Origin of the sequence: Pseudomonas sp. (genome assembly GCF_051660785.1) — a bacterium.
Lineage (GTDB): Bacteria > Pseudomonadota > Gammaproteobacteria > Pseudomonadales > Pseudomonadaceae > Aquipseudomonas.
Window position 1 is genome coordinate 55,855 of the sequence record NZ_JBOFQE010000059.1, and the last position, 57,190, is coordinate 113,044.

A 57,190-nucleotide genomic window follows, 5' to 3' on the forward strand; every position below is an offset into this window, starting at 1 on the left:
ACCCGTGGCCTGCTCGAATATGACCACACCAATTTCGATTACCAGCAACCCGATAGCCCGCGCAGCAGTAAATCCAATGCCGTGCTGGCCGGTGCCGTCTGGGACATCACGGCAAAGACCACCGGCAAAGTCCGCGTCGGTTATGAGAAAAAAGACTTCGACAACAGCGAATCCAAGGACCTCGACAACCCCACCTGGCAAGTGGACCTGCAATGGAAGCCGCGAACCTATTCAACGTTCACCTTTGTGGCTCGCCAGGCCCTTGCCGAAGGTGACGATGGCGCTGATGCCGTCAAGTCCACCTTCACCCAGGTCGGATGGCGCCATGGCTGGACCGAACGAATTACCACAGTGGCACAAGCCGGGTTCGGTCGTTATGTCTACGAAGGCCAAAGCCGCACGGATGACCTCCAGGATTACAACCTCGCCGTGGTGTACGCGATGCGCCGGTGGCTGGATATCGAACTGGGCTATCGATTCCGCGATAACGACTCGGACGCAGACAACGAAAGCTTCACTCGCAACGTGGTTCAGATCAGCTTTAACGTAAGCCTTTAAGAGGGTTTCGATATGAACTCGCACACCCTTGGGTTGCTGCTTGCACTGGTGGTGCTTCCCGACACTTATGCAGCAGACCCCGCCACCCAATACAAACTGGAAGCCGGCGATGTCTTGCGCATCATCGTGTTTGGCGAGCCGGAGTTGAGCCTGAAAAAGATCCGCCTTAGCGATGCCGGCACCTTTTCCTACCCCTTTCTGGGTGAGATTTCCGCGAAGGGACTGACCCCCGGCCAAGTCGAAAAACTCATCGTCGCCGGACTTAAACAAGGGTATCTGAACGACCCGAAAGTCAGCTTGAGCCAGATCGAATACCGTCCCTTCTACATCAATGGCGAAGTGAAAAAACCCGGCAACTATCCCTTCATACCCGGGCTGACACTGGAGAAAGCCATCGCCCTGGGCGGCGGCTTGACCGAGCGGGCCTCGATCAAACGCGTGACCATCGTGCGCGGTGATGGCAGCGCCACACTCACCGATGAAGTCACACGAAACACCACGATTGCCCCCGGCGACACCATTTCCATTGCACAAGGGTTTTTCTGATCATGGACAACAGCCCTAGCCCCTACGTCGAACGTCCTCTTCAAGCGCATCTGCAGCAGCAGTACAGCGAAGACCAGGACACCATTGACCTGCTCAAAATCTGGAGGGTGATCTGGCGTGCCAAATGGAGCATCGGATGGTTTGTGCTGTTTTGCTGTGCGCTGGCGATCATCGCGGTCAGCGCCATTACCCCGCAGTACATCGGCAGCACCACCCTGCTGTTCAATGATAAAACGCCGCCGCTGATGTCCTTCCAGCAAGTCAAGGATTCAGGCAGCAACGCCACCGAATACTTGCAGACACAACAGGCGCTCTTGCAATCGCGGGACCTTGCCGAACGCGCAGTGAAGAAACTCGGCCTGACGACCAACCCGGTCACCGACCCGCGCCAGCAACCGAAACCGTGGTTCACGCCGCGCAAATGGCTGGCGGACCTTGACCTTGACCTTGACCAATACCTGCCAGGGCTGGGCACGTTGATACCGGTGAAAGGCGCGCTCAAAGAGGAAGACGTCTTCAACCAGGTCACGCAGAACCTCATGCTGCACACCAGCGTCAAGTTCGTCGGCAAAAGCCAGCTGCTGGAAATCGAGGTCGAATTGCCGGACCCCGTCCTCGCGGCGGCAGCGGCCAACGCGCTCGCCCAAGGCTTTACCGATAGCCAGCTCGACACCAGCGAGAAGTCCTCGCTGACCACCACGGCATGGATGAACACACGGTTGGTCAAGCTGCGCGACAACCTGCGTGCCGCCGAGAAAAAACTTCAGGGCTACCGGGAAGAGCAAGGCCTGGTCGACGTCGGAGGTGTTGCCACGATCAGTGCCAACGAACTGGAAATGACCGGCAATCGCATGGTCGACGCCCGGCGTAATCGCGCTGAAGCCGAGAGCGAATACCGCCAGGCCAAGGCCCTGAGTAACGGTGACCTGAGCCGGCTCTCCAGTGTGCCGGCGGTCTTGAGTAACCCGCTGGTCCAGCAATTCCAGGCGGATCGGGCCAAGGCACAAGCCAAGGTCGATGAGCTGTCGGCACGTTATGGCCCGAAACACCCGAGCCTGATTTCCGCACAGTCCGAATTGCGCGCCGCCACCACCAGCCTGCAGTTGCAGGTACAGCAGGTGGTCGCCGGGATTGAACGGCAATTCCAGCTTGCCTCGGCCAGTGAAGCCTCGCTACGTCAATCCTTCAACAGCAACAAGGCGCAGATCCAGGATATTGCCCGCAAGGAATTCCAGTTGCGCGAGTTCCAGCGTGAAGTCGACAGCACTCGCGCACTGTACGAAACCTTCGTCACCCGCTTGAAGGAAACTGCGGCGACCGCCGACATGGACTCCACAAAAGTGCGCATCGTCGACCCGGCCATTGTTCCTGCGGAAGCGAGCAAACCCCGCAAGACATTGATTGTCGGGATCGTCGGGTTAGTGGCGGCGCTGGTCGGCATCGCGCTGGCGTTGCTCCTGGACAAACTGAGCAACACCTTCAAGACCGACGAGTCGATCGAAAGCACGCTCAACATTCCGCTGCTCAGCGTCATACCGTTGGTGACGAAGAAAACCCGTCGGCAACTGGCGCGGTTGTTCGAGGACAATGAAAACCCGCGCTTCTGCGAGACCATTCGCAACCTGCGCACCTGGCTGATGCTGCAAGGCAGTGATATGCCGTCGCAGGTGGTGCTGGTCACTTCGACCGTTGCCGGTGAGGGTAAAAGCACGATTGCCAACAACCTGGCCAGCTCACTCACCCCGCTGGAGCGTGTGCTGCTGATCGACGCCGACATGCGTCAGCCGACCCTCTCGCTGAATTTCGATTTCCCACCCGATAGCCCGGGGCTGGTCAACGTGATTGCGGGCACTGCGCGGCTCGAAGACTGCATCGTTTCGGTGGGCAACCTGGACATGTTGCCGGCCGGGAGTATCGCACCCGAGCCGCTGGATCTGTTCACCGCGCCGCGCCTGCCTTCCCCGGCGGACAAACTCAGTTCGGCACGTCAGCCACCCCCACAGGACCTGCTCAGTTCGCCGCGAATGGCACGCATGCTGGAGGCACTCAAGTCGCGCTACCGCCACATCATCATTGACTCCCCACCTTCGGAGATGATCAGCGACGCGCTGTTGCTGGCCAGGCATTCCGATGCCGTGATCTACGTCGTCAAGGCCGACAGCACGCCGATCAATCAGGTGCAGAAAGGCATTGCCATGTTGCAGCAAAGCCACGTCCCTGTATTTGGCGCAGTGCTCAACCAGGTCGATCTGCGCAAGGCGCGCAAGTACGGCTACAACCATTCCCGAACGTTCTACAAATACGATTTCGCGCCCAGGTAAACCCGGCGCGACTCGGGTCGCTGCACCTCTTTCTGCCCTCACACCACCTGCTTCACCTCCGCCGAGCTACACAAAGGCCTGCGGGAGCCACGCCGTGTCTACCGATCAGTGCCGATGGATCACTCCTGTTTCGAGGTCAAGCCCATGACTCCGCTATACACCACGCAAATGACACACCGCCGAGGCCTGACGTTCTGGGGGCAGTGGTTGTGCGCCATGACGCTGGCTGTCTCGCTGCTGACGCTGCTGGTGTACTGGCGCGTCGGCGACCTGACCAGCGAATACCGAATCCTGATCATCCTGACGGTGCTCGGTTCGGTGCCGATCTACAGCATGATGCAGGTCTATCACAAACGTCATGGCCTGCTGGTCGGGCTCGGCCGATTGCTGGCCGGCTGGTTGATCCTGCTGGCGGTTCTGGCGGCCATTGCATTCATCACCCAGACCAGCGCGATTTACTCGCGCCAGGTCATCATCCTCTGGACGGTGCTGGGTTTCTTCATCCAGGCCGCCAGTTTTCTGCCCCTGCACTACTTCGCCCGACTGCACTCACGAATGATCTGCAACGAACGTCGTTCGGTGATCATCGGCACGTGCCCGACCGCTCATGAGCTCGCGAAAAAACTGTCCAGGCCGAACCGCGCGCTGGTACTGGGTTTCATCGCCGCCGCCGACGACAGCGGCCCGGCACCGAGCATTCTGCCGCTGCTGGGTCATGTCGACGCGATCCGCGAGATCATCACCCGCCTGGACGTGCGCCGGGTCTACATCGTCCTGACCATGACGCATGCCGCGACCATCGAAGCGCTCTACATCGATCTGCTGGACATGAACGTCGACGTGGTATGGATCCCGGACTTCGGCAGCATGGTGCTGCTCAACCATTCGATTTCCGAAATAGAACGCATGCCGGCCATTTACCTCAACGAGAGCCTGATCAGCTCGCATCCCGCCAGTCTGTTTTGCAAGGACCTGTTCGAACGCAGCCTGGCCGCCGTCGCCCTTATTGTCCTCAGCCCTCTGCTGTTGACCGTGGCGGTCGCCGTCAAGCTGACCTCCGCCGGCCCAGTGCTGTTCAAGCAAAATCGCCACGGCTGCAACGGTGAAGTGATCAAGGTCTGGAAGTTTCGTTCGATGCGCCTCCACGATGATCGCGAGGTGCGCCAGGCCACCCGTGACGATGATCGCGTCACGCCGCTCGGACGTTTTCTGCGCCGCAGTTCCATCGACGAATTGCCGCAGCTGTTCAACGTTTTATTCGGCCAGATGGCCCTGGTCGGCCCCCGCCCTCATGCCGTCACCCACAACATTTACTACACCGGCAAGGTTCGCGCCTACATGGCCCGGCATCGCCTCAAACCCGGGATTACCGGCTTGGCCCAGATCACCGGGCATCGGGGCGAAACCGAAACGGTGGAAAAAATGCAGCTGCGCGTTGCCCAGGACCTCAACTACATCAACCAGTGGTCGCTGTGGCTGGACATCAAGATCCTCATCAAGACGCCCTTCACGTTGTTCTCCAAAAACACCTACTGACGCCCTGCCCCATCGTTGATCTCTGTCACGACGGACCGAGGTTTGATCATGAATGTGAGCGTATTCGGAATTGGTTATGTCGGCCTTGTCCAAGGCGCCGCGCTGGCAGACGTCGGCCATAACGTCGTCTGCGTGGATGTCGACGCCGCCAAGGTGCAAGCGCTCAAGGATGGCACGCTGCCCCTCTATGAGCCGGGCCTCAAAAGCCTGGTCCGCGACAATTATCAAAGTGGACGACTGCAGTTCGGCACTGACCTTGCCAGCGCTGTCCACCATGGCGACGTGCTGCTGATCGCGGTCGGCACGCCGCCTGACGAAGACGGTTCGGCAGACCTCACGCATGTGCTGAGTGTTGCGCAAACCATCGCGCTGAACATGGATCGCCATCAGATCATCGTCGATAAATCCACGGTCCCGGTGGGCACCGGCGACCGCGTTCGCGCCCATATCGAGCAGGTGCTGGCCGAGAACGGACGCAGCGACCTGACCTTCGATGTGGTGTCCAACCCCGAGTTTCTCAAGGAAGGGTGCGCGGTGGAGGACTGCATGCGCCCTGACCGGATCATCATCGGCACCGACAGCCAGCGCGCCGAAGCGGTCATGCGCGAACTGTACGAGCCGTTCAATCGCAACCGCGAAAAAATCATCGTCATGGACATCCGCAGCGCCGAGCTCACCAAATACGCCGCCAACTGCATGCTGGCGACCAAGATCAGCTTCATGAACGAAATGGCCTGCCTCGCCGAAAAGCTCGGCGCCGATATCGAGAAGGTGCGTCACGGCATCGGCTCCGATCCACGCATCGGTTATCAATTCATCTATCCGGGCCTGGGCTACGGCGGCTCGTGTTTCCCCAAGGACATCAAGGCGCTGATCCAGGTCGCCGCCAGCGTCGACTTCGACGCCCGGGTGCTCAAGGCCGTGGAGTCGCGCAACCACGAACAGAAAGCCAGCCTGTACGCGAGGATCTTCAATCACTTCGACGGCGTCCTTCGCGGCAAGACCTTTGCCCTGTGGGGGTTGAGCTTCAAGCCCAACACCGACGACATGCGCGAAGCGCCCAGCCGGGTATTGATGGAAGCGTTGTGGCACGCCGGCGCCAGCGTCCAGGCGTTCGATCCCAAGGCCATGGAGGAGGCCCAGCGCATTTATGGCCCGCGCGATGACCTGACACTGGCGGGCACCAAGGAAGCGGCACTGAAAAATGCCGACGCACTGATCATCGTCACCGAGTGGCAATCGTTCCGGGCCCCGGATTTCGACCTGCTCAGCCGGCAGCTCAAGCAGCCGCTGATTTTTGACGGGCGCAACCTGTTCGACCCGCAGCGCATGAGCCAACGCGGCTTTACCTACGTCTCCGTGGGCCGGCAGACCCACCCGGTCCTCTGAAAGGAGTCGCGTCATGATCAGGCTGCAAATACTCAGGCATTACTCACCGAAATTGCTGGAAGCCAACCAGGCCTATTCCTTTATCAACTTCGCGTCCATCAGCAGCTTTTTCGAGCAGACCCCAGGCACCGTCACCTATTTTTGCGACGGCATGCTGATGTCGGCCTTCATGTCCCGCGTGACCGGTCGCACGATCGGCCGGGTCAGCTTCGACTTCACGTCGATTGCCGACGCCGTCCTCGGCAGCGCCGAGCAACAGGGCAAACGCGTGTATTTCGTCGGCGCCCGGCAGGCGGAACTGGAGCTGTTCATCAGCAAGATCAAGGCCCTCTATCCGCAGCTGACCATCGCCGGTTATCACAATGGCTACTTCGATGCGGCCCAGGCCGAGCGCATTCAAGCCGACATCTGCCACAGCGAAGCGAACATCCTGATCGTCGGCCTGGGCGCCGGGCGGCAGGAGCAGTTCGAGCACGATGCGTTTCGCGCCGGCTTTCGTGGCGTCGCCTTCACCTGTGGCGGGTTCATTCGCCAGGAAGCCATGGCCACGCGCAGTTATTACCCCGCAGTGATCAATCACCTGCATATGCGCGCGTTTTATCGGATGTATCGCGAGCCCCATACGATCAAACGCTACCTCATCGACTACCCGAGCAACTTTTTGCACCTGTTGACGCTGATCGTTCAGCGCAAAGTCGCCATCAGCGTTGGGGAATGACCATGCATATCCTGTTTATTCTCAAGGATTTCAAGGCGGGCGGCGGCATCGAGCGCGTCCAGCAAAGGTTGTCCGAACAGTTCCTCAAGGACGGCCAGCGTGTGAGTTTTTTCGTCATGAACGGTGACAAGCCGGACACTGAGGGTGTGCAACATCTGGACGGCGTTCACGGCAACGGCATCGTCGGCCTGCTCAAGTCCATCGTGCAATTGCGCCGGCACATTCGCCGTGAGGGCGTCACCCACCTCATTGCCGCCAAGGAACAAGCGAACCTCTGCACCTGGTTCGCCACGTTGGGTCGTTCTTGCAAAGTCATTTACAGCCGCCACGCGGCACTCGATTGCACTGAACAGAAGACTGGCCCCTCGAGCCTGCGCCTGCTCTATGCGTTGTACCTCTGCGGCAGCGGCAAAGTGGTAACGGTCTCCACTACGTTGCGCCAGTCCCTCGTCGATTTGCTGCCCTGGGGTCGGCAGCGAATCCGCTATTGCCCCAACGCCGTCGTTACTGAACAACTGCTGCAAGCCTCACAGGCGCCTTTGTTCGACGGATTACCCCGCGACTACTGGTTGAGCCTGGGCCGGCTGGTGGAGCCTAAAGGTTTTCATCTGTTGCTCGATGCCTACGCCTTGGCATCGCGCAGCAAAGCGCTGCCGGATCTGGTGATTGCCGGCGACGGCCCGTTGCTCGATGCATTGACCACTCAGGCACGCCAACTGGGCATCGCGCAGCGGGTGCATTTCACCGGTTTCCTGAGCAACCCCTATCCACTGCTCAGGCACGCACGCTTGTTCATCCTGAGTTCCGTGCAGGAAGGCATGCCGACCGTACTGATCGAAGCGCTGGCGCTAGGCACGCCCGTCCTGGCGTGCGACTGCGAGACCGGGCCCAGGGAACTGCTGGACAACGGCCGGCTGGGCCAACTGGTGCACGTCAACGACGTACCGGCGCTGGCCAGGGGAATGCTGCAAAGCCTGACTTCACCGGGTGGCGTCGCGCCAAACGCAAAAATGCTCAGCGACGCCATCCATCCGTACACCAGCCAGTACGCCGCGCAGGCGTACTACCAGGTATGGAACCAATGAAAAAGTTGCTGATTATCCTGCACGACCTCAGCGCGGGCGGGGCTGAAAAAATGATGATGCGCCTCGCCGGGGCACTGGCAGACGCGGGCAATGACGTGACCTTGCTGATGCTCACCGGTGGTGGCCTTCATGCGGCGCACCTCGACCCACGCGTAAGGAAAGTTGAATTGCGCAGCCCTCGCACCGCCCGTGCAGTGCCGGCACTTGCGCGATTTCTGCGGGCCAATCGCTTCGACGCGCAACTGGCGGCCCTCACCCACGTCAACGTGGTGGCCATCGTCGCCGCGTTGCTCTCAGGAACGCTGGCACGGTTGCACGTCAGTGAGCGCAATGCGTTTTCCCATGACAAACACGTCAATCCCGACTTCATGGTGCGGCTGGCGTACTGGGTGGCGCCGCTGCTGTATCGGCTCATTCCCAACCCGGTGATCTGCGTCTCGCGAGGCGTCGCCCAGGATCTGATTGACACCACCGTTGCGCGCCGCCAGGACGTTACCATCGCCGACAATCCTGTCCTCGACGACGACTTCCGCGACAAGCCGCCGGGACTACCGAGCCACCGCTGGCTCCTGGACCATTCCAGCCCGGTGATTGTCGCGGTGGGTCGGCTGGCTCCGCAAAAAGGTTTCGACACCCTGATCAGTGCCTTCGCGACGCTGGCGGATTCCAGCGCCCGCCTGATCATTTTTGGCGAGGGCGCGCTCAGAGCGCAGTTGCTGGAACAGGCACGTTCGCTGGGCGTGGCTGACCGGTTCGACCTGCCGGGCTACACCAACGACCCCAGAGCAGAGGTGGCCGCAGCCAGTTGCTATGTGCTGTCGTCACGTTTCGAGGGCAGTCCCAATGTTCTGGTCGAAGCCTTGTCCACCGGCACGCCGGTGGTGTCGACCCGCTGCCCCCATGGCCCGCAAGACATCCTCATCGGCGGCCTGGTCGCGCCGTTGGTGGCTGTCGACGACCCGATCGCTTTGGCGCAGGCCATTACCCAGCAGCTCTCGACACCGCGAGAGTTGCAGCGCCAGTCCCGCATCGATGCCGCAGCGCGGTTCATGAATGCCAGCGCGGTAGAAACCTACCTCGCCGCGTTACTCCGGAGGTCATCGCCATGAGCTCACTGGAGGTCAGATATTCCACGTTGCGCGACGCCTTCACCTTGTTCGGCGTGCTGTTCTACATCCAGGTGATTACGTTTGTCATCGGGCTGGGCGGTGCATCAAGTTTCGGCGACATCGACAAAGACCTCGAAGGCAACGTCGTCAACCAGGTGTGCGGCCTGATCACCCTGCTGGTGCCGTTGTTCTTCTTCATCCGCAACAAGGTGTTCCTGAGCAAAAGCTTTTACCGCAACAACGTTTTCCTGTTGGTGTTCCTGCTCTGCGTGGTCGCCTCCATCGGCTGGTCCCACGACCCGCTCCTGAGTTTCAAGCGGATTATCGCGATGCTCAGCGTGGTGTTTTTCGCCGGTTTCATCGCCTACAACTACAGCCTCGAAAAGATCACCTTCATGCTTGGCTGTGCCATCGGCGTGGCGGCGTTGATTGGTTTGATACTGGCCGTGGTCATGCCCAGCGCCGCGTTCGTTTCCGGTGGCATTCGCGAAGGCGCGTTCAAGGGAATTTTTTCCGAGAAGAATGCGGGTGCACGCATCAACGCAATCGCCATCCTGCTGTTGCTGCCGATGATTCGCCAACGCAACCGCTGGGCACTCTTCTGCTCGTTTTTCTCGCTGGTCGCCATTCTGCTCGCCCAGTCGGCCACCGGGGTGGCGCTGATCATTTCCGGCACGGTCAGCTACGGCTACTTCCTCACGCTGATCCGTTTGCGCATCAACCGCTCGCAATTGGCGTTCCTGGCTTGCACCCTCCTCTACCTGCTGGGCTGCCTGTTTCTCTACAACAACGTTGCGGTGCTCCTGGAAATGGCCGGTCGTGACCCGTCACTCACCGACCGCACGATGATCTGGGAGCTGCTCGGGCCGTTTGTCGACGAGCAATTGCTCAAGGGTTACGGCTTTGGCGCTTTCTGGTCCAGCCCCGATGCCGATGTGTTCATCCGGCGCTGGGGCTACATCGGCAACGCCCACAGCGGCTACATGGAGACGCTGCTCAACGGCGGCACCCTTCAACTGACCGCGTTGGTGCTGCTGTTTGGCGAGGCACTGCTCAAACAATACCGCGCCGTGACGGCAAACCAGACGGCCCGGTTTCGCGCCAGCGCCCTGGTGATCATTGGTTTGTTCGCCGTCACCAACTATGTGGCGTACGTGATTCCCAACTACCGCTCTGCCGAGTTCCTGGTGTTCTGCACCCTGGCCCTGTCCTTTCGGCATCACCACGCAACCGTCCCCGAGTGGTCACCGGCAACCCTGCGTCAGCGTCCGTCTGGCGAGGCATTAACGCGCGATTCAGCCAAGGCGTAAAAAAAGGAGAAATACCCGTGCCAGATCAAGCCCTTCCCTTAGCGCATTCAGTGTGCGTCGTGATCCCGATGTACAACGGTGCCGACAGCATTGAGCAGACGTTGGTCTCCCTGGCCGGGCAGACCCGCCTGCCGGATCACGTCATCGTCGTCGACGACGGTTCCACCGATGACGGGCCCCAACGGGTCAGAGACTTTGCGGCACCGTTTCGCCTGACGCTGTTGCACCAGGCCAACGCCGGACAGGCCAGTGCGCGCAATCGCGGGTTGCAGCACAGCGAAGAGACGTTTGTGGCGTTTCTCGATGCCGATGACCAGTTTCGTCCGCAAAAACTCGAGCAACAACTGGCGCTGTATGACGAACTCAGTCGGCAGGGCCGGCCAGTGGGGCTGATCGACTGCTATACGCAAGTCAATTACAGCGACGGCAGGCGGCAACTGGACAATCACTACAAGAACGGCCGGCATTTCTACGATTTCATCCACGCCAACGTGCTCAATGGCGTCTCCACTGCGCTGGTCAAGCGCGAGGTGATGATGCAACTCGGCGGCTTCGATGCCAGCCTGCGTTATTCCGAAGACCGCTTCATGTGGACCCGGATCGCCGAACACTGGGAAATACACACGGTGCCGCAGGTACTGCTGGAGCGCACGGTCAACAGCGGCAACATGACCGCGCAACCGCGAAAGTACTACCCGGAAAAAATCCGCTTTATCGAGGTCTACCTCGCCCGCTACGGCGCGCAACTCAGCAAGCAGCAACGAATCGATTTCGTGCTGGGCAACCACACCGACTTTCTCAATGCGTTTTCCCGACTCGGCGACCATGAGGGGGTGATCGGCGTGTATCGGCGAATGCTCGACTGTTCCTGGCAAGCGCTGATCTTCGCCAACGGCAAACCGACCTTGCGCTACCTGTATGCGTGCGCCCGTTCGTTGCGCAAGGCAACGGCGTCAACCACCGCTCATTGAACCGGTACCCACCATGGCCAATCACCGTCTGGTGACATTGATCTGGATCTTCACCGAAAAATTCGGCCTGATCTTCCTGTCGATGATTACCTTTGTCGCGTATGCGAGGCTGTTGTCGCCCGCCGAGTTGGGTGTGGGCACGGTGATCATTGCCATCGTCGAGTTGATCGGCCTGGTGTATTCATCGGTTCTGGAAGACCCGCTGGTACGGCTAGAACGGCTGGAGGACAAACACATCACCACCGCCTTCTGGGCGGCGGTGCTGGTCAGCCTGGTGTCCATCGTCGTCATCTCGGGCGCGGCGATGCTGTACACGCCCGACCCGGTGTTGCAATGGATGACGGCGGTGGCCTCGGTGAAAATCCTGTTCACCATGATGGCGCGGGTCTATGTGGCGCAAATGCGCCGCAGCGGCAACTTCAGGATGCTGGCGTCGCGCACGTTACTGGGCAAGATCTGTGGTGGCATCGGCGGCATCGCTGTCGCGCTTTGGGGATTCGGGGCCTGGGCGGTCATTGCCCAGGCACTGATCATGGAGTTCGTGTCCATCATCGTATTGATGCGCGCAGACCCGCGACGCATGGCCTTTCATATTGACGTCCCGTTTCTGCGCGAACTGTTGAAGGCCGGTGCTCCGGTTGCCATCAACGCGCTGAGTTCGCAGACCCTGCAGCGCGGAGTCAACGTGGTCCTGGGCATGACGGCCGGCACCAACGCGGTGGGCATGTTCAACATGGCGATGCGCATCATCGATCTGCCGCGCACGGCGATCTATCACGGTCTGATCAGCTATGCATTGCCGGTGTTTGCCCGGCGCAGTGCCGATCCGTCACGCTTGCGCGCGATCATCGGCGATTCGACCGCCGTCAGCGGCTTCCTGCTGACGCCTCTGTTCATCGGCATCGCCCTCACGGCGCACGACCTGATTCTGTTGATCTTCGGCGCCAAATGGACCGAAGCCATTCCCCTGCTGCAAGTGCTGGCATGCACCGCAGCCATCGGCAATACCGCCATGTACGCCACGACTGCGCTGGTGGCCGTCAATCGCAGCTACCTGACCATCAAGGCCGAAGTGGCGACCACGTTACTGGCACTGGCGCTGGTTTACTGCTTCGCCGGCCTGTATGGCGGCATGGCCGCCGCCCTCGCCCTGCTGGCCCGGATGGTGATCATCACGCCACTGCAAATCCGCGGGTTGAACAGCGCCATCGGCTATCGCTGGCGGCTGTTTTTCGACACCAACTATCGCAGCGTGGCCGCCTCGCTCGTCATGGCAGCGACTGTCCTGATGGTCTCTTCACGAATCGGGCTTGAAGGCTACCCGCACCTGATCTGCAACATCCTGGTTGGCGCCCTGAGCTATGCCGTGGCGTATAGCGTCATGCACCCGCGCTGGCCACAGGAATTCAAATCGGTTTTCACCACCCGCTGAATTCAGTCCCGAGACAGGAACACCTCACTATGCACAAAACTACGCTGATCACTGGCGGGGCCGGCTACATCGGCTCCCATACCGCCCTGACGCTCATCAACGCCGGACACCATGTGCTGGTGCTCGACAATCTGTGCAACAGCTGTCGAGAGTGCATCACGCGCCTTGAGTTGCTGACGCATACCCGGATCGATTTCATCAATGGCGATATCGGCGATTCGATCTTGCTCGACAAGATTTTCAGTCGCTACGACATCGATGCCGTGGTGCATTTCGCCAGTCTCAAATCTGTCGAAGAAAGCATGCGCAAGCCGCTGGATTATTACGCCAACAACGTCGCCGGCACGTTGAACCTGTGCCGGGCGATGGCGAGTCATGAGGTGTTCAAACTGGTGTTCAGCTCCTCCGCGACGGTGTATGGCGAGCCTGCGCAAACGCCGATCGTGGAAGACATCGGCACCGGAAAACCGGTCAATCCCTATGGCCGTACCAAGCTCATGATCGAGGAGCTGCTCACCGACGTGGGCAACGCTGATCCGCGCTGGAGCATTGCGTTGTTGCGCTACTTCAACCCGATTGGCGCCCACGAAAGCGGGATGATCGGTGAAGACCCGTGCGGTCGTCCCAACAATCTGCTGCCGTGCCTGACCCAGGTTGCGATCGGCCGCATTCCCGAACTCACGGTGTACGGCTGCGACTACCCCACGGTGGATGGCACCTGCGTGCGCGATTACATCCATGTGGTGGATCTTGCCCACGGCCACCTCAAGGCGCTGGAAGTGTTGCAGGGCAAAGGGGGGGTGCATGCCTGGAACCTGGGCACCGGCATTGGCTACAGCGTGCTGCAGATCATCCACAGTTTCGAGGACATTACCGGCATTACCATCCCGTTCCGGTTCGCCCCGCGCCGGGTCGGCGATATCGCCAAATGCTGGGCCGATCCCGCCAAGGCAGGACGCGAGCTGGGCTGGAGCGCGCAACGCGATCTGGAGCAGATGATCGTCGATACCTGGCGGTGGCAGTCGCGCAATCCGCTGGGGTATCAGTCGTCCTTCGACATTCCGGCCTTGATGACAGCGAAGTAACGCAGATGCTGAAGAAATGCCTGCTGGTGCTGCTGTTGTCGGTTTCACTGACCTGCATGGCGGCGCAAGCACGCTCCCAACCACCGGCCAGCGGGCTGGTGCTGTGGCTCGACGCGGCCGATGCATCGACCATGACCGTCGATGCACAGAACCGCGTGCAGCGTTGGCGCGACAAATCCGGCCAGTCCAACGACGCCACGACAGACGATGCCGCCATGGGGCCGCAGCGGGTGGCGGACGCCCTGAACGGTCAATCGGTGGTGCGTTTCAGTGGTGTTTCGGGGTTTCTGGGCAAAAGCATCCGCAGCGCACCAGGGCCGGCGACAGTATTGCTCGTATCCCTTCGGCCAGCAGAAGCGAACGTTGATCCCTGGCAGCGGCTGTTCAGTTCGCGACCGCAGATCGCCAACAACGATAACGTGTTGCCGAATTTCGCGATCAGCCTGCGACAGACCACTGCGTATGCGCCGACCATTTCCGTGCTGGAGATTTTCGATGTGCCGATCGGTCCGTATGCGGTCGGGCGCAACGTGGTCGGCAAATCTGAAAACTTCCGCGGCGACATCGCCGAAGTGCTGGTCTACGACCGCCCGTTTGCCTCCCTCGCCGAGCGGCAACAGGCGTTTGAGTACCTGGCGGACAAATGGTCCATTGTCGTTCCCAAACAGGCCGACACCTGGACCCGGGTCGGACCGCTGGGCACGGTGCCGGTCCATACCAACCCCAACCTGCCACTGTCCGATCAGGCCAATGCGGGCCAGTGGACGCTCGACACGCAGCTGTCCGACGACTTCAACGGCACCGCCCTCGACCCCGCGCGCTGGCACGTCAACAATGCCATAGGGAACGAATCGCTCGGACGCAAACCGGCGCTGTTCAAGCCGGCGAACGCCAGCGTCCACAACGGCCACCTGAACATTGTCTTTCGCAAGGAAACCCTGCCGCAAAAGTACGTCCAGCTTGGCTTCAAGGACTACTCCTCGGCAATGGTTCGCACCCATTCGCGCGCACTCTTCGGGTATTACGAGGCGCGCGCCAAACCCATGGACTCGGCAGGCTCCAGCGCCTTCTGGCTGGCCTGGACGGGCATGGCCGACAACGCCACCGAAATCGATATCTTCGAAATCGGTGGCAAGACCAAGGATGCTGCCTTCGACCGGCTGTACAACATGAACGCCCACGTGTGGGCCACGCCGCAAAGCACCGAGCATGTTGCCAATGGCAGCAACTGGGTCAGCCCCTGGCGCCTGGCGAGTGACTTTCATGTCTACGGCTTCGACTGGCAGCCCGACACACTGCGCTGGTACGTCGATGGCGTACTGGTCAGGGAATCGAAGAACACGAATTTCTTCTTCCCGATGCAGATCATCTTTGACAGCGAGGCCATGTGGCAGTGGTTCGGCGTAGTGGACGATGCTGACCTGCCCTCTACCTTCAGCGTCGACTACGTCAAGGTGTGGCAACGCAGTCGATAGCCGCCACACCCAATCGACAACCGTCCGGTTCAAATCTCTATCGGCAGATGGTCAGTTATCAATCAGCGCTAACACGTCTGGAGCGCATTCAAATGATCAAACGCCGGCTGAAAGAACTGGATCTGCTGCGCTTCCTGGCGGCGATCGCAGTTGTGTTTTTTCACTACGCTTTTCGCGGGTACGCAAAGGGCGACATGTCGACTATGCCCTACCCGTTATTGGCTGAGCCTGCCAAATACGGCTACCTGGGTGTCGAGCTGTTTTTCATGATCAGCGGATTCGTCATTCTGATGACCGCTTCGAGCAATAATCTCAGAGTGTTTTTCATATCCCGCGTCGTCCGTATCTGCCCGGCTTTCTGGGTGTGTTGCACCCTCACTTATCTGATCACGCTCGCCATCGGACAACCACGGTATACCGCTGATGTTTATCAATACATCGCGAACATGACATTGCTGAGCGACTGGATGGGGGTCCCGCCAATAGACGGCGTGTACTGGTCTCTGTTTGCAGAAATCAAATTCTATCTGATGATCTCCATTGTGCTGGGCTTCAAGAAAATAGAGAAAATCGAGACCTACCTCGTGATCTGGCTGCTGGTCTCTGCCTTAGCGGAAATATTCATCTGGGAAAAGATGCGCTCGATATTGGTGACCGACTACGCGGCCTATTTCATAGCAGGTGCAACGTTCTACATGATATGGGCCAAGGGCATCACAAAAGCGCGAATGCTCCTGCTGGCCGGTGCATTGGCGCTGGCCTGCTACACCGCCATTGTCTGGGCCCTATTGCTCGAATCAAAATACGCGACCGAATACAATCTTCTGATCGTGTGTAGCCTGATTGTCCTGTTCTTCATCACGTTTTTGCTGGTTGCAACCAACAAAACGGCAGCCATAGGGGCATTGGACTGGACCGCATTAGGAGCGCTGACCTACCCGCTTTACCTGATACATCAAATGATCGGCTTCATGATCTTCAACATTGCTTATCCGGCAGTGAACCCGCACCTGCTGCTGTGGGGCACCATCGCCTTGATGATTGCTGCGTCTCATGTCATCCACAAAAAAATAGAAACCCCGATTGCCAGGTTCATGAAAAAACTTCTTTCAATGTCCTTCAAGCGTGTCGAGGTTAATAAGCCATGACAGAGCGTCTCAAGCCCTGAGCGCTCATGCCGATCAACAGGCCCTCGCCCAGGCTCGGCATGCCCTCGCAACGCGAGGCAGCCTTCGGGCCGACCTGGCTCTTCGTTCGTATGCACTTACCCCGTGGGAGCTAGCCGGCTAGCGATGGACGTTAACGATTACGCGTGCGATCTGAATGAACGCAGTGTCTGAACGTCAATCGCCAGCAGGCTAGCTCCCACAGGGGATTTTTTGGCGGGCATGACATGAGTGTTCACTGCCGATGACCTTGGCGACTACCGCCACAGCACCGCGAGGCAGCCTTCGGGCCGACCTGGCTCTTCGTTCGTATGCACTTACCCTGTGGGAGCTAGCCTGCTAGCGATGGACGTTAACGATTACGCGTGCGGTCTGAATGAACGCAGTGTCTGGACGTCCATCGCCAGCAGGCTAGCTCCCACAGGGGATTTTTTGGCGGGCATGACATGAGTGTTCGCTGCCGATGAACTTGACGACTACCGCCACATCACCGCGAGGCAGCCTTCGGGCCGACCTGGCTCCTCTTTCGTATGCATCCCCCTGAGCATCTCCGTCAACCCGTAGCTACCTCCACCGGACACCTTCAAATCATCGGCGAAGCACTCACCACCCGCAGCGCCAATCCTTCATAGGCATCCAGCGTGATAGTGAAGTCCCCCTCAGGCGTCAGATCCCCTTCAACCCGCTCGTTGATGATGTCGACCACCGGCCCCGGCGCGATATTGGGCAGGTGCAGGGTTTCGGTGATCGGCGTCGAGCCGAAGTTCAGCGCGGTGATTTGCGTGCCTTTGCCGGCCGGCAATTCGTGGACCATGATCAACAGTCCCGGGTGCTGCACATCCGGAATCAGGATCTGACGACTGGCGGCAATGTCATAGGCGCGGCGCGCGGCGAGGATTCTTCGCAGTTGCGAGACGAACGAATCCGGGTCCTTCAATTGGCTGGGCAGGCTGCCATACAAGGTCTTCGGACGCGGCATCTGACCCGCGGACAGTGGCGCATCCGGATTGAGGTCCACCAGATCGTAGGCCCCGCGATGAATCCAGCGCGTGTCGCCGTCGCCCATCAAGTGCTCGACCTGTTCAGCCGGCAACGGCAGCGCGCCGACCAGATCCCAGCCGGATAACGCGAACACGCCCGGCTGCATGGCGTTGTACATCACCAACAGCAAATGCACCTGACGAATCTGCTGGATATCCGCCGTCGTGATCGCGTCGAGATCACGAATCCCCAACGCCGCCGTGATGATGCTGGCAGTGGTGCAAGACACGCCGTTGGTAACGAATTTCAAGTTGTAAGGCGCGTGCTCGCCCGCCAGTCGTTCGTACATCTGCTCGCGTATGTGTTCACGCAAGATGCTGCCCGGGAAAGTCTGGCCTTGGTAGAGGTAGGTGTCATGGGCGTGCAACGTCCAGAAATGCACCAGTTCCAGGGTCAGTTCATCGTGGTTCTGCAAGGCATGGATCAGCGAACCCGGGTCGATGCCCAGGGTGTGCATCTGCCGCAGCATCAAGCGCAGGAACTCGGTATCGCCCATCAGCAACGCGTGCTGGTAGGCCGGTCGAGTGATGAAGTCATACGAAAGATCGGCGCCGCCGTGGGACATGTTGGCAATGTCGTCGACGGTCAGGTTGAGTTCCTGGAAACTGAAACCACCGGCCTTGCGGATCGCCCCGGCCAGCAACTGGTTACCGGTGATCGATAACGGGTGACTTTCAGACCAGGCCGTGCCGTCAAGCTTGCGCTCCACGCCGAGGAATCCGTTGGCGTCCAGGCGCAGGATTTTCGCGCCCATGACGTCAATGGCGTGCAGGGCATCGCCGATGATCATCTGCTGCGCGGCGAACGTCGGGTCCAGCCAGTTCAGTGACGGCTGCCCTTCCTTGAAGTAATGCAGATACACCCAGCGCCGTGGCTTGCCATCGACGCCGATCACGATTGGTGTCGCGCTCCAGTCGGTTTCCTTGACCCCCGGCTCGAAGAAAATCACCCGCTGCAACTGGCCGACGATGTAGTGCTTGTCCCGGAGCACATCGACCTGCAACGGACTGAGGTTTTGCGCATCGCGGCCGTCGGCAATATCGGGTAGAAGCGGCCAATCCTCTTCGCGGATTTCGACCATGTGGTAGAGACCCGGATAGTCTTCATACGCCATCTCGGCCAGGCGGAAATCCGCGCCTTTGCCGGTATGCGACGGGATCACGTCATCGATGATCACCGCATTGTGCGCGGCCGCCATGCGCACCAGCGCCTGAAGCTGCGCCTCGGTGCCCAGTTGCGGGTCGATCTCGAAACTGATGCGGTCGAAGTTGCCATCAATGGTAGGCGTGCGTTGGGTGCCGGTCAGGCCGCCAGACATTTTCAGCGGACCATTGTGAATGCCCTGGATGCCGATTTTCGACAGGGCATGCCATAAGGTTTCATCCCCCAGCGCCTCAAGCACGCTGCCGTCTTCGCGGGTGACGATGGACGCCGGGTAGGCGGTGAACCACACCGACGCCAGGGCTGAAGCATCTCGGGGCCGGGTGTGGGCATATGGCTGTTGCCACAGCCGCCCTTGCCCCGAGTAGAGCTTGGCGCGCTGCCTTGCGGCATGCAGCATCGATTGTTCAACCAGCCAGGTCACATGATTCTTGTCAGCCGCGGTCATAAAAACAGTCACCTGTTGTCGGGGTAAATTTGCGCTCGGCCATCCCATGCGTACCTGCACCGGTGGACCCGTCCTTTTCATATGAGGCCCTGAGACGGCATTCGTTGCATCGACGCCTGGATTCAGAACACGCTTCCCGTGGCAAGTCATACCTGGGGATGGGTCGTTAACACCTAGATGTCCCCGCGAGCAACCTAGGCATAAGTGACGCGATTGCGCCTCTCTTTAAGATACAGCGATCAAATGCCAAGGCTTGATCAGACCAGAAACTTTCCGGGTTCACGTCAATTCGACGATGCCTCACGGACAGCTGCATTCATGCAAAGCCCCTTGGCGTTTGAACATCCCCTGATCAAATAAGGACAACAGGATGAAAACTCCAAGCGTTGTATTGGGCATTGCCCTCCTCGCCACAACAGGCTTGTTAACGGCGACAACTCACGCAGCCGAGCCTCGTGAGGGTGCCGCCAGTGGAAGCCGCACAGGCGGAGATCGGGATGCGGCTGCGCCCTTGGTCCAACACGCCGCGGATAAACCAGCCAAACCATACGTAGCCGAAGGTGGCGCCGATCGCCTGAAAGAACGGCAATTGGCATCGGACGGTTCCGACCACCTCAAGCAGAATCGTGTGGCCGAAGGTGGCGCTGATCGACTGAAGGAACGGCAACTGGCGTCGGATGGTTCCGATCACCTCAAGCAGAATCGCGTCGCCGAGGGTGGTTCGGATCGTCTGATCGAACGACGACTGGCGTCGGACGGTTCCGATCACCTCAAGCAGAATCGCGTCGCCGAAGGTGGTTCGGATCGTCTGATCGAACGACGACTGGCATCGGACGGTTCCGATCATCTCAAGCAGAATCGCGTCGCGTTCGGCGCCAACAGCCGGATGCGCGGTACGCGTGTCGCGGAAGGCGGCTCCGATCGTTTGATACAGAACCATGTGGCGGACGGAGGCTACGATTCCGGATCGGACATTAATGCCGAGTTCTGCTACGCCTGCCGCTGATCGAGCATTGATTCAGTGCTCGGCTGACGGGTTCACCAACAGAAAGCTCCTTCATGAGGGTCATGCGGTTCACTTAAGCGCAGGTACCCACCTTTGTGGCGAGGGGATTTATCCCCGTTGGGTCGCGAAGCGGCCCCCAGCGTCCGTTCAGACAGACTAAGTTGCCTGCTCTACGACTGCTTCGCAGCCGAACGGGGATAAATCCCCTCGCCACAGGTGCTTGCTCGTCTGAAGGTTTTCTTAAGTGAACAGCATCACCTCCACGAGGGGCTTTTTTTGTTCGCCAACGCTCAGGACGATTTTGGCGGAAATTCAGGGGTTTATGTCCTATTGAAGGGCAAACGATTGCTTCTAGGATAGGCCCCCTGCTCCGCCCCCCGACACCAGGAATGCACGACCGAGATGAAAAACAACAGGTCTGCCAATGAGCGCAAAGTCTTTGCATTTTTCAACAGCGCCAATGGCAAGGGACTACGCACACCCTGCGAACAAAGCGTAAACGCATCGATTTGCATCAGTTCAAACCCGTTGATCAACGCATTGGGATGGCTGATCGGACTGGTGGTGGCCTGCGGCATCGTGATAATCAATTCCGAGACGCACACCGACCTCGCTCCGACGATTCTGTACATCACGCTGCTGCTGATGGCGGCCAACCTGTTTTCAATCAACGTCGTGATTTCAATCGCGCTGGTCTGCATGCTGCTGCTGACCGCGACGTTTCTTTACAACGGCGGCTATCAACGGTGGGAGTCGACAACAGGGTTCTTCCGCTGCCTGACCGCACTGTCGGCGATTACCTTCTTGGCGCTGCGCAGCAAATATGCTGCCGACCGACTGCGCCATAACGAGGTGTACCTGATCGGCGCCCAACGTCTGAGCCAGACCGGCAGCATCGGCTTTCGGGCCGGCAGCGAAGCAATCTCCTGGTCAGATGAATCGGCGAGGATTTTCGAGTACTCGCTGACCCAAGCCCCGACCTTCTCGATGGTCCTGGCCCGTACTCACCCGGCTGACCTTGCGCTGGTGCATGAGGTCTTTGCCAGGGCGACACGCCATGAAGCGCTGATCGAGGTCAAACACCGCTTGCTGATGCCGGACGGACGTATCAAGCATGTCCATATGATCGCGAGTCCCTTGTTCACCCAGCACGAACGCTCCAGATACGTCGGGGCGCTGATGGATATCACCGCCAGCAAGCAAGCCGAAGAGGCCCTCTTCTGCGCCCAGGCGCAACTGGCACATGTGAGCCGCGTCACGTCGCTGGGCGAACTGGCGGCGTCCATTGCCCATGAGGTGAACCAGCCGCTGACGGCCATCACCAGCAGCAGCGAAGCCTGTCGTCGCTGGCTCGACCGCCCCGTCCCGGATCTGAACGAAGCGATGGCATCACTGGATCGCATCATCGCCAGTTCGTGCCGCGCCAGCGATGTCATCAGCCGGATCCGGACGCTGTCACGCAAGTGCGGTCCGCAGCGCCAGAGCGAGTCGCTGAACGACATCGTCAGCGAGACGCTGAGCCTGGTTCAACAAGAGTTGGCTCACCACAAAATCAGTCCGAAAGTCGATCTGGTGGCGCGCTCGGGACGCATCCATGCGGATCGGGTGCAGCTGCAGCAAGTGATCATTAACCTGATCATCAACGCCTGCCATGCCTTGGCCGAGGTCGAGGTGTGTGAGCGGATTCTGCATGTGCGCACGTGGGTCAAGGACAACGAGGCTGTGGTGGAAGTGGCTGACCTGGGCTCCGGCATCGCGGCGCATGTCCTGCCATCCCTGTTTACCCCCTTTTTCACGACCAAGGAAAACGGCATGGGCATGGGCCTCTCCATCTGCCGCTCGATCATTGATTTTCACGGCGGGAGAATCTGGGCCACCAGCGCCATTGGCCACGGCACGTCGTTCAAGGTCGCGCTGCCGCTGCTCGTCACCCTCGAAACCGCCTGATTTACCAGGACAACTGCTCACAGGGAAGCTCCATGAACAAGCATCACCCCATGAACAAAGTCAGCAACAGTGAGCCTCTGGTCTTCATCGTCGATGATGATGCGCCGCTGCGTGAGGCGGTCGGCAGCCTGCTGCGCTCCATCGGCCTGCAGGTCGAATTGTTCGGCTCTGTCGCCGACTTCATGAAATACAACCGACCGGACATTCCCAGCTGCCTGGTGCTGGATGTACGACTGCAAGGCAGCAGCGGACTGGATTTCCAGCAGGAGCTGGTGGCGGCCAACATCAACCTGCCGATCGTATTCATGACCGGGCACGGCGACATCGCCATGACGGTCCGTGCGATGAAGGCCGGCGCGGTGGATTTCCTCGAGAAACCATTTCGCGAACAGGACTTGATCGATGCGGTGTCCGCTGCCCATGCACGCGACAAGGCGCGGCGCGAGTCGGAGCGTGGCAACGACGAGTTGCGCAACCGCTATGCAACGTTGACGCCCAGGGAGCAAACAGTGATGGCACTGGCCGTATCGGGGTTGATGAACAAGCAGATCGCCGGGGAAATCGGCTTGAGCCAGATCACGGTCAAGATCCACCGCGGCCAGGCCATGCGAAAAATGTTCGCACGCTCTTTTGCCGACCTTGTTCGAATGGCGCAAGCGCTGGGAATTGACCGTCCTCAGTGACGTGGCTATACGCAGGTATACTGTGCCGCGCTTCGGGATTGCGTATCGTGCAGTGATGGCGGGCACTCTTTATGGGCTACCCGATATCACCCAGGTACTTAAATGTCCCAACCATTTATTATTTCCGTGGTCGACGATGACGAATCGGTCCGTAACGCACTGGACAGTTTATTGCGTTCCAACGGATACACCGTCCGGGTATACGCCACTGCCGAAGAGTTCCTCTCAAGCAATGGCCCGCAGACCACCTCCTGCCTGATCTCCGATGTACAAATGCCCGGCCTGTCGGGCATTCAACTGTATGAAGAACTCTCCGCCCGGGGCATTCACCTTCCCGTCATCTTCATCAGCGGCTACCTCGATTCACTCCCTCAGGCCAGCGCAACGACCCTGAAACCCATCGCGTTTTTTCCAAAGCCATTCCCCTGCGGCGAACTGATTGCCTGCATCGAAGGCATTCTCGTTCGCCACGCCTGATAGCGCCCTCCTGCGGTCAGATCACGAGGTCTGCGCGCTCTAATGTTTCGCCCTCTTAATACATGGGTATGCCTTGCTCATACTCAGGCGTGTTTACGCTGACCTCAGGTAGAAGTGTCCTGCCCTCCCCCCGTCGATAACATCTTCTGCGTCTTCAGGAGGATTGCGGTGATCGACATGTATGGCTTTTTTGAGAATCCGTATCGAGTGTTGAAGTTGTCTCATGTGTTGTTGATCGGCGGGCTGATCATGCTGCTGGTCGGCATCATCCTGGCATACGGCTGCGACGCCTACCTGACACTGCCGGCCCTGGTGGGTGCCCATGCCATGACGATTCTGGGCCCGACAGCGATCAAGCTCGGGTATGTCATGCGCCTGCTGGCCCATAACCGCCTGCGCCTCAATCTGAAGTCGCCGTTGAACGGCGCCGCTGCCTGATCCGCTTTTTTTTACGACCCGGCCAGCTCCCTCCTTGCTGAACCGGCGATTCCCAAACGCCCGCCAACCCGTTTTTTTGGCGGGCTTTTTTTTTCATCGGATTTACGCCACCGCGCGTTCACGTTTCAAGGCTGGCAACGCGATGGCGAGTGCCAGGCCAATCAGCCCCGCCGCGACCGCAAAGGTGATGGCCATGCCACGGGCGACTGCGTCCGGGGCTGCGGCGGTGACATCGGTCGTCGATGAAGCCAGCGCAAACACTGCGCCCATGACCGAGGCACCGGTCATGAGCCCGAGATTGCGTGACAGGCTGAGCAGGCCGGAGACAACGCCGCGCTGATCCGTACTGACGCCCAGCATGATCAACGTGTTGTTGGCCGCCTGAAACAGCGCATAACTGGCCGTGATCACAGCGATGGGCCCGAGGTAGCCAAGGACGCCAAAACCCGTCGGCATCAAGGACAGAACACAGGCCCCGAGCGCCATCGCAACAAGCCCGGAACGGGTCATGCGTCGTGCGCCAAAACGGTCCACCAGGCGGCCGGCGGGCACGCCAGTCAACGCGGCAACCAACGGGCCGACTGACAACGTGAGCCCGACCAGCGCTGCATTCAGTCCGAGCGCGCCCGAGAGGTAGAACGGCCCGACGACCAACGTCGACATCATCACCGTCGAGACCAGCATGCTCATGGCCAGGCTCGCCCTCAATCCCGGATCACGCAACAGCGCCAGTTTGATCAGGGGCGATGCAACCGTCGCTTCGATGAACAGGAAAACGCCGGTACCGGCAACTGCGATCAGCAATAACGCGAGGTTGAGCGAACTCCAGACACCGCCACCCAACGTCATTGCCAGCGCATACGCGCCGAGTGTCAGCGCCAGCACCAGCGTGCCTGAACAGTCGAAACCACCGCGCTGGGCCTTCGGCATCTGGCGGTCTGCAGGCAAGTAGAGATACGCGAGTACACCGTTCAAAACACCCAACGGCAGGTTAACCAGAAAAATCGCCTGCCAGCCGAAACCGGACATCAACACGCCACCGAGCGATGGCCCCAGCGTGGTGCCGATCGCTGACATCGTGCCGAGCAATCCCATGGCGCTGCCGGTCTGCGCCTTGGGCACCGTTTCCCCGACAAACGCCACGGTAAGCGCCAACATGATCGCCGCGCCGACGCCTTGCACCGCCCGGGCGGCGACCAGCCACCACAGCGACGGCGCCAGGCCACAGGCCAGTGAAGCGAGTGTGAAAATGGCGATACCGGCCAGCATCAAGCGCCGACGGCCGACGATGTCGCCCAAGCGTCCAACGCTGACAATCAACGTCGTGATCGCCAGCAGATACGCCAGGACGATCCACTGCACTTCCTGGAAGGAAGCATCGAGTGCCTTTGCCAAGGTCGGCAAGCCTGCATGGGCGATGCTGGTGTCGAGTGAAGGCATCAACATCGACAGCGAGAGGCTGGCTAGTGCCCATCGGACCGATCCGGAATGCGTGATGAGTTTCATGGTCTGGCCACTCAGGGAAAGTTGACCTTCAGCGTATGCCCGCGCGGGACATGGCGTAAGACGCACCACTTGCACTTGATACCTGCACGCGACGCCATGTCATCACTCAGCCGTGCTAACGTTGACGCATGACGACTCCCGACCTGAATTTGCTGATTACCCTCGATGCGCTGCTCGCTGAAGGCAGTGTTGCGCGTGCCGCCCAACGCTTGCGGCTGAGCCCGTCGGCGATGAGCCGGGCGCTGGCACGGTTGCGTGAAACCACTGGCGATCCGCTGCTGGTCCGCGCAGGACGCGGCCTGGTACCGACACCCAGGGCCCTGGAACTGCGCGAGCAGGTCAGCCAACTGGTGCAGCACGCCGAAGCGGTGCTGCGACCCGCCGAGCAGCTAAACCTCAAACAACTGGTGCGAACCTTCACCCTGCGCACTAGCGACGGTTTTGTAGAGAACTTCGGACCGGCACTGATTGCTCGCCTCAACGAAGAAGCACCCGGCGTACGCCTGCATTTTCTGCAGAAACTGAACCAGGACAGCACGCTGCTACGTGACGGCACGGTCGATCTGGAAACCGGCGTTGTTGCCGACACCACCAGCCCGGAAGTGCGCACCCGCGCGCTGTACCAGGATCGCTTTATTGGTGTGGTACGCCCGGGTCATCCGCTGAGCAAGGGCAAGATCACGCATGCCCGGTATGCGGCCGGCAGGCATGTCCTGGTCTCGCGGCGCGGACGGGACAAAGGCCCGATGGATGACGCCCTGAAACCGCTGGGACTGGCGCGGGAGATTGTCACCATCGTCGGCGGTTTCTCTGCGGCGCTGGCGCTGGCCCGGGCTTCGGACCTGATCGCTACGGTGCCCGAACGACACACCCACAATCTGCGCGCCGGCCTGCACAGCTTTCCCCTTCCGGTCGCCACGCCAGTGATCACCATTTCACTGCTGTGGCACCCGCGAATGGACGCCGACGCCGCGCACCAGTGGTTGCGTGGATGTATTCGGGAAGTGTGCGCGGCGCCCCTGGATTAGCGCTTATCGGATGCTTTCGCACCCTGTGGGAGCGAGCTTGCTCGCGAAGGCGTCGTGTCAGCCGACAATAATCTTTAATGACACACCGCATTCGCGAGCAAGCCCGCTCCCACAGGTTCTGCGGCCAAGTCGGCGAACCGGGACTAGACTCAATCCGTTGCTTCGGGCCACACCGGTCGGGCCAGTGATCTGGATATGAGGGAACAGTCATGAGCGACAAAGACAATCTGCGTAAGTACTCCTCTCAAGTGGTCGACGGCGTCGAGCGTGCGCCCGGCCGCTCCATGCTGCGAGCCGTGGGCTTCACGGACGAAGACTTCAAAAAACCGCAGATCGGCATCGCCTCTACATGGGCGATGGTCACGCCGTGCAACATGCACATCGACAAGCTCGCCATTGAAGCGGAAAAAGGCGCGAATGCCGCCGGTGCCAAGGGCGTCATTTTCAACACCATCACTATTTCCGACGGCATCGCCAACGGCACCGAAGGCATGAAGTATTCGCTGGTATCGCGGGAGGTGATCGCCGACTCCATCGAGGTGGTGGTCGGTTGCGAAGGCTTTGACGGTCTGGTGACCGTGGGCGGTTGTGACAAGAACATGCCGGGGTGCCTGATTGGCATGGCGCGGCTGAATCGCCCGTCGATCTTCGTCTATGGCGGCACCATCCGCCCGGGCGCCGGCCACACTGACATCATTTCCGTGTTCGAGGCCGTGGGCCAGAATGCTCGCGGCGATATCAACGAGATTCAGGTCAAGCAGATCGAAGAAGTGGCGATTCCCGGCCCCGGCTCATGCGGCGGCATGTACACGGCCAACACCATGGCCTCGGCTATCGAGGCATTGGGCATGAGCCTGCCCGGTTCCAGTTCCCAGGATGCCGTCGGCAGCGATAAAGCGTCAGACAGCTTCCGCGCCGGTCAGCAGGTCATGGAGTTGCTCAAGCTGGACCTCAAACCCCGCGACATCATGACCCGCAAGGCCTTCGAGAACGCCATCCGCGTGGTGATCGCCCTCGCCGGCTCGACCAACGCTGTGCTGCATTTGTTGGCCATGGCGCATGCGGTGGACGTCGAGCTGACGCTGGATGATTTCGTCGAGCTGGGCAAGGTGTCCCCGGTGGTGGCCGACCTGCGTCCCAGCGGCAAATACATGATGAGCGAGCTGGTGTCCATCGGAGGCATCCAGCCGCTGATGAAACGCATGCTCGCTGCCGGCATGCTGCATGGCGATGCGATGACGGTGACAGGCAAGACCCTGGCGGAAAACCTGGAGAACGTGCCCGACTATCCCGAAGGTCAGGACGTGATTCTGCCGTTCGACCAGCCAGTGAAAAAGGACTCCCATCTGGTGGTCCTGCGCGGCAACCTTTCGCCCACGGGCGCGGTGGCCAAGATCACCGGCAAGGAAGGCTTGCGCTTTGAAGGCACGGCACGTGTGTACCACGGTGAAGAAGGTGCGCTGGCCGGGATTCTCAATGGCGAAGTCAAAGCCGGCGACGTCATTGTGATTCGCTATGAGGGGCCCAAGGGTGGGCCCGGCATGCGCGAAATGCTCTCGCCGACTTCGGCGGTCATGGGCAAAGGGCTGGGCAAGGAAGTCGCGCTGATCACCGACGGCCGCTTCTCCGGCGGTTCCCATGGTTTTGTGGTCGGGCACATCACGCCGGAAGCCTTTGAAGGCGGGCCGATTGCGCTGATTGAAGATGGCGACAAGATCACCATCGACGCTGAAACCCGGCAGATTACGGTGGATATTTCCGACGCCGAACTGGCCGATCGCAAGACTCGCTGGGTGCGCCCGGAAACCAAATACAAACGCGGAGTGCTGGCCAAGTATGCCAAGACTGTGTCCAGTGCTTCAGAGGGGGCGGTTACGGATAAATATCTTTAGGGAACGGGGTTCTGTGTTGTCTGACCTGACGCAATCGCGAGCAGGCTCACTCCCACCTGGATCTGCGGTGAACACAAATTCTTTGTTCAGTGAAGATCCAATGTGGGAGCGAGCCTGCTCGCGATGAGGCCCTGACAATCACCAAAAATCAAATGATCGGAACGCCATCCTCAAAGCCGAAACCGATCCACCGACTGCGACAGCTTACCCGCCAAAGTCGACAGCTCATCAGTCGTCGAAGCAGTCTGCCCAATCACCTTGCTGTTGCCTTCCGACATACCGGCAATCATGTCCACCTGATGGGCGATTTCATTACTGGCCAGGCTCTGTTCGCCGATCGTACGGGTGATGTCGTTCACCAGTTCGGTGGTATTGAGCGTGGCCTGGAGAATTTCGCGGATGGCGCGCTCGACGTCGGCGGTCACGGCCATGCCCTTGTCGACCTGAGCAACGCCCGCCTCCATGCTGGTCACCGCCTCGCGGGTGCTTTGCTGGATGCGCGAGACCATGCTGGCGATTTCCTGGGTGGAGGCGCTGGTACGTCCAGCGAGACTGCGGACTTCGTCGGCCACCACGGCAAAACCTCGGCCTTGCTCGCCGGCACGCGCGGCTTCGATCGCAGCGTTGAGGGCCAGCAGGTTGGTTTGATCGGCGATGCCCTTGATCACCTGGATGATGCTGAAAATCCCCTCCGACTCCTTGTCCAGCGTGCGGATCACCTGCGCTGACTGCTGCGCCGAACGCGCGATGCCGTCCATGTCGTTGACCACCTGATGGATCACGCGACCGCCATCCTTGGCCAGTGCCTCGGCCTGATTGGCCATGTTCAGTGCGCGTTCGGCGTGGCGGGTGATTTCCTCGATGCTCGCGGTCATTTCACTGGCGGCAGCGGCCATGGTGCTGGCCGCGACGCTTTGCTGCTGGCTGCTGTCGGCGACCTGATGGCAGCCGCTGCTCAACTGCACACTCATGCCACTCACGCCATGGGCATTGCTGCGAACCACCTCGATCATGCCGCGCAAGTCCCGCTGCATGGTGGCCAGGCTGCGGATCAAGGCGCTGGCTTCGTCCTTGTGGGTCGGTTCGACGATAGGTTCGCTCAGGTTGCCATGGGCGATGCTTTGAGCAATACGGCTGGCGGTCTGCAGCGGACCCATGATGCTCGAAATCACCCAGCGCCCCTGAATGACCAGCAAAAGCAGGCTGGCGATCAGCACGATACCCAGCGTGAAGTTGGCGCTGCTGATGGCTTGCTCAGTGCCCTTGCTGGTCTGTTGGGTGTTGGTTTCGATCACTTCGCTGAGGGCCGCCATCTGGTCTTCCAGTTGGCTGAATGCGGTATTAAACGTGCCCAGTTCCTTTTGCGCGGAGTCCGGATTTTCCAGCGCCAGACCGACAATGCGCTCGGCCGCACTGATGTAGGTATCGAGGCTTGGCTTGACCTTGTTCAGGCCGGTCTTGATGGTGTCGTTGACCGGCAACTTGAGGTTTTCGCCCAGCACTTCACGAAAATGCGCCGCATGTTCCTCGATGGAACTGCGCACCTCGGCCTTGCTGCTGGTGCTTTTGCCCAGCCCGACCACCATCGCAGACAGCACATCGGCGCGCAGTGCGTCATGCATCATGTCGGCTTCGAGATGATTGCGCAGCGCGGTCATGCTGACCTCGTTGTCCTTCACCGCTTCCGCCATCCGGGTGTTTCCCACGTAACTGACCAGGCTCACGATCAATGCGGTGAGCAAGCTCGTACCAATCAGCAGCAGTAATCTTAATTTTATAGACATGGGGTAACCCTCTTGGTACGTCGCTTTTATGAACACGTTATCGGCTGCGCCGGCCACTCTTTGAAGCCTGACGCCGGACTTTCGGTGTTTTGCGACATGCGGTAGGTGCACTCAAGGGTTACGAATCGTCCAAAGGCGTCACGCGCCAGTTCTGCTGCAACTGCGGCTCTTCGCTGTTCTGGTCTGATTCGAAGGGGGCGTTTTCGGAGTGGGTTTCGATAGCGATCGGTACGCTGGATACGCCTTTTCTGGCGTTGAAGCACAAACACTCTTTTATTGAATCGAAAGCCTGTTGGTACGAAGTGGATGCAGTAAAGGACTAGCGCTTGCGCGCCAGGCGCTTCTGCCAATTTCCGCCATTGGCACGCTGGCATTGCTCTTCAGAATCAAACAGCACGTGGGCCGAGACCGGGCTGAGGGGCACATCTGCTTCGCTTAACGCGATGGCCGTCAGTTCGACCATGCGCTCGCCCTGCCCGCTGGCCAGTGCCTGATCCTTGTTGGCCCGGGTATCGAAAACCCAGACAATCCTCAGGCTGGAAGGAAATTGGTCGTAATCGACTTCGTGGGTCAGCCATTCAAATCCGACGATTTGTGCTTTGGCCGTTTCGCATGCGTCGGTCAGGGTGGCAATCAGGCGACGCTCGATGTGTGCCTGATCGCGTTTGCTTAATACCATGGGGAATCCTTGTGTTGTCGCAATTCTAGACCGCTATCAATCGTGCACGCCTTCGGACACTTGATGCTCCCTGCAAATCAAATCGATTTCGCCGGACTCCAGGGGTTCCTGGGTCAGTCCACAAAAAGCGCTGCCTGCCTTTGTCTGATGGAAGCGGCAGCTTCGGCAAAGCCCGAAGCTCGGTACATTTTCCCCTTGCTGGATATTCCTCAACAGTTCCAGCAGCAGCTGTTCCAGGTCCTCTGAACGAGCGCCCATGCGCTGGGCGGCAGCGACCAGAAAATCCGGTGGCATCACGGCGTCCAGCAGGGCTCTGGCCGGCGCGGTCAATTCCAGGTGCACGCTGCGTTTGTCTTTGGCGTCCGGGGTTTTGATCAGCAGTCCGTTGGATTCCAGCGCCTTGAGCGATTGCGACACCGTGCCCTTGGTCAGCCCCAGATACTCGGTCACCGCCAACGGTGTGTTGGAGTAACGATTGCAGCGGCCCAGATACATCAGCGCACTCAATTGGATCGGCTGCAGATCCGTCAATTTCGGGTGCTCGCGAAACCAGACGCGCGTCAGGCTCGACAGTCTTTCCAGCAGATCGAACAACACGTGGAAATTCCAGATCAATAGGGGTGATAAATAGTATCGGATAAAAACCATATTGACAAAAAGCGTCCTTGTCGTAGGCTTGGTATCGATTCGAAACAACCACTGCCTGGAACTGAAGGAGAGCAAATGATGAGCGTAAAAGTGTTCGATACCCACGTGCGCACCAAAGATGGCCGCTACTTGCATTTCGATGTGTTGATCGACAGCAACGACCCTGACCTGGCGAAGTCCTACGCCCGCCGCTTCCTTGATGAACAGGGCGTTCAGGACGAAGATATTACCCAGAACGTTTGCCAATTCTGCCACGTCGAACCGACGAACCCGGTGGTCGCTGAGGCCATCAGCAAGCAAGGTCACTTCATCATCAAACTGCAAGGTTGCCAGGAGTAACGAGATGAACGCGTATCAGCCTTTGAACTGCGATCTGCACGATTATCTGGAGATCGCCTGCCTGCACGGTTATCGACTGGATATCGAGCTGAACGACGGCGCACGCCTGGTCGCCAAGGCGCTGACGACGCGAACTTCCAGCGACAAGGAAGAGTTTCTCTGCCTTGAAACGACTGACGGCCCGCGGGAAATCCGTCTGGATCAACTGCTGGCCGTCACGCCGCTGGACGTCGACGCACAATTTGGACGGGTGGAGTTTCAGGGCGCCGTTTGCAGTTTTTGAGCATCAGATGGGTGTTTCAATACAGCACGGCCCCCGCATCACGCATGAAAATTTCGATGGTCTTGGGCCCGACCCCTTCGAACGCCGCCAAGCGTTTTTCAAACGCCTGGCGGTTTTCACTGGCGCGTTGAATGTTGCCGATCTTCCCGGCGTATTCGTCGTGCAGTTTGGCGCTCAGCTTGAGCAATCGCCGGGCCGTGGTCTCGTCATACCGCACGTAACGGGCTTCGCCCAACATGCTCACCAGTTGCCGATGCGTACAGTGCCCAAGCTTGAGCGCGGAATCCCTCGCATGTTTTTCAACAATGACGCGGTACGCCTGTGCGGCGATTTCCGCCTGAATCCGCTTGCCCATCAGGAAGCTGGCGATGAACCATTTGAACAGGGCACTTTCGCCCTCGTGCTTGAAATCGATACCCAGATCGGCGGCGCTGATGGTTTTGTTCATGCTGTTGAACCCCGGCTCACTCAAACGGGATCACCGAAATCTTCCCGTTGCGTTCAATGATGGCAAATTTGATTTGATCGATACTGAGCACGCCCTGGCTCGAACGGGCCGCCTCCAGGATGTCCTCTTCCACCAGACGCGCATGGTGCATGCGTTTACGCAGCAGATGGCCGTTTTCAACGATCACCGTCGGACCGCCATCGACCAGCCGGGAAAACCAGCTGGAGCGCTGTTTGACTAACGAGAAACCGACGTCGATCGCGATCAGCGTGACAATCACCAACACGGCATTGGTCAGCGAAAAATCGTCACCCAGCAGCGCTTGTTGCGTCGCTTCGCCAATGACCATCAGCAGCACGAGATCGAAGGTGGTAAGCTCCGCCAGCGAACGTCGGCCGGCGATTTTGAAAAGCACCATCAAGACCAGATAAATCGCAACGGCCCGCAGAACTGAGTCCATGGCATCACCTAGGGATAGATGAACTGAGTCACCTTCAGCGCCTTGGCACCGGGGGTGACGACCTGGCTTTCGTACAGCCCCAAACCGTCACTGCGCACCGTCAGGTAGAGCGTGCTTTTGCCAGCGGCGTCGGCCTGCAACCACCATTTGATGCCTTGGTCTGCGGTACTGGAGCGCAACGGGTCGGGCTGCAGCGTGTCGATGCTGAACCCTTGTAGAAAATCGCCGGTAATCTGCAGTTCGACCGTTTGATGGGGGTTCGCCTGGACATGAATGACCATTGAACTGGTGGACCCGCTGCGATGAAACAGCTCATGTTCAATCATCAGCTTCTGGTCGGGAGAAACCAGGGCACGACTACTGAGTGGCCCCTTGGAAAACAAACCCGCCAAGGTCAGCAGAACAATCAGCACCAAGGCGTACCAGCCTACCCGTTCGAAGCGCCAGACTTTGCGCTGGAACGCCATGTCCTCGTTGACCGGGAAATTGCGCGAGCGGAAATCGTCCTCTTGCCGGTCATTCATCTCCTAGCCTCGCTCGCCGTTGAGCATGGCCTGATGAAGCGCCGGCAGTTCTTGCAAGGCATACAAGGACGCCTGCCGGAGTACGGAATCCCGACTGCCGGAAAATCGCTGCTTGCGGCTGAACACCGCCATTTGCTGTCCCGCCATAAAAGCCCAGGCGAAACAAACCGTGCCTGCCGGAATGCCATCGACATCCTCCGGCCCCAACAGACCCGTTGTGGAAACCGCTACGCTGGCGGGACTGTCGCGCAGCGCGCCGACGGCCATTTCCCGGGCTACTTCGCAGCTGGTGAGATTAAAGGTCTGGATGGTGTCTGCACTGACACCGAGCAAACGTTGCTTGGCTTCAGGTGAGTACACAACGTACCCGCTTTCAATCAGTTCACCGCTGCCGGGAATTTGCGCCAGCAGCGTGATGATGCTGCCCGCCGTACAGGATTCTGCGGTGGTCAGTCGCAAAGCGTGTTGACGCAGATAATCGACGACTGTTTCAACGATCGACATCGCAGTTAACCCGTTGGCCGCGTTTAACACCCCATCGAACTTCAGCCTGAACTGTGCGCCGGCGAAGCCCATCAACCGCTCTCCTTTTTCAGCGCCCGGTGATAATCCTCACCCGCGATGGCGCGCAGGTATGCCTGGTCCGCCTCAAGCCTGAGGTCGCGCCATTCCTCCCAACTCACTATTCCCAGGCGATCCATCTCGTCCGACTGACGAATCAGTTCCTCGTGCCAGGCGTCGGGACACTCCATGCGCAGCCTCAAGTCATCCAGCGCAAGATGCCAGGTATTGAGTGCACGCAGTTTTTGCTCTTGCGCCAGAGTCAGCAGATTGGCAAACGAATGCATGGCAGCGCTTCCCGAAAGTTCTTTCAGAATGGATCAACCCATTGTGAATCCGGTTCAGACACACCGACCAAAGGCAGGTTTTTCGTCACAGCGCCTACGACGTAACCGGGCATGGGCGCCATGGGATTCTAGATTCGGGGATTCGGGGATTCGGGGATTCGGGGATTCGGGGATTCGGGGATTCGGGGATTTTGTAGCAGCTGTCGAGCAGCGCGAGGCTGCGTCTACGGTTTTCCTGAAAAAATATGGTCGCAGGGTTTGCGACGGCTGCGCCGCCGAACGCTGCCTCGCGGTGCTCGACAGCTGCTACAGGGGGGGACGATTACAATCCCCGGGGCTTGTGGTGGCAAGACTGCGCCCCGAATGGTGAGGCGCAGCGATTGCTATGCCCTACTTCGCGTTAAGCAACTCAACCGTTTGCGCAGTGCTCCACAAGGCATTGGCGATGTAGCGATAGTTGATCAGCGCAGCAAGGTAGCCATCGCCTTCGGGGGTTGTCGGGCCGGCAGTGGCGTCTCGGACCACGGCCACTTCAAAGCCAAGCTCCAGCAGTTCACGCAGGTGCGACTCGACGCAGAGGTTCGCTGCCATGCCAGCCAGAATGATTTGCGACACACCGTGCTTGCGCAGCTGCAACGCCAGGTCGTTGGTTTCCGGGCCGTAAACCTTGTGCGGTGAAGCGATGATGGTTTTGCCGTCGAGGATGTAGGGCTTGTACTCGGGCATGAAGTCGGCGCCGGAGTTCTCGAAACCTTCGAGGGTCAGCGGCCCCTTGCGATCAAACATGCAGATGCTGTGCATGACCTTTTCGAGCGGTCCGCCGAAATGCCAGTCGTGGTCGCACGGATAGTAATAGTGCGGCGAAACGGCAACCGTGATGCCCGCGCCCTTGGCGGCAGCAAACAACTGGCCGATGTGCTTGACGGTATCGTGCTCGACGATGCTTTTGCCAAATACGCCCCAGCTCACGCCTTCAGGGCTGAGGAAGTCGATTTGCGGATCGATGACCACCAGCGCAGCCCGCGAGAGATCAAGCTTCATGCCGGGATCGGGCAGCGCAGGCTCTGCCGGGTCTGCATACTGGGGTGCGATGCGATTTGAATCGTGGCTCATGACAGTGGACTCCGGTCGGTAACAGGAAAATCGATCTGCGCCATGGCGCCCGGGTGGGGCGTTGTCTACCATCGGCGAGAACTTCATCCTATTGCCCTGCCTTGCGCCGCTTTTGCCAGGACGTGCAGAGTCTTTACCCGGTCGTCTCTATCATGGATATCCTGTCCGAATTCTTCGAACGCACCAACCTTCAGGGCAGGCTGTTCTTCTCTGGCCGGGTCGATGGCATGCTGGTCCTCGACAAGCCTCCCGGCATGGCGTTCATTCATGTCATCAGCCAGGGCGGTATCGACATGGTGCAACCCGGCCTGCCGAAGATTTCGATCACCGAGCCCAGCGTTTTGTTTTGTCCGAGCAGTTGCCGTTACCAATTGCGCTCAAGTACGGCACAGGGCGCTGAGCTGATTTGCGCCTCGTTCCAGTTAGGGCGCAACGCCCTGCAGCCCTTCCCGCTCGGCCTCAAGGAAACACTGGTTTTCACCTTCAGGGAACTGCAAAACCTCACCCCCGTGATCGGCTCATTGCTCGGCGAATTCCAGGATCAGGCTCCCGGCAGAATCAAGGCGCTCAACCTGCTGCTCGAATACATTTTCGTGGTGTTGGTGCGCCGCTCTGTCGTCGAGCAAAGGATTTCCAGCGGCCTGCTTTACGCCCTTCAGGACGGGCGCCTCGGGACGGTTTTCTCGCGCATCCATCAGGAACCCGAAGCGCTGTGGACTGTGGAGAAGCTGGCAAGCCTGGCGAACATGTCTCGCTCGAAATTCTCTGCGTATTTCACCCAGATCATGGAGACATCGCCGATGGGTTACGTGACGGCCTGGCGGATGAAGGTGGCCCAGGACCTGCTGCGCGACGGGGTTCAGATCAAAGTGATTGCCGCGTCGGTCGGGTACAGCTCGCAAGCTTCTTTCTCCAGAACGTTCCTCAACATGATCGGCTGCCCACCGGCTGAATGGCAGAAGCGCGATGCCGGTGGGGATGTTCCCGTGGTGACGGCACATGTGCAGCGAACCCGGGCGGATGATCCGGGGTTTGAATCGGCGTGATCTTGCCTTTTTTGCGTCGTCGATCTGCCTTGAGTTTATATTCCATCCCTGCTGCCGATAGACCGGGGTGCGGTCTCTACACCTCTCATGGAAGACGTCCGCTCACGACCAATCAATCGAATGGAATCCATCACAATGAGTTTCACCGCTATACGTAAAGTGTCCACTCAAGCCTGGTTGGCCCTGGCGGCGCTGGTTACCGTTCTAAGTGGCATGGCAACGATTTACGCGACTGTTCACGATGCCAATCCCAACAACCCGCGCTTCATCGGTCGCTGGGCGACTGATTACACCTATCCGTACACCAACGGCACGTTCAAATTCAAAGGGATGACCGAGTACTTCCGTAGCGGCCGGTACAACGTCAATGGCGTTGTCATTCTGAACGGGACCGTTGAATCCCAACCCTACCAGTTCGAGTACAGCGTCAACGGAGCTGGCAGTTGGACTGCCGACTCCAGCCTGCTTTCGTTTACGTTGGCGGATATGAAGTCGACTCCCAAGTCTTACGTCATCAACGGCACAACCATTCCACCCTCGCTGGTGGCCAAGTTCGCTGGGGCATCCATGCCAAGCTTCAGCGACGGCTTAGCGTCCGGCGCTTCCGACGAAGCCAAAATCCTGTTGATCAAGGACGATGAGATAACGCTGGAAAGCAAAGACCCGGCAGGAAAAGCCTTCACCATACAAACGTACCGACAGCCCTGAGCTTCAGCGGTAAACAGGGGACGAATCTACGGGTGTAAATAGATACGTCCCCTTTTCGCGTCGCGCTTTTGCGTCCCTTTTGCAGGGATCTGATCGGGAAGCTTTGGTGTTTGTGCCGGCCTTTGCGACCGACGGCGAAAAATCTCGGCAGCCCAGCAAAATCCCTCTAGCCCGGTCGTCTCAGCCACTCGGTTAACCTTGGCGTGTCGCCATCGCAGGAAGTTACAAATACTTGCTTACAATTTAGTCAATCATAAAACACGATCGTGTACTACGGAGTGTTACGTTGAGCGCCTTATCGGGCCATGAGATGCCAACAGTAGTCATGCGCATCAAACTTCCCACTATTCCTGCTCTCCTTGCCTACCTCGCACTGTCCTGCCTTTTTGCGACCGCGTGGGTCATCAATCCTGCCAACACACATTCTTCCTTTGCCCTGATCAGCCCGGTCATGGCGGTGGCTGACCAAGTGGCCAAGCCCATCTATACCAGCCGTTTCGCCTCCTCCGGGCTGGTGGATTTCGTGCATTCCTCGGCCGTCACCGCCATGCCCGACGGCAGCTTGATGACGGTCTGGTTCGCCGGCTCCCGCGAAGGCGCGGCCGATGTGCAGGTGCGCTCCGCCCGGTTCGACTCGAAAACCGGCGAATGGGGCGCCGAGCACGTTTTGGCGACCCGGGAATCGACGCAACAGGGCACTCGAAAATACATTCGCAAGCTGGGCAATCCCGTGGTGGCCCTCGCCCCGGATAATCGCGTGTGGTTGTTCTACGTGTCGGTGTCCATGGGTGGCTGGGCCGGCAGCGCGGTCAATGTGATGGTGTCAGACGACTTCGGTGAACATTGGTCCGCTCCGCGCCAGTTGATCACCTCACCTTTTCTGAACATCAGTACGCTGGTCCGGTCGGCCCCGGTGTTTCACGCCGACGGCTCCATCGGCCTGCCGGTCTATCACGAGTTTCTGGGCAAGTTTGCCGAATACCTCTACCTGAGTGCAGACGGCGAAGTGATCGACAAATTCCGCATCAGCCACGGCATGAATTCCTTGCAACCTACGGTGGTTCCGCTGGACGGACAGCGCGGCATCGCCTTGCTGCGTTATGCCGGCAACACCCACCACCGTGTACTGGCGACCCGCACCGAAGATGCCGGGCAAACCTGGAGCGAGCCCTACCCGCTCGATCCCTCGAACCCGAATTCCTCGCTGGCGGCCGTCGCGACACCCGAACACGGGTTGCTGGTGGCGCTCAACGACTTGCAGGAGGGGCGCTTCAAGCTGAGCCTGTATGGGACCGATGCCAAGATGGACGATTGGCGCTCGTTGCGGGATCTGGACAAATCGCCTGATCCACAAGGCGCTCCGTTTTCTCCCGAGGCCTACAAGGAGATCATCGGCAGAGAGTTTCGCGGATCCAGCGGCGCACTTCGCCAGCCACTGGAAGCGGAGTTTCTGGATAACCTCGACAACCGCGTCTGTAAAAACCAAGGGTGCGAATTCGAATACGAATACCCGTACTTCATCCGCAGCCCCGACGGCATGTATCACTTGGTTTATTCCTGGAACAATACCTTCATCAAGCACGTTACTTTTAACGATGCGTGGCTCAACGAGCGTCTCAAATGATCAGCCTGTGGCAAGCCCATGTCAGCTTCGCAATGATCCTCTTCCTGTTGCTGCCGTCGTTCGGCTTGTCCAGGACCTGGCGGATCGCGCTGCTGGCAGCGTTGCTGGCCGTCAGCTTCATATCGCTTGAAGGGTTGTCTCTGGCCGCGTATTTGCGCAGCTATATTGATGACCTTGCGATCACCACCCTGGTGTTCATGACGTGGGGCTGTTTGCGGCGCCTGGACATGCTGCCGCCGGCGCGGGGCAAGACCGGCGTGTTGATGCTCTTTGCCGCGATGGCCGTGGTGCTGTACCCGGCCACCCTGGGCATGAGCGATCTGGACCCCTATCGACTCGGCTACAGCCCGCGTCCCATGTTGATTTTCTTCGCAGTGCTGACATTGGGCCTGTTTTACCTGCGCAATGGCCTGGCCGTCTTGATGCTGGCGAGCGCGACGCTGGCGTTTATCGCCGGGATCAAACCTTCGCAAAACTATTGGGATTACCTGATCGATCCGTTGCTGGGTCTGTATTGCTGCGGCGCGCTGCTGATGCTTGCCGTACGCTGGACGTATCGTCGCTCAAGCAAGCGGCGTGGTGCGATGGGCGACGAATTCAAATCCGCTTGAGATACAACGACTTTTAAACAGGGGAACAGGGATGGGCTGGCTGCACTCGAGACGTTTACATTACTGGCTAGGCGCTACAGCGATTGCGTTTGTGCTGTTTGCACTGCTGAGGGTGGTGTTCTTCTTCGGTTTTTCCGGCTTCGAACCCAAGGCCCTGATCGAAACAAACGGCGTCTGGGAAACCCTGAACATCGGCTTTCGTTTCGATCTGCGCCTGGCCATCCTGACGATGTTGCCGCTGGCGTTGCTGGCCTGGATCCCACGCTGGAACCTGATCGGCAGCCGCCTGCTGCGCCGGATCGCACGCGTCTATCTGGTCTCCGTCCTGAGTGTAATGCTGCTGATCTACATCATCGACTTCGGTCATTACGCTTACCTGGGCGTGAGGATCAACGCCACCGTCCTGCGCTTCATCGAAGATGCGCAAATTTCCCGCGACATGGTCTGGCAGACTTACCCGGTGATCTGGATCTCGCTGGGTTGGCTGGCAACGGTCGCGTTCGTGACTCTGGCCCTGGTGCGTCTGGAGCGCGTCACGCTGGACCGCCCTCGCAAAGTCATTCACCCGCTCTCCGCGACGTGGGGTGGCGCGTTGATGGTCGTGGTGGTGCTGCTGGGCATTTTAGGTCGTGTCGAAAACATGAACCTTGAAAACCCCGTCCCGTTGCGCTGGAGCGATGCGTTCTTTTCGGGTAATAACCAGATGGCTGCGCTGGGCCTGAACCCGGTGCTGTTCCTCTACGACACGGTCAAGGTCGGCCAGTCGCGTTACGACGAAGCGCAAGTGCGTGAACATTACGCGGTCATGGCCAATTACCTGGGGGTTGAAAAACCCGATCCGCAGACCCTTGATTTTGTCCGGCACCAAGCGCCGCAACCCTACAAGATTCCGGGCTCGCGTCCGCCGAACGTGATGTTCATCATGCTCGAATCGCTGGGCACCAGTGCCGTGGGCGCCTACGGCAACCCGATCAATCCGACGCCCAATCTCGATCGCCTGGCCACGCAGAGCTGGTTCTTCGAGCACTTCTACGTGCCCGTGACAGGCACCGCGAAAACCGTCTGGGCCAGCATCAGCGGCGTGCCTGACGTCACGCGTCAGGAAACCGCGACGCGCAATCCGCTGATCACCAAGCAAAACACGCTGATCAACGCCTTCACCGGTTACGAGAAGATCTACACCATCGGCGGCAACTCCGGTTGGGCCAACATGAATGCCCTGATCCGGCAGAGCATCGACGGTGTGCGCTTGTTCGAAGAGCGGGACTGGAAATCGCCGGTGGTGGATGTCTGGGGCATTTCCGATCTGGACTTGTTCAAGGAAACCGACCGGATCCTGCAAGCACTTCCTCAGGACAAACCGTTCTTTGCCTATGTGCAGACGGCTGGCAATCACCGTCCGTTCACAATCCCCAAGAGCAATGACGGCTTCGAGGTCAAGCACCCTACCCTGGCCGAAGTGCAGGCCGCCGGGTCGCGCAGTGTCGAGCAGTACAACGCGGTGCGTTTGCTGGATTTCAACCTCGGACGCTTGGTGGAAATCGCCAAGGCCGGCGGCTGGTACGAAAACACCATTTTTGTGATGTTCGGTGACCACAACACCCGTATCGCGCAAATCCCGTTCCTGGCACCGGCCTATGAGCAACTGGGCCTGGAAAGCAACGCGGTGCCGATGATCATCCACGCGCCGGGCCTGATCGGGACGCGCAAGGTCAAGGAAGCGGTTGGCCTGGTGGACTTGCTGCCTACCGTGGCGGGGATGGCCGGCCTTGAGTTTCGCAACAGCGGCATGGGCCGTGATATTCAGCAGCCCGCCCCCGAGGGTGAACGCGTGGTGCCGCTGGTATTGCGCGAAGGTACGTTCCCGCTGATTGCCGGCGTTACGCAACACTACATGGTGCAAATGGAGCACGATGGCAGCTCGCCGACCCTCCACGACCTGGCCTCGATGACCCCACTGGACAACGTCGCCGAGAAAAACCCTGATGAGTTCAAGCGCCTGTCGGAGCTGACCCGCGCCATGCATGAAACCTCCAGGCTGATGCTGTACCAGAACGTGCAAAAGTAACCGTTCAGGCCTGCAAACCCGCGTCTATGCTTCAGATAGACGCGGGTCCTCCCCGCGACAGCCGTAAAAGACTCTGCCTATTACCCCGCAATACTCCACCTATTAGCTGACTTCCAAACTGGGGTCTAACCTTTATCCTGCGCTGGCGGAACAAGCTGGCCGGTTTAGTGCTGATAGGGAGACAGGAATGAGTCCGAAGCTTGACTAGGCCACCCGTGGGCCACCGCCGCTGTGCAGATTCCCGTGTGGTCCAGACAAGACAATCAGTTGATCCAACTGTTGGCCCTGCAGCCTATGTCATTGGTTTCGCTCGTTGCTATCTAACGCCCACCCCGGGCCGATAGCCGGATGAACACGACCAAAGGTAGCTCGCACATGGCAAATGAATCGAAATGCCCGTTCAATCACGCCGCAGGCGGTGGCACGACGAACCGCGATTGGTGGCCGAACCAACTGAATCTGAAGATCCTGCACCAGCACTCGTCCCTGTCAGACCCCACGGACGAGGGCTTCAACTACGCCGAAGAATTCAAGACCCTGGACTTTGAAGCGGTCAAGCGCGACCTGACGGCGCTGATGACCGATTCCCAGGACTGGTGGCCGGCGGACTTCGGTCACTATGGGCCGCTCTTCATTCGAATGGCCTGGCACGCCGCAGGCACGTACCGCACGGGCGACGGTCGTGGCGGCGCCGGTTCCGGTCAGCAGCGTTTTGCGCCGCTCAACAGCTGGCCGGATAACGTCAGCCTCGACAAGGCGCGCCGGCTGCTTTGGCCAATCAAGCAAAAATACGGTCGCAAAATTTCCTGGGCAGACCTGATCGTCCTCACCGGCAACGTCGCGCTGGAGTCCATGGGCTTCAAGACCTTTGGTTTTTCCGGCGGTCGTGCGGACGTCTGGGAACCGGATGAAGACGTGTATTGGGGTTCGGAAAACAAATGGCTGGGCGGTGACACCCGCTACGGCAAAGAAAACGAACCCATGCAAGAGCCCGGCGAAGGCCCTCTTGTTGCTGAACCGGGAGAAAACGAGGAGAGCCGCACCGAGCAGGGACGTAACCTGGAAAACCCGCTGGCCGCCGTGCAAATGGGCCTGATCTATGTGAACCCCGAAGGCCCTGAAGGCAACCCGGACCCCGTCGCTTCGGCCAAGGACATCCGCGAAACGTTCGGGCGCATGGCGATGAATGACGAAGAAACCGTGGCGCTGATCGCCGGCGGCCACGCCTTCGGCAAAACCCACGGTGCCGGACCTGCCGACAATGTCGGTGCCGAACCCGAAGCCGCCGGCCTCGAACAACAAGGCTTTGGCTGGAAGAACAGCTTCGGCACCGGCAAAGGCCCGGACACTATCACCAGCGGCCTGGAAGTGACCTGGACCACCACGCCCACCCGGTGGAGCAACAACTACCTGGAAAACCTGTTCGGCTTTGAGTGGGAACTGAGCAAAAGCCCCGCCGGCGCGAACCAGTGGGTTGCCAAAAACGGCGCGGGCGCCGGCACCATTCCAGATGCACACGACCCGTCGAAACGGCGCAATCCGACCATGCTGACCTCGGACCTGGCCCTGCGCTTCGACCCGATCTACGAACCGATCTCACGGCGCTTCCTGGAAAATCCGGATCAGTTGGCCGACGCGTTCGCCCGTGCCTGGTTCAAGCTGATCCACCGTGACATGGGCCCACTCTCCCGCTACCTCGGCCCGGAAATGCCACGTGAGGAATTACTGTGGCAAGACCCGATTCCAGAGGTCGACCATGCCCTGGTTAACGACAGTGATGTCGAATCGCTCAAGAGCAAAGTGCTTGCCTCCGGCCTGTCGGTCTCGCAACTGGTATCAACCGCTTGGGCAGCGGCTTCCACCTTCCGCGGCTCCGACAAACGAGGCGGCGCCAATGGCGGTCGCCTGCGTCTGGCGCCGCAGAAATTCTGGCAAGCCAACCAGCCTGAGCAACTGGCGAATGTGCTGGCGAAACTTGAGGGCATCCAGAGCGAGTTCAACAACAGCGGCAAGAAAATCTCGCTGGCAGACCTGATCGTACTGGCGGGTAACGCCGGTGTGGAACAAGCGGCGAAAAATGCCGGTCACAGCGTCTCGGTGCCTTTCACGCCGGGGCGGATGGACGCCTCGCAGGACCAGACGGATGTCGAGTCTTTCGGCTTCCTCGAACCCATCGCTGATGGCTTCCGTAACTACCTCAAGTCCCGCTACAGCGTGTCGGCCGAGCATCTGTTGATCGACAAAGCGCAACAACTGACGCTCACCGCGCCAGAAATGACCGCGCTCGTGGGCGGCCTGCGCGTGTTGAACACCAATGTCGGGCAATCAAAACACGGCGTGTTCACCCAGCAGCCAGAAGCATTGACCAATGACTTCTTCAAGAACCTGCTGGACATGGGCGTGGAATGGAAACCGACCTCGGAGGCTAACGAAGCGTTTGAAGGACGCGATCGCAAAACCGGCGAAGTGAAGTGGACCGGAACCCGTGTTGACCTGGTCTTTGGCTCTCATGCGCAGTTGCGGGCGCTGGCTGAGGTTTACGCGAGCAGTGACGCGAAGGAGAAATTTGTGAAGGACTTCGTGGCGGCGTGGACCAAGGTGATGAACCTGGACCGATTCGACGTGAAGGGAAGCAATCATTGAATCCATGAGGCTTGAATGGACTACCCCGACCCGGTGATACGGGTCGGGGGAATCCCTCGGAACTCACCTGCCTATATAGGCGGCTGAGTCTTCGCGGTCAGAATGCGCTTCCAGTATTTCGATAGCCTGCGCAGTAAAGCAGTAACTCTTGTCTGCCGCAAAAACAATGACACCCTCTTCACTAAGGCGCTTGAGCACTTCCCGCACGCTGATAAACGATAAATCGGCTGAGAAGGATTGCAGATAGGCGTGCACTCCGCGCACACCGATGGGCGTTCCTTCCCTCGCCGCGACCAGCAACGCGTCAATCACCTTCAAGCGGATAAGGCTGGTGCGCAATCCGTAATAGCGCAGCAACGCCCGGATATGCTCGTTGCAACTGCGTTCAAATTCGAATGCCCGGTGAGCAGGCGTCGATCGGAATTTCAGGGGTGCGTGGGTCGCCGATGCTGAGTGGTTTAACATTCGAATACTCCTTTTCAAAAACTTTCAGGCATCAAGAAATGCAGACGTGGTTATTCACCAAACGTTATCGCCGACGACCCGCTTGCATCAGAAATCGACCGTAGCCGACAGCTGCAGCGTCCGCGGATAACCCGGTGAGAACGCACCATACGAGGCGACGCCGGACCAGTACTCTCGATCGAAAACGTTCTGCACCGTCGCGCGGAACGTCGTCGGCCGGCCTTCGATCTTGGTCGTGTAGCGAGCGCCCGTATCGAAGCGCGTCCAGGCATCCAGCTCCTGAGTATTGGCCTGATTGACGTATTGGCTGCCGGTGTAGATCGCACCGCCAGTGAGCGTGAAGCCCTCCAGCCACGGCGTGTCCCATTCGGCCCAGAGGTTGGCTTGTACGTCGGGCACGCCCACCGGTTCGTTGCCCCGGTTAGCGGCTGTGGCGGAATCCGTCAGTTCGCCATCGAGGAAGGTCACGCCGCCCATCAACCGGGTGCCCGGCGCGACTTCGCCGAACATGCTCAGCTCGACGCCACGGTTGCGTTGCTCCGCCTGCACCGAGAACACGTTGCCTGCGCCGATTTCGCCACTGGGCTTTTCAATCTGGAACAACGCCAGGGTGGTCATGAACGTGCCATGTTCATATTTGACGCCGATTTCGTGCTGCTTCGATTCGTAGGGTGCGAACGTTTCGCCGGAGTTGGCCGCGGTGCCCGGTGCGATATCACCTTTACTCAAACCCTCGACATAATTGTAGTAGAGCGAAACGTCCTCCCAGGGTTTGACGACCACACCCACCAGCGGGGTCGTGGCGCTGTCGTCATATTTGGAGCTGACCGAACCTGTCGCGCTGTAGTTGCGCGACTCGATGTCCTGTTTGCGTACGCCCAAGGTCAACTGGATGCGGTCGTCGAGCACGGAGAGAGTGTCGGTCAACGCCACACCGGACAACTCCGACTCGGAAATGCGCAGCACCTTTGGCGCCCTGATAAATTGCTCGGGCACATCCACTGGGTGGTAGAGGTTCGAATTGATGGCCGTGCCGTTATTGATCCCCCGGGACAGTTCGTCCTGATACCGGGTCGCCATCAGCGTGGTCGTGTGGGTGACAGGCCCGGTGGCGAATACGCCGCGCATACCCACGTCGGCCGTCGAGCGATCGACGTTGAATTTGTAGTAACCGGGAATGTTGCTGGTATCGCCTGCGTCGTTGAGGATTCTCGGCACCTGGTCGGACTTGCGCTTGACGTCTGCCTTGCCGCCACCGACATGGGCGAAAACGGTGACCGCGCCAGTCAGGTCATATTCGCCGCCCAACAACGCCGATTGCTCCTTGGTGTCGGACCATCCCCAATCCTGCGTGTTGTTGGTACGACCGTTGGGTGCAGAAGGAACATCGATACCCGGCGCCACCGTGAAGGGCCGCGAAGGTGCCTCGAAGCTTTCTTTCTGGCTGATGAAGTCAAGGTTCAGGCGCAGGCGCTCTCCTTGGTAATCCAGCGCAATCGCACCGATATCGACCGATCGTTTCTGGTCGTCAATAGCGGTATCGCCACCCTGGAGGGTGCCGTTGAAGCGCACGCCGAACTGATTTTCATCGCCGAAGCGACGGCTGAGATCCAGATGGCCGCCTGCTTGCGAGTCCGACGCGTAGCTCGCGGTAAAGCGCGTCAGGTCTTCGGCCAGTGGCCGCTTGGGAACGATGTTGATCACGCCGCCGACACCGCTGTTCGGCGAGATCCCGTACATCAGGGCACCCGGCCCCTTGAGCACTTCGACGCGCTCGGCATAGTCGGTGAACACCCGGTAGTTGGGCGCCACGCCATACACGCCGTCGAAGGCCAGTTCGCCCAGGTTGCCTTCGCCAACCGGAAAGCCTCGGATGAAAAAGGAGTCGACGATGCCACCCGTCTGCCCCGTGGAGCGCACCGAAGGATCGCGCTCCAGCGCATCGGCGACGGTCACTGTCTGCAAGTCGGCCAGGGTCTTGGCGGTGTAGCTGGTCACGCTGAACGGTGTGTCCATCACATCCTTGTTGCCCATCATCCCCAGGCGAGCACCGCGAGCGACCTGGCCACCGGCAAGCACTTCCGGCAATGCGGTCGGACCACTGTAACTGGCGTTGATGTTGGTCGCGCCGATTGTCAGGCCATCGGCATTCGGGTTTGCCGAAGCGTCAGGCGTCTTGGCGACGTCAGCATCCTGTTGCTGTGGGGCGGCGGCCCAGGTGTTGGCGCTTCCTGCGACCAGGGCAAAACTCAGCATGGCGGTACGAATGGCCTGCGTTAACGCGCGCTCACCGCATGGTCGACTGGAAACGGGCATGACGTAAGGATCCTTTTTGGCGAGAGAAAATGGTAATCACTCCTATTGCCAGTCGACCTGCGAAAAAGTATCACCCTCTCTTCGAAAATTTTTGAGCCCCTCGGCCGTGAAGCCGAGGAGCCTGCCCGGTCAATCACGCGTACAGGCAGTCCAGTGGTATCGCGATCACCGGCAATGCCGGGTCGAACGCGTGTCGGGTGGTCTTGTACGGAAACAGCTCGCCGCGTGCGATCGTGGTGAAAATCCGTGCCACCTCGAACGTTTGGCCGGTCTGCCAATGCCGCACGCAGACTCGCGGGTCGGCGTAATCGAGCTGGATGCACGGGACCCTTTTCAATCCCAACTGCAACGCTGCGTTGAACCGGTGATTGCCGTCCATCACGATGCCTTTCGAGCGCTCGACGATGATCGGTTCCAGCCAGTGCCCGGCCCGGATGATGGCCTCGCGAAGCAACGCCACATTGGCTGGATCGACCTGCTCGGACTGCAACACCTCGCACAATGGCCGCAGCGCAATCTGATAACCGTGCCCCATGGTTTATCTCCTGTTCGACGGCGGTTCAGCAGGCATCTGCCTTGGCGGCCAACGCGTATCGGCTGGCCACGTCCAGCAGGCGTTGCGCATGTTCGATGAGAGGCAGATCGACCATTTCACCATCGACTTGCACCGCGTGACTGCCTCCGGACACGGCACTGAGCACCCGATCCGCCCAGGCCAGCTGCCGCGCATCGGGCAGGAAGGCACGCTGGACGGTGCTCAACTGCGCGGGATGGATGCACAGCTTGGCGCCAAACCCCAGGGACCGGGCGTAATGCGACTCCTGCGCAACCACGGTCATGTCACTGATCGCCGGTGTCACGCCATCGATGGGTGCCGGCAAATCGGCGGTCCGCGACGCCAGCACAATGCGGTTTCGCGCGAACAGAAACGCCTCGGGGATCTGGCTGCAATTGATGTCCAGGGAGAAATCCAGCGAGCCAAAGGCCAGGCGTGCCAGCCCGGGTATGGCAGCAATCGCCTCGACCTGTTGCAAGCCTTTGGCGGTCTCGATGATGGCGACGATCTTCAGTTCGCGATTCCATGCCAACAGCTGCTCGACGACCCGTGACAAGTCCTCGGGGCTTTGCGCCTTGGGCAGGAAAATGCCCGCGCAACGCTCGGGGTAACGCATGTCTTTGAGCCAGGTCAGGTCCTGGCGAAACAGCGAACTGCCGACGCTGTTCAGACGGATGTAACGCTGGCAGCGAACAGTCGGCGTGCTCTCTTGCCAAGCCCAGATAGCGGCTCGCGCGGCGGCTTTGCTGGCGGGATGAACGGCATCCTCGAGGTCCAGAATGATTGCGTCCGGTGCGGCATCGACCGCTTTGGAAAAACGCTCGGGACGATTGCCCGGAACGAACAGGTAGCTGATGGGGAGCGTCGCTTGGGTGCTGAGATGATCAGTGGTCATTGAATCTCTCCTTGGCATGCATCAGTCGTGGGTTTTCAAAAATTTTCGGGTCTGCGGCGCGTAGGATTTTCGGCCCCGGAATTGGCGAGTTGCATCAACCCTTAACGCCTTGTTCATCAAGGTATTAAGGTTTTTTTTATGCAGAAACGAGTGCTTGCAAGAGTGGGCAAATAAACGCTTCTGCACTCTCGTTGAACGAGTGTTAATTCAAAATATTTGAAAACCTTACTTGATAATGGTTCGCGTTAGCAATATGGTTCTCGCCGCCAAGAGAAACAATTCACGTATCAAAGCAAGCGTTCATGTTCACGGGAAATACAGCGAAGTGATGTCATTTGAATGTCAGCTGCTGGCACTTTACAGAGGGTTGGGCGATCAACTAATGGCCCCTCAATCTGTCCGTACAAACCTTATGGAATGGGGTTCTCATGCCATTGTTTTGTGAAGTATTTATTACGCTTATAACCCCTGATTCATCTTCAGGTTTTGTATGGCATCCGCCTCCAAAATCGGTAAGCGCTCGCCACTGACGAGCAGAAAGATCACATCTGTCGATAACGCTTAGTTATCGAAACAGGAATGGCGACGTTTTCGATGCCAGGGGTTACTTATGCCTATTACAATTGCACCGACATTGAACGAGCGGATAGAAGTTCATCAACCAGAACTGCTTAAACCGATGCTTGACCCTATTGTGGCTCGACTGATCGACCAGTATCCGCAAACACTCCTGGAACTCGTGTCTCAATACGGATCACCCTTGAATCTGGTATGGCCGCATGCCTTTGAACTCAACACTCGCGCCCTGCAGGCGGTGTTGAAACAGCACGATGTGCAACACGTTATTTTTTATGGCGCCAAAGCCAACAAGTCCCAATGCGTGCTGGGCGCGGCGTCAGATGCTGGCATCGGTGTCGACGTTTCAAGCATCCACGAGATGGACGCGGCGCTGCGATCCGGCACGCCAGCGGAACGATTGTGTGCGACGGGACCGGCCAAAACCACAGTGTTTCATCGGGCGTTGGTGCAGGCCGGCTCACTCATTTGTGTGGACTCGCTGGAAGAGTACGGTCACCTCAGAGCGCTGGTCGAATCCATGCCGGAGCCCGTGAAGGCCAGGGTTTTACTGCGTTACAGACCGCAGAGCAGCCCGACCAGTCGCTTCGGAATGGGTGCGAACGAGGTGCTTGAATGTCTGCAACAGCTCACGAAACAACGCGAGACTTTCCACTTTGAAGGTTTCCATTTTCATCTCGGCGGCTATGGATTCGAAAGTCGGGTACAGGCCTTTCGCGAGGTGAGCGGATTCGTCGAAGCGGCGCGGGAAATGGGTTTGAACCCAACCCTGATCGACATTGGCGGAGGCCTGCCAATGCGTTATGTCGAGCCACAGGCCTATGACAGTTTTTTGGAGAACGACAATAAGCCGAGCCATTATTACAACCATGTTGTTCCTGACTCGTTCTACCCGTATGGCAGTCGCCTGACGGCCTGCCAATGGCTGGCTTTATTTCTCGAAGCCGATCATTCACCAGGATTGTCCATTGCCGGTTACTTGAAAATTCAAAACATGACGCTGGCACTGGAACCCGGCCGAAGTCTGGTGGATCAGGCCGCTATATCAGTATTTCGTATTACACGGAACAAACAGCTGGCCGACAACAAAACCGTCATTTTTGTCGAAGGCAGTAGTTTCAGCGCCTGCGAAACCTGGTTCTCATCCGAATACCTCGTCGACCCGATACTGGTCAGCACCCGACAACTACCGCACCACCCGGTAAAGGCCTATATCGCCGGCCACAGTTGTCTGGATGACGATGTGATTACCCACCGCCTGATCAATTTCAGTACTTCACCGCAAGCGGGCGATTTATTGATTTACGTCAATACCGCCGGCTATCAGATGGACTTGCTGGAGAACGAGTTTCATCGCCATCCCCTGCCCCGGCGATTGATGGCGACTTGTTGTACGCAAGGTAACTACGCGTTTTCACCGGACTATTAGAGGGAATACTTCAAATGATATTGAATAAAGTCTCGGACCTTATTGGCAATACGCCGATGTTGGGTATTGATGTCCCCGATACAAACGCCAGACTGCTGCTCAAGATTGAAAAGAACAATCCCGGCGGCAGCATAAAAGACCGCATGGCACGCAACATGGTGTTGGCTGCGCTCAAGTCCGGACGACTGAAGCCTGGTGGCGTCGTCGTCGAATCGTCTTCCGGCAACACCGGCATCGGCCTGGCCATGGCGGCCGTCGAGTTCGGCCTGCATTTCATCGCCGTGGTCGATCACCACGCCGCTCAGGACAAGATCGCCGTGATGAAGGCATTGGGCGCTGAAGTCCGGTTTGTCGCCGGGACCTACCGCGAAGATGAAGTCGCGGTGGTCGAGCGCCAACGATTAGCGGCCGAACTCGCGTCGCAGATTCCGGGCGCGGTGTTCATGAACCAATCCGACAATGCCGCCAACGCCGGCGGGTACAGCGACTTCGTGCGCGAGACCATTGCCCAGGCCGAAGGTCGTGTAGGTGCCTACGTCGGTTGCGTCGGCACCGGTGGTTCGATGACCGGGATCGCTCGCGGGCTGAAACTGCACAACCCCGACACCGTCACTGTCGCGGTCGAACCGGCCGGTTCCATCGTCTTTGGCCATCCCGGCTATCCGTACTATCAATCTGGCACCGGCACCCCGGCCGGGGACACCGTGGGCTTGGTGCTCGACTACAGCTGCATCGACCTGGGCGTGCAAGTCACCGATTCCCAAGCCTTCGAAACGGCACGCTACATCGCTCGCAACCTGGCCTTGCTGGTCGGCGGATCCACCGGTGGCGCGATCTTCAAGGCACTGGAACTGATCCACAGAGGCGTGCTGACCGGCAACGTCGTGGTGCCGATTGCCGATGGCGGCGAAAAATACCTGCACACGGTATTCGACGATCAATGGCTGGAAGAGCGTGACCTGCTGGACCCGAATGTCGCGCCGCAGCTGGATATCTGGCTGGGCAAGACCCAATGGCTGGACTCGGTCTCTACACCTCTGCAACTGAGCGTCGCATGACGCGCCTCCCACACAGGAACGCCTCTCAATGAAACCGCTGAAAGTCGCCATCTGTGGCGGAGGCAGGACCGGTCACCTCAATGCCATCCTGTTCAAACAGCTGCCCAATGTTCAGGTCTCGATGCTCACCAGCAACCTGGAGATCGTCGACCAACACGCTCGCGATACGCCAATGCAGGCGTTGATGCCGGACGGCTCGACGCTGAGCGCCCGGCTGGATCGGGTGACCACGGACGCACGCGTCGCCGTCGAGGAGGCCGACATCGTCATCATCACCGTGCCGGCCCATGCCCGACCGCACACCCTGCAAGCCGTTGCTCCACATCTGAGTTCAAGCAAACCGGTGTACATCGGCGCGATTCCCGGCTTCTGCGGTTTCGACTGGCTGGCCGAAGCCACGCTGGCCGACCGGCCGAACCTGGTGATCTGGGGCATGAAAGATGTCCCGCACACGGCGTTCGATCTCAAGCCCGGGCTGTCGATCAAAATGGGCGGCGGCAAAAGCCAGCTGTATGTGGCGACCCACGCCCGCGAATCGCAAGCGTCCCGTCAGCACCTGCAAGCCATGCTCACCGTGCTCTACGGGCCCTGCGTGACGATGCTCGACAACTACCTCGAAATCACCCTCACCCCGGGCAACCCGATCATGCACAGCTCGGTGATTTACGGGCTGATCGGGCCCTACGGCCAATGGCATCGCAAGATCTTTCCCCAGCGCATGTGCTGGTGGACCGAATGCCCCGAACTGGGCGCCTATTTCCTCGAGCGCATGGATCAGGAAAGTCAGGAGCTGTGCGCCGTCATCAGCCAGCGAATGGGCGTCGACCTGTCGTCGGTCAAATCCCTGAAGCAGGAAATTGTCGAGGCCTACGGCGAACAGATTCGCGACCAGAGCAGCATGCTGTCGATCCTGCGCACCAATCAGGCCTACAACGACATCCTCGCGCCGATGGTGCCCGCCGATGACAACCGCGCCGGTTACGTGATCGAACGCGAGAGCCGCGCCTTCAACGAAGACGTCGCCTACGGCCTGGTGCTGCTGGTGGAAATGGCCAGGCGTTTCGAGCTGAAAATCCCCTACATCGAGGAAGTCCTGCACTGGAGCGTTTCCTACATGCAAGGCCTGCGCGACTCGGCGCTGGATTACTTCCCAAGCCATTGGCCGCGCACGGCATGAGTCGCGCCCTCGCCTCTTCATTTACTTCTCGACGAGCAGATAGCTGATATGGATGACCTCAAGACACTGATCGCCTACTCCCGCCAAAACGCCCTGCGACGGTTGATCCGTTGCTTGTTTGCCGAAAACATTCTGGACCGTTCGGCCCTGGTTTTTTCCGCCGAGGGGAATCAGGCCACCTACCCGCTGAAAAACGCCCGTGCCCACGTATTTTTCACTGATATCGCCATGGGGCCGGCTGACACGCTGGTCAACGATGGTGACGTGGTGCTGGTGACCGATGAAGGCGTACGCCAGCTGATTCACAGTCATCAGGACTTGCTGGATGTGCTGCGCGACAGCTTCGACTTCGAACCGACCGACGAAGGCATGGCCGGGCTCAAGTCGGACATGGAAAACAGCCTGCTGAACGATGCCCATGCGCGCCAGTATCGCCAGGAATGGAACGCGCGCCTGGCCGACGCCGCCAAAAGCCACGGCCTCGACAGCCTCACCGATTATCTTCGCCAACACGCCAGCACCAAGGACGCGGCTATCCTGCTGGACCAATGGGGTTCGCTGGAAGGCCACCCGTATTACCCGACGTGGAAATCCCGTCCGGGCCTGAGTGACGCCGAAGTCGAGCAACTGTCGCCGGAATTCAACGCCCAAGTGCCGCTTCGCATTGCAGCGTTGCGCGCCGACATGGCCAAAAGCGAAAGCATGCCGCACGTCACCAGCTACCACGCCTGGTTTGCCAGTAACTTCCCGGCGCAATGGGAGCAATGGAAAGCCTCGCTCAACGCCAAGGGTCTGAATGAAACCCAGTGGTTGCCACTGCCCATTCACGCCTGGCATTTGCAGGCCTACGTCCTCAAGACGTTTGCCGCGGAAATCGAAGAAGGCATCCTGATCACTGACGGTCCGGACATCCAGACCCTGCCGACCATGTCGTACCGCACGATGATGCCAGTGCTGGACGAATCAGCGCCGCTGATCAAGCTGCCGATCGCGTTGTGGATGACCAGCGAGCTGCGCAGCCTGCAAGCCAAGTCGATTCACATGGGGCCGCGCATCAGCACGGTGATCACGAAGATTCTCGCCGCCGAAAACGGCTTCGACCGGCAGCTGGAAATCTTCCCGGAAGAGATCGGCGTGCGTTACAAAAACGCGATCACCCAGGACGATGCGCCGGGGCGTCATCTGTCCGTGGTCTATCGCGCCAGTCAGCAGGCGTTTGAACGCAGCGACGATTGCCTGCCGATTACCGTGGCGTCATTGTTCACCCGCTTGCCCGGCAGCGGTCGTCCGCTGTTTACCGAGTTGATCGAGCGCGACGGCGTTCGGGCCAGCGCCGACACGGTCGAGCGCTGGTTCCGCCAATACGCCAGCGTGGTCACCCATCCGGTGGTAGCGATCTATCTGCTGTACGGCATCGGGCTCGAAGCGCATCAGCAAAACACCATGGTGCTGTTTTCCCCCGATGGCAAAGCACGTAGTCTGCTGATCCGCGATTTCGGCGATGGCAGGACCTATGCTCCATTGCTGGAGGAACGCGGCTATACCCTGCAACCGCATGTCCAGCCGGGCATCTTGCCGACGGTGTTCGTCGAGGATATCGAGCCGGTGCGCATGTTCGTGCTGGACGCGGCGTTCCTCACGCACCTTCACGAAATGGCCCTGTGGCTGACGAAGGAATACGCGTTGGACAACAATCGGATGTGGGAGGTCTTGCGTGAGGAAACCGAGAACGCCTTCGCAGCCGTGCGTGACCGGGTCTCGCCGGCGCTTTGGGAAGTCGAGCGCAAAGCGTTCGTTCAGGACCCATGGCCAACCCGCTCGTTGTTGCGAATGCACTTGATGCAGTACTCCAACTATCGTTTGCAGCACACGCTGACCAACCCGCTTGATGCCGTTTAACCACCGAGGCTGACTCATGTCCCATGCAGGTCCCATCCAGGGTTCGCGAGTAAGAATCCTGATTTACCTTCTGTTCGCGATCCAGCTCATCTCCATGGGCGCGATGGAAATGAGCGGGCCGTTCTGGCCCGTCCACCTGCGTGGGCTGACCGCTTCGGAATCGGTATTCAGCTTCGCCAGCATCGCCGTCTACGTCGGTCCGATGCTGGGCATTATTCTGACCAGCGCCTTCTGGGGCCGTATCGGCGACCGCTACGGCCACAAGCTGATGATGATCCGCGCCCTCGCCGGTTTGTCGTTGACCCAGCTGGGGCTGGCCCTGTTCAGCGACATCTGGGTGATCCTGGTCCTGCGCTTCCTGCAAGGTGCGTTTGCCGGGTATATCGCCCCGGCCCAGGCCTACGGCGTCAGCATCGAAGCACCTTCGCGACGGGCACGGTTGTTCGCGATCCTGCAGATATCGACCAACGTCGGTTCGTTGCTCGGTGCCGTCGTCGGTGGCTTGATCCTCGATTACGCGACCTTCTTCTGGATCAACATCATCGCCTCGGTCCTGTGCGCCATTTGCACCGTGGTGGCGGCCGTGACGTTGCCGGATGTTCCACCCGTAAAGAAAACGCCAGCCGTGGACACGGCGACGCCGGTCAGTCGTTCAGGCAGCGTCTGGCAAGGCACTCCGCTGTTGTCGCTGCTGGGCGTCATGGGCATTTTGCTGTTGGCGCGGATGCTGCCGCAAACCTCTTTCTCGCTGTATGTCAGCTCGGTGTTCGAGGTCAGCAACTCGGTGGTCGGCCTGTGCTACGGCTTGCTGGCGCTGGGTTTCATCCTCTCGGCCACGGCGTGGTCGCGCTACTTTGAGCACCGCACCCAACAGGAAACCCTGCACCGCATCACCTACATTGTCATCGGTTGCGTCGTCCTGACCGCCATCGCCGGTGTCACACGCAACCCCGCCGTGTTTGTGATTGCCTATTTCATATGGGGCGTTCTGCTGGGCGCCACCACCCCGGTGCTGATGGCGCTGATCTCGAAAACCGCCGACAGCTCACAACAGGGCTACGTGCTGGGGATTGCGCAAAGCACCACGCAATTTGCCTCGATTGCAGGCATTTCGGCCGGTGGTTTGCTCAGCCAGGTCTATGGTTTGCAGTACACCTACCTGTTCGTTTGCCTGGCCTACGTGGTTGCGCTGATCCCCATCGTTGCCCTGCGCTACTGGCCGGTGGTCATGCAGCCGAGCCAGGCGCCGCCCGGCGACTGATCAAGGAGTCTGCTTTTGAACATTGAACAACTGCGCGCCGACACGCCCGGTGTCGAGCAGCTGATTCACTTCAACAACGCCGGTGCGTCTCTGATGCCTGACCCGGTGATCGACGTCGTGACGCGCCACCTGCAACTTGAAGCGCGTCTCGGTGGTTATGAGGCAGCCGGCCTGCGTGCGCCTGAACTGGACAATGTCTACGGCGCCATCGGCCGTCTGATCAATGCCGATCCGGACGAAATCGCCGTCATCGAAAACGCCACCCGCGCCTGGGACATGGCCTTTTATTCATTGCCGCTGCGACCCGGTGATGTAGTGCTGACCTCCACCACCGAATACGCCGGCAACTTCATTCCCTATCTGCAACTGAAACAGCAGCGTGACATTGAGATCCGGATCATCCCCAACGATGAACAGGGCCAGGTTTCGCTTCCCGCCTTGCAGGACATGCTGGGCGATGATCGCGTGGCGTTGGTGTCGTTGCCGGTGATCGCGACCAACGGCGGACCGGTGCAGCCCATCGAGCAGATTGGTGCGCTGGCCCGGGACGCGGGCGTGCTGTTTTTGCTTGATGCCTGCCAGGGCGTCGGGCAAATGCCGATTGATGTGCGCAAGATCGGCTGTCACCTCCTCGCAGCAACCAGCCGCAAATACCTTCGAGGTCCCAGGGGCATGGGGTTTCTGTATGTTGAAAAGTCGCTGTGCCAAAACCTCGAGCCGGCGTTTCTCGACCTGCATGCCGCATCGTTGCTGACGCCCGATACGTTCAAGATTCGGGACGATGCACGACGCTTCGAAAACTGGGAGTGCAACGTGGCCGCGAAACTGGGCCTGGGTGCAGCGGTTGAATACGCACTGGCGCAAGGCATCGAGCCGATGTGGCAGCGCATTCAGCAACTGGCCCGCCACTTGCGTCAGAGACTGGCCGAGGTGCCTGGCGTCACAGTCCGAGACAGGGGCGCCCTCACGTCCGGCATCGTGACGTTCACGCGCCAGGGAAGCAGCGCCGCAGACGTACAGCAATGGTTGGCGGGACAAGGCAAACGGATCAACGTCAGCACCTCGACCTTCCGTTCAACGCTGCTCGACATGCAGCAACGGGGCTTGCAGGAAGTCAGCCGTGCCTCGGTCCACGCTTACAACACAGAAGCCGAAATCGACACCCTGATTGAAGCGCTGATGCACATGCCGCGAATCTGAAAACGGGATGCAGAATCACCCTTGCGCCGGAGCGTCTTTGTCAATTAGCATTGGGAATACTTCTCAATTGCAAAAGCCGCCGCCATGAGCGATACCCTTCCCGCGAATAACAGCAATCATCTGCGCGCGATCGAAGCGCTGTACAGCGGCCATCACGGCTGGCTGTACGCCACGCTGCGAAAAAAACTGGGTAACGCCATGGAT

Annotated in this window: 52 protein-coding genes and 2 pseudogenes (2 of these 54 running past the window's edge); 38 read left to right on the plus strand and 16 right to left on the minus strand. The window is 59.3% G+C overall.

All coding sequences use genetic code 11. The features are described from left to right. The 14 genes from ACRC4F_RS15915 to ACRC4F_RS15980 all read left to right on the plus strand — a co-directional run. A protein-coding gene (locus tag ACRC4F_RS15915; RefSeq protein WP_438660196.1) for an outer membrane beta-barrel protein crosses the window boundary here: on the plus strand, window positions 1-558 show its end. Its footprint begins 603 nt before the window's first position; the window shows 558 of its 1,161 coding nt (coding positions 604-1,161); the start codon falls outside the window, past its left edge; it ends in the stop codon at window positions 556-558. Window positions 559-570: 12 nt separating this feature from the next. Further along, on the plus strand, window positions 571-1,104 hold the full coding sequence (locus tag ACRC4F_RS15920) for a polysaccharide biosynthesis/export family protein (RefSeq protein ID WP_438660197.1): 534 nt from the start codon (window positions 571-573) through the stop codon (window positions 1,102-1,104). Between the two features lie 2 nt (window positions 1,105-1,106). After that, on the plus strand, window positions 1,107-3,425 hold the full coding sequence (locus ACRC4F_RS15925) for a GumC family protein (RefSeq protein ID WP_438660198.1): 2,319 nt from the start codon (window positions 1,107-1,109) through the stop codon (window positions 3,423-3,425). A 144-nt stretch (window positions 3,426-3,569) separates the two neighbouring features. After that, complete coding sequence (locus ACRC4F_RS15930; RefSeq protein ID WP_438660199.1) at window positions 3,570-4,961, plus strand: undecaprenyl-phosphate glucose phosphotransferase; 1,392 nt, start codon at window positions 3,570-3,572, stop codon at window positions 4,959-4,961. 48 nt (window positions 4,962-5,009) lie between these two features. Next, complete coding sequence (locus tag ACRC4F_RS15935) at window positions 5,010-6,350, plus strand: UDP-glucose dehydrogenase family protein (RefSeq protein ID WP_438660200.1); 1,341 nt, start codon at window positions 5,010-5,012, stop codon at window positions 6,348-6,350. Window positions 6,351-6,363: 13 nt separating this feature from the next. Further along, complete coding sequence (locus tag ACRC4F_RS15940) at window positions 6,364-7,068, plus strand: WecB/TagA/CpsF family glycosyltransferase (protein ID WP_438660201.1); 705 nt, start codon at window positions 6,364-6,366, stop codon at window positions 7,066-7,068. A gap of 2 nt (window positions 7,069-7,070) precedes the next feature. Then, entirely contained in the window at window positions 7,071-8,153 is a 1,083-nt protein-coding gene (locus tag ACRC4F_RS15945; protein ID WP_438660202.1) for a glycosyltransferase, read from the plus strand. Next, window positions 8,150-9,262, plus strand: a complete 1,113-nt coding sequence (locus tag ACRC4F_RS15950) for a glycosyltransferase (RefSeq protein ID WP_438660203.1) — start codon at window positions 8,150-8,152, stop codon at window positions 9,260-9,262. Before ACRC4F_RS15945 ends, ACRC4F_RS15950 begins: the two co-directional genes overlap by 4 nt. Next, a complete protein-coding gene (locus tag ACRC4F_RS15955; RefSeq protein WP_438660204.1) occupies window positions 9,259-10,572 on the plus strand; it encodes an O-antigen ligase family protein in 1,314 nt (437 codons plus the stop codon). The genes ACRC4F_RS15950 and ACRC4F_RS15955 overlap by 4 nt, the downstream gene beginning before the upstream one ends. A gap of 17 nt (window positions 10,573-10,589) precedes the next feature. Next, window positions 10,590-11,543: a glycosyltransferase family 2 protein gene (locus tag ACRC4F_RS15960; RefSeq protein ID WP_438660205.1), complete on the plus strand. Its 954-nt coding sequence runs from the start codon at window positions 10,590-10,592 to the stop codon at window positions 11,541-11,543. A gap of 13 nt (window positions 11,544-11,556) precedes the next feature. After that, entirely contained in the window at window positions 11,557-12,975 is a 1,419-nt protein-coding gene (locus tag ACRC4F_RS15965; protein WP_438660206.1) for an oligosaccharide flippase family protein, read from the plus strand. Between the two features lie 29 nt (window positions 12,976-13,004). Next, a complete protein-coding gene (galE, locus tag ACRC4F_RS15970) occupies window positions 13,005-14,060 on the plus strand; it encodes a UDP-glucose 4-epimerase GalE (RefSeq protein ID WP_438660207.1) in 1,056 nt (351 codons plus the stop codon). Window positions 14,061-14,065: 5 nt separating this feature from the next. Beyond that, window positions 14,066-15,535 (plus strand): family 16 glycosylhydrolase, encoded by a 1,470-nt coding sequence (locus ACRC4F_RS15975; protein WP_438660208.1) that lies wholly within the window; start codon window positions 14,066-14,068, stop codon window positions 15,533-15,535. A gap of 92 nt (window positions 15,536-15,627) precedes the next feature. Then, a complete protein-coding gene (locus tag ACRC4F_RS15980) occupies window positions 15,628-16,683 on the plus strand; it encodes an acyltransferase family protein (RefSeq protein ID WP_438660209.1) in 1,056 nt (351 codons plus the stop codon). 601 nt (window positions 16,684-17,284) lie between these two features. Here the strand turns inward: ACRC4F_RS15980 and treS are convergent. Next, entirely contained in the window at window positions 17,285-19,351 is a 2,067-nt protein-coding gene (gene treS / locus ACRC4F_RS15985) for a maltose alpha-D-glucosyltransferase (RefSeq protein WP_438660210.1), read from the minus strand. Window positions 19,352-19,721: 370 nt separating this feature from the next. Here treS and ACRC4F_RS15990 point away from each other — a divergent pair, with 370 nt between their 5' ends. From ACRC4F_RS15990 to ACRC4F_RS16010, 5 genes are all read left to right on the plus strand, one after another. Continuing rightward, window positions 19,722-20,357, plus strand: a complete 636-nt coding sequence (locus ACRC4F_RS15990) for a phage infection protein (protein ID WP_438660211.1) — start codon at window positions 19,722-19,724, stop codon at window positions 20,355-20,357. Window positions 20,358-20,759: 402 nt separating this feature from the next. Beyond that, window positions 20,760-22,304: a sensor histidine kinase gene (locus ACRC4F_RS15995; RefSeq protein WP_438660212.1), complete on the plus strand. Its 1,545-nt coding sequence runs from the start codon at window positions 20,760-20,762 to the stop codon at window positions 22,302-22,304. 32 nt (window positions 22,305-22,336) lie between these two features. Continuing rightward, window positions 22,337-22,987: a response regulator transcription factor gene (locus tag ACRC4F_RS16000; protein WP_438660213.1), complete on the plus strand. Its 651-nt coding sequence runs from the start codon at window positions 22,337-22,339 to the stop codon at window positions 22,985-22,987. A gap of 102 nt (window positions 22,988-23,089) precedes the next feature. Further along, on the plus strand, window positions 23,090-23,464 hold the full coding sequence (locus tag ACRC4F_RS16005; RefSeq protein WP_438660214.1) for a response regulator transcription factor: 375 nt from the start codon (window positions 23,090-23,092) through the stop codon (window positions 23,462-23,464). A gap of 177 nt (window positions 23,465-23,641) precedes the next feature. After that, the gene (locus ACRC4F_RS16010) at window positions 23,642-23,902 is read left to right on the plus strand and encodes a transmembrane sensor/regulator PpyR (protein ID WP_438660402.1); all 261 of its coding nucleotides are present in this window, start codon (window positions 23,642-23,644) and stop codon (window positions 23,900-23,902) included. Window positions 23,903-24,004: 102 nt separating this feature from the next. Here the strand turns inward: ACRC4F_RS16010 and ACRC4F_RS16015 are convergent, their stop codons facing one another. Next, window positions 24,005-25,408: an MFS transporter gene (locus ACRC4F_RS16015; RefSeq protein WP_438660215.1), complete on the minus strand. Its 1,404-nt coding sequence runs from the start codon at window positions 25,406-25,408 to the stop codon at window positions 24,005-24,007. 128 nt (window positions 25,409-25,536) lie between these two features. Between ACRC4F_RS16015 and ACRC4F_RS16020 the strand changes: the two genes are divergently transcribed. The 3 genes and pseudogenes from ACRC4F_RS16020 (at window position 25,537) to ilvD (ending at window position 28,328) form a co-directional block, all read left to right on the plus strand. Beyond that, on the plus strand, window positions 25,537-26,436 hold the full coding sequence (locus ACRC4F_RS16020; RefSeq protein WP_438660216.1) for a LysR family transcriptional regulator: 900 nt from the start codon (window positions 25,537-25,539) through the stop codon (window positions 26,434-26,436). A 10-nt stretch (window positions 26,437-26,446) separates the two neighbouring features. Beyond that, window positions 26,447-26,566 (plus strand): annotated as a pseudogene (locus ACRC4F_RS16025) (metal ABC transporter ATP-binding protein); the annotation flags it as partial. Between the two features lie 79 nt (window positions 26,567-26,645). Further along, window positions 26,646-28,328, plus strand: coding sequence for a dihydroxy-acid dehydratase (gene ilvD, locus ACRC4F_RS16030; RefSeq protein WP_438660217.1), 1,683 nt, complete (start codon window positions 26,646-26,648; stop codon window positions 28,326-28,328). Window positions 28,329-28,498: 170 nt separating this feature from the next. On the opposite strand, the gene ACRC4F_RS16035 is transcribed toward ilvD, so the two are convergent. Together ACRC4F_RS16035 and ACRC4F_RS16040 are read right to left on the minus strand one after the other, a co-directional pair. Further along, on the minus strand, window positions 28,499-29,362 hold the full coding sequence (locus tag ACRC4F_RS16035) for a methyl-accepting chemotaxis protein (protein ID WP_371922082.1): 864 nt from the start codon (window positions 29,360-29,362) through the stop codon (window positions 28,499-28,501). Continuing rightward, window positions 29,357-30,112, minus strand: a pseudogene (locus ACRC4F_RS16040) (MCP four helix bundle domain-containing protein); the annotation flags it as partial. The pseudogene ACRC4F_RS16040 and the gene ACRC4F_RS16035, both read right to left, overlap by 6 nt. Window positions 30,113-30,201: 89 nt before the next feature. Here ACRC4F_RS16040 and ACRC4F_RS16045 point away from each other — a divergent pair. Continuing rightward, window positions 30,202-30,435, plus strand: coding sequence for a GFA family protein (locus ACRC4F_RS16045; RefSeq protein ID WP_438660218.1), 234 nt, complete (start codon window positions 30,202-30,204; stop codon window positions 30,433-30,435). On the opposite strand, the gene ACRC4F_RS16050 is transcribed toward ACRC4F_RS16045, so the two are convergent. Both ACRC4F_RS16050 and ACRC4F_RS16055 read right to left on the minus strand, forming a co-directional pair. Further along, complete coding sequence (locus tag ACRC4F_RS16050; protein ID WP_438660219.1) at window positions 30,432-30,791, minus strand: hypothetical protein; 360 nt, start codon at window positions 30,789-30,791, stop codon at window positions 30,432-30,434. The genes ACRC4F_RS16045 and ACRC4F_RS16050 overlap by 4 nt on opposite strands. 36 nt (window positions 30,792-30,827) lie before the next feature. Continuing rightward, complete coding sequence (locus ACRC4F_RS16055) at window positions 30,828-31,388, minus strand: MarR family winged helix-turn-helix transcriptional regulator (RefSeq protein WP_438660220.1); 561 nt, start codon at window positions 31,386-31,388, stop codon at window positions 30,828-30,830. Window positions 31,389-31,517: 129 nt separating this feature from the next. Between ACRC4F_RS16055 and ACRC4F_RS16060 the strand changes: the two genes are divergently transcribed. Next, window positions 31,518-31,778: a DUF2024 family protein gene (locus ACRC4F_RS16060; RefSeq protein ID WP_438660403.1), complete on the plus strand. Its 261-nt coding sequence runs from the start codon at window positions 31,518-31,520 to the stop codon at window positions 31,776-31,778. 4 nt (window positions 31,779-31,782) lie between these two features. Further along, window positions 31,783-32,061: a Rho-binding antiterminator gene (locus ACRC4F_RS16065; protein WP_438660221.1), complete on the plus strand. Its 279-nt coding sequence runs from the start codon at window positions 31,783-31,785 to the stop codon at window positions 32,059-32,061. Window positions 32,062-32,077: 16 nt separating this feature from the next. On the opposite strand, the gene ACRC4F_RS16070 is transcribed toward ACRC4F_RS16065, so the two are convergent. The 6 genes from ACRC4F_RS16070 to ACRC4F_RS16095 all read right to left on the minus strand — a co-directional run bounded on the left by ACRC4F_RS16070 (window position 32,078) and on the right by ACRC4F_RS16095 (window position 35,454). Further along, window positions 32,078-32,509 carry a DNA methylase gene (locus ACRC4F_RS16070; protein ID WP_438660222.1) on the minus strand — a complete coding sequence of 144 codons (432 nt, stop codon included), beginning with the start codon at window positions 32,507-32,509 and terminating at the stop codon, window positions 32,078-32,080. A 16-nt stretch (window positions 32,510-32,525) separates the two neighbouring features. Next, window positions 32,526-32,969 carry a DUF421 domain-containing protein gene (locus ACRC4F_RS16075; RefSeq protein WP_438660223.1) on the minus strand — a complete coding sequence of 148 codons (444 nt, stop codon included), beginning with the start codon at window positions 32,967-32,969 and terminating at the stop codon, window positions 32,526-32,528. 8 nt (window positions 32,970-32,977) lie between these two features. Continuing rightward, a complete protein-coding gene (locus tag ACRC4F_RS16080) occupies window positions 32,978-33,493 on the minus strand; it encodes a hypothetical protein (protein WP_438660224.1) in 516 nt (171 codons plus the stop codon). 3 nt (window positions 33,494-33,496) lie between these two features. Next, the gene (locus ACRC4F_RS16085; RefSeq protein WP_438660404.1) at window positions 33,497-33,997 is read right to left on the minus strand and encodes a CinA family protein; all 501 of its coding nucleotides are present in this window, start codon (window positions 33,995-33,997) and stop codon (window positions 33,497-33,499) included. Window positions 33,998-34,068: 71 nt separating this feature from the next. Continuing rightward, entirely contained in the window at window positions 34,069-34,341 is a 273-nt protein-coding gene (locus ACRC4F_RS16090) for a hypothetical protein (RefSeq protein WP_438660225.1), read from the minus strand. A 390-nt stretch (window positions 34,342-34,731) separates the two neighbouring features. Beyond that, window positions 34,732-35,454 carry a cysteine hydrolase family protein gene (locus ACRC4F_RS16095; protein WP_438660226.1) on the minus strand — a complete coding sequence of 241 codons (723 nt, stop codon included), beginning with the start codon at window positions 35,452-35,454 and terminating at the stop codon, window positions 34,732-34,734. Between the two features lie 152 nt (window positions 35,455-35,606). On the opposite strand from ACRC4F_RS16095, the gene ACRC4F_RS16100 reads away from it, so the two are divergent. The 6 genes from ACRC4F_RS16100 to katG all read left to right on the plus strand — a co-directional run bounded on the left by ACRC4F_RS16100 (window position 35,607) and on the right by katG (window position 44,154). Beyond that, window positions 35,607-36,500 (plus strand): AraC family transcriptional regulator, encoded by an 894-nt coding sequence (locus ACRC4F_RS16100; protein ID WP_438660227.1) that lies wholly within the window; start codon window positions 35,607-35,609, stop codon window positions 36,498-36,500. Between the two features lie 135 nt (window positions 36,501-36,635). Then, window positions 36,636-37,208: a hypothetical protein gene (locus ACRC4F_RS16105; RefSeq protein ID WP_438660228.1), complete on the plus strand. Its 573-nt coding sequence runs from the start codon at window positions 36,636-36,638 to the stop codon at window positions 37,206-37,208. Window positions 37,209-37,533: 325 nt separating this feature from the next. Next, the gene (locus ACRC4F_RS16110; protein WP_438660229.1) at window positions 37,534-38,832 is read left to right on the plus strand and encodes a sialidase family protein; all 1,299 of its coding nucleotides are present in this window, start codon (window positions 37,534-37,536) and stop codon (window positions 38,830-38,832) included. After that, entirely contained in the window at window positions 38,829-39,443 is a 615-nt protein-coding gene (locus ACRC4F_RS16115; protein WP_438660230.1) for a hypothetical protein, read from the plus strand. Before ACRC4F_RS16110 ends, ACRC4F_RS16115 begins: the two co-directional genes overlap by 4 nt. A gap of 31 nt (window positions 39,444-39,474) precedes the next feature. After that, on the plus strand, window positions 39,475-41,511 hold the full coding sequence (locus ACRC4F_RS16120; RefSeq protein WP_438660231.1) for an LTA synthase family protein: 2,037 nt from the start codon (window positions 39,475-39,477) through the stop codon (window positions 41,509-41,511). Between the two features lie 375 nt (window positions 41,512-41,886). Further along, window positions 41,887-44,154, plus strand: a complete 2,268-nt coding sequence (gene katG, locus ACRC4F_RS16125) for a catalase/peroxidase HPI (protein ID WP_438660232.1) — start codon at window positions 41,887-41,889, stop codon at window positions 44,152-44,154. A gap of 63 nt (window positions 44,155-44,217) precedes the next feature. Here the strand turns inward: katG and ACRC4F_RS16130 are convergent, their stop codons facing one another. From ACRC4F_RS16130 to ACRC4F_RS16145, 4 genes are all read right to left on the minus strand, one after another. Then, a complete protein-coding gene (locus tag ACRC4F_RS16130) occupies window positions 44,218-44,619 on the minus strand; it encodes a fe2+ zn2+ uptake regulation protein (RefSeq protein WP_438660233.1) in 402 nt (133 codons plus the stop codon). Window positions 44,620-44,706: 87 nt separating this feature from the next. Further along, window positions 44,707-46,935 carry a TonB-dependent receptor gene (locus ACRC4F_RS16135; protein WP_438660234.1) on the minus strand — a complete coding sequence of 743 codons (2,229 nt, stop codon included), beginning with the start codon at window positions 46,933-46,935 and terminating at the stop codon, window positions 44,707-44,709. A 133-nt stretch (window positions 46,936-47,068) separates the two neighbouring features. Next, window positions 47,069-47,470: a ParB N-terminal domain-containing protein gene (locus tag ACRC4F_RS16140; protein WP_438660235.1), complete on the minus strand. Its 402-nt coding sequence runs from the start codon at window positions 47,468-47,470 to the stop codon at window positions 47,069-47,071. A 25-nt stretch (window positions 47,471-47,495) separates the two neighbouring features. After that, complete coding sequence (locus tag ACRC4F_RS16145; RefSeq protein WP_438660236.1) at window positions 47,496-48,386, minus strand: HpcH/HpaI aldolase/citrate lyase family protein; 891 nt, start codon at window positions 48,384-48,386, stop codon at window positions 47,496-47,498. A 610-nt stretch (window positions 48,387-48,996) separates the two neighbouring features. Here ACRC4F_RS16145 and ACRC4F_RS16150 point away from each other — a divergent pair. From ACRC4F_RS16150 to ACRC4F_RS16180, 7 genes are all read left to right on the plus strand, one after another. Continuing rightward, window positions 48,997-50,391, plus strand: a complete 1,395-nt coding sequence (locus ACRC4F_RS16150) for a Y4yA family PLP-dependent enzyme (protein WP_438660237.1) — start codon at window positions 48,997-48,999, stop codon at window positions 50,389-50,391. A gap of 14 nt (window positions 50,392-50,405) precedes the next feature. Then, complete coding sequence (locus ACRC4F_RS16155; protein ID WP_438660238.1) at window positions 50,406-51,449, plus strand: PLP-dependent cysteine synthase family protein; 1,044 nt, start codon at window positions 50,406-50,408, stop codon at window positions 51,447-51,449. A 28-nt stretch (window positions 51,450-51,477) separates the two neighbouring features. After that, window positions 51,478-52,626 (plus strand): NAD/NADP octopine/nopaline dehydrogenase family protein, encoded by a 1,149-nt coding sequence (locus ACRC4F_RS16160; RefSeq protein WP_438660239.1) that lies wholly within the window; start codon window positions 51,478-51,480, stop codon window positions 52,624-52,626. Between the two features lie 48 nt (window positions 52,627-52,674). After that, window positions 52,675-54,525 carry an IucA/IucC family protein gene (locus tag ACRC4F_RS16165; protein WP_438660240.1) on the plus strand — a complete coding sequence of 617 codons (1,851 nt, stop codon included), beginning with the start codon at window positions 52,675-52,677 and terminating at the stop codon, window positions 54,523-54,525. Window positions 54,526-54,541: 16 nt separating this feature from the next. Then, on the plus strand, window positions 54,542-55,786 hold the full coding sequence (locus ACRC4F_RS16170) for an MFS transporter (protein WP_438660241.1): 1,245 nt from the start codon (window positions 54,542-54,544) through the stop codon (window positions 55,784-55,786). A gap of 15 nt (window positions 55,787-55,801) precedes the next feature. Beyond that, window positions 55,802-56,986: an aminotransferase class V-fold PLP-dependent enzyme gene (locus ACRC4F_RS16175; protein ID WP_438660242.1), complete on the plus strand. Its 1,185-nt coding sequence runs from the start codon at window positions 55,802-55,804 to the stop codon at window positions 56,984-56,986. Between the two features lie 84 nt (window positions 56,987-57,070). Then, window positions 57,071-57,190: the 5' end (the start) of a sigma-70 family RNA polymerase sigma factor gene (locus ACRC4F_RS16180; protein WP_438660243.1), read on the plus strand. The gene runs 396 nt beyond the window's last position; only the first 120 of its 516 coding nucleotides appear in the window; its start codon is at window positions 57,071-57,073; its stop codon lies beyond the right edge, outside the window.

Excerpts from the sequence above, each read along its gene's own strand:
- ACRC4F_RS15920 (WP_438660197.1), top strand. The coding sequence starts at position 571 with ATGAACTCGCACACCCTTGGGTTGCTGCTTGCACTGGTGGTGCTTCCC.
- ACRC4F_RS15925 (WP_438660198.1), top strand. The coding sequence starts at position 1,107 with ATGGACAACAGCCCTAGCCCCTACGTCGAACGTCCTCTTCAAGCGCAT.
- ACRC4F_RS15930 (WP_438660199.1), top strand. The coding sequence starts at position 3,570 with ATGACTCCGCTATACACCACGCAAATGACACACCGCCGAGGCCTGACG.
- ACRC4F_RS15935 (WP_438660200.1), top strand. The coding sequence starts at position 5,010 with ATGAATGTGAGCGTATTCGGAATTGGTTATGTCGGCCTTGTCCAAGGC.
- ACRC4F_RS15940 (WP_438660201.1), top strand. The coding sequence starts at position 6,364 with ATGATCAGGCTGCAAATACTCAGGCATTACTCACCGAAATTGCTGGAA.
- ACRC4F_RS15945 (WP_438660202.1), top strand. The coding sequence starts at position 7,071 with ATGCATATCCTGTTTATTCTCAAGGATTTCAAGGCGGGCGGCGGCATC.
- ACRC4F_RS15950 (WP_438660203.1), top strand. The coding sequence starts at position 8,150 with ATGAAAAAGTTGCTGATTATCCTGCACGACCTCAGCGCGGGCGGGGCT.
- ACRC4F_RS15955 (WP_438660204.1), top strand. The coding sequence starts at position 9,259 with ATGAGCTCACTGGAGGTCAGATATTCCACGTTGCGCGACGCCTTCACC.
- ACRC4F_RS15965 (WP_438660206.1), top strand. The coding sequence starts at position 11,557 with ATGGCCAATCACCGTCTGGTGACATTGATCTGGATCTTCACCGAAAAA.
- galE (WP_438660207.1), top strand. The coding sequence starts at position 13,005 with ATGCACAAAACTACGCTGATCACTGGCGGGGCCGGCTACATCGGCTCC.
- ACRC4F_RS15975 (WP_438660208.1), top strand. The coding sequence starts at position 14,066 with ATGCTGAAGAAATGCCTGCTGGTGCTGCTGTTGTCGGTTTCACTGACC.
- ACRC4F_RS15980 (WP_438660209.1), top strand. The coding sequence starts at position 15,628 with ATGATCAAACGCCGGCTGAAAGAACTGGATCTGCTGCGCTTCCTGGCG.
- treS (WP_438660210.1), bottom strand. The coding sequence starts at position 19,351 with ATGACCGCGGCTGACAAGAATCATGTGACCTGGCTGGTTGAACAATCG.
- ACRC4F_RS15990 (WP_438660211.1), top strand. The coding sequence starts at position 19,722 with ATGAAAACTCCAAGCGTTGTATTGGGCATTGCCCTCCTCGCCACAACA.
- ACRC4F_RS15995 (WP_438660212.1), top strand. The coding sequence starts at position 20,760 with ATGAAAAACAACAGGTCTGCCAATGAGCGCAAAGTCTTTGCATTTTTC.
- ACRC4F_RS16000 (WP_438660213.1), top strand. The coding sequence starts at position 22,337 with ATGAACAAGCATCACCCCATGAACAAAGTCAGCAACAGTGAGCCTCTG.
- ACRC4F_RS16005 (WP_438660214.1), top strand. The coding sequence starts at position 23,090 with ATGTCCCAACCATTTATTATTTCCGTGGTCGACGATGACGAATCGGTC.
- ACRC4F_RS16010 (WP_438660402.1), top strand. The coding sequence starts at position 23,642 with ATGTATGGCTTTTTTGAGAATCCGTATCGAGTGTTGAAGTTGTCTCAT.
- ACRC4F_RS16015 (WP_438660215.1), bottom strand. The coding sequence starts at position 25,408 with ATGAAACTCATCACGCATTCCGGATCGGTCCGATGGGCACTAGCCAGC.
- ACRC4F_RS16020 (WP_438660216.1), top strand. The coding sequence starts at position 25,537 with ATGACGACTCCCGACCTGAATTTGCTGATTACCCTCGATGCGCTGCTC.
- ilvD (WP_438660217.1), top strand. The coding sequence starts at position 26,646 with ATGAGCGACAAAGACAATCTGCGTAAGTACTCCTCTCAAGTGGTCGAC.
- ACRC4F_RS16035 (WP_371922082.1), bottom strand. The coding sequence starts at position 29,362 with ATGCAGCGGGACTTGCGCGGCATGATCGAGGTGGTTCGCAGCAATGCC.
- ACRC4F_RS16050 (WP_438660219.1), bottom strand. The coding sequence starts at position 30,791 with ATGGTATTAAGCAAACGCGATCAGGCACACATCGAGCGTCGCCTGATT.
- ACRC4F_RS16060 (WP_438660403.1), top strand. The coding sequence starts at position 31,518 with ATGAGCGTAAAAGTGTTCGATACCCACGTGCGCACCAAAGATGGCCGC.
- ACRC4F_RS16065 (WP_438660221.1), top strand. The coding sequence starts at position 31,783 with ATGAACGCGTATCAGCCTTTGAACTGCGATCTGCACGATTATCTGGAG.
- ACRC4F_RS16070 (WP_438660222.1), bottom strand. The coding sequence starts at position 32,509 with ATGAACAAAACCATCAGCGCCGCCGATCTGGGTATCGATTTCAAGCAC.
- ACRC4F_RS16075 (WP_438660223.1), bottom strand. The coding sequence starts at position 32,969 with ATGGACTCAGTTCTGCGGGCCGTTGCGATTTATCTGGTCTTGATGGTG.
- ACRC4F_RS16080 (WP_438660224.1), bottom strand. The coding sequence starts at position 33,493 with ATGAATGACCGGCAAGAGGACGATTTCCGCTCGCGCAATTTCCCGGTC.
- ACRC4F_RS16085 (WP_438660404.1), bottom strand. The coding sequence starts at position 33,997 with ATGTCGATCGTTGAAACAGTCGTCGATTATCTGCGTCAACACGCTTTG.
- ACRC4F_RS16090 (WP_438660225.1), bottom strand. The coding sequence starts at position 34,341 with ATGCATTCGTTTGCCAATCTGCTGACTCTGGCGCAAGAGCAAAAACTG.
- ACRC4F_RS16095 (WP_438660226.1), bottom strand. The coding sequence starts at position 35,454 with ATGAGCCACGATTCAAATCGCATCGCACCCCAGTATGCAGACCCGGCA.
- ACRC4F_RS16100 (WP_438660227.1), top strand. The coding sequence starts at position 35,607 with ATGGATATCCTGTCCGAATTCTTCGAACGCACCAACCTTCAGGGCAGG.
- ACRC4F_RS16105 (WP_438660228.1), top strand. The coding sequence starts at position 36,636 with ATGAGTTTCACCGCTATACGTAAAGTGTCCACTCAAGCCTGGTTGGCC.
- ACRC4F_RS16110 (WP_438660229.1), top strand. The coding sequence starts at position 37,534 with ATGCGCATCAAACTTCCCACTATTCCTGCTCTCCTTGCCTACCTCGCA.
- ACRC4F_RS16115 (WP_438660230.1), top strand. The coding sequence starts at position 38,829 with ATGATCAGCCTGTGGCAAGCCCATGTCAGCTTCGCAATGATCCTCTTC.
- ACRC4F_RS16120 (WP_438660231.1), top strand. The coding sequence starts at position 39,475 with ATGGGCTGGCTGCACTCGAGACGTTTACATTACTGGCTAGGCGCTACA.
- katG (WP_438660232.1), top strand. The coding sequence starts at position 41,887 with ATGGCAAATGAATCGAAATGCCCGTTCAATCACGCCGCAGGCGGTGGC.
- ACRC4F_RS16130 (WP_438660233.1), bottom strand. The coding sequence starts at position 44,619 with ATGTTAAACCACTCAGCATCGGCGACCCACGCACCCCTGAAATTCCGA.
- ACRC4F_RS16135 (WP_438660234.1), bottom strand. The coding sequence starts at position 46,935 with ATGCCCGTTTCCAGTCGACCATGCGGTGAGCGCGCGTTAACGCAGGCC.
- ACRC4F_RS16140 (WP_438660235.1), bottom strand. The coding sequence starts at position 47,470 with ATGGGGCACGGTTATCAGATTGCGCTGCGGCCATTGTGCGAGGTGTTG.
- ACRC4F_RS16145 (WP_438660236.1), bottom strand. The coding sequence starts at position 48,386 with ATGACCACTGATCATCTCAGCACCCAAGCGACGCTCCCCATCAGCTAC.
- ACRC4F_RS16150 (WP_438660237.1), top strand. The coding sequence starts at position 48,997 with ATGCCTATTACAATTGCACCGACATTGAACGAGCGGATAGAAGTTCAT.
- ACRC4F_RS16155 (WP_438660238.1), top strand. The coding sequence starts at position 50,406 with ATGATATTGAATAAAGTCTCGGACCTTATTGGCAATACGCCGATGTTG.
- ACRC4F_RS16160 (WP_438660239.1), top strand. The coding sequence starts at position 51,478 with ATGAAACCGCTGAAAGTCGCCATCTGTGGCGGAGGCAGGACCGGTCAC.
- ACRC4F_RS16165 (WP_438660240.1), top strand. The coding sequence starts at position 52,675 with ATGGATGACCTCAAGACACTGATCGCCTACTCCCGCCAAAACGCCCTG.
- ACRC4F_RS16170 (WP_438660241.1), top strand. The coding sequence starts at position 54,542 with ATGTCCCATGCAGGTCCCATCCAGGGTTCGCGAGTAAGAATCCTGATT.